The sequence below is a fragment of the Halolamina litorea genome (assembly GCF_026616205.1).
Taxonomy (GTDB): Archaea; Halobacteriota; Halobacteria; order Halobacteriales; family Haloferacaceae; genus Halolamina; species Halolamina litorea.
The window spans coordinates 1,103,885-1,159,631 of the sequence record NZ_JANHGR010000001.1; the positions used below are offsets into that span (position 1 = coordinate 1,103,885).

The 55,747-nt window shown below is 69.0% G+C and carries 58 protein-coding genes (1 of these 58 only partly in view); 20 read left to right on the forward strand and 38 right to left on the reverse strand.

The window, feature by feature from the left end:
- Together NO998_RS05820 and NO998_RS05825 are read left to right on the forward strand one after the other, a co-directional pair.
- A protein-coding gene (locus NO998_RS05820) for a CBS pair associated ParBc domain-containing protein (protein WP_267646132.1) crosses the window boundary here: on the forward strand, window positions 1-426 show its 3' portion. Its footprint begins 372 nt before the window's first position; the window shows 426 of its 798 coding nt (coding positions 373-798); its start codon lies beyond the left edge, outside the window; the stop codon is at window positions 424-426.
- Window positions 427-491: 65 nt separating this feature from the next.
- The gene (locus NO998_RS05825) at window positions 492-1,613 is read left to right on the forward strand and encodes a M24 family metallopeptidase (protein ID WP_267646134.1); all 1,122 of its coding nucleotides are present in this window, start codon (window positions 492-494) and stop codon (window positions 1,611-1,613) included.
- Between the two features lie 18 nt (window positions 1,614-1,631).
- On the opposite strand, the gene NO998_RS05830 is transcribed toward NO998_RS05825, so the two are convergent.
- From NO998_RS05830 to NO998_RS05850, 5 genes are all read right to left on the reverse strand, one after another.
- Window positions 1,632-3,764: an acetate--CoA ligase family protein gene (locus NO998_RS05830; RefSeq protein WP_267646135.1), complete on the reverse strand. Its 2,133-nt coding sequence runs from the start codon at window positions 3,762-3,764 to the stop codon at window positions 1,632-1,634.
- The gene (locus tag NO998_RS05835; protein WP_267646136.1) at window positions 3,765-4,046 is read right to left on the reverse strand and encodes a DUF7967 family protein; all 282 of its coding nucleotides are present in this window, start codon (window positions 4,044-4,046) and stop codon (window positions 3,765-3,767) included.
- Window positions 4,047-4,114: 68 nt separating this feature from the next.
- Window positions 4,115-4,987, reverse strand: a complete 873-nt coding sequence (locus NO998_RS05840; RefSeq protein WP_267646137.1) for an ABC transporter ATP-binding protein — start codon at window positions 4,985-4,987, stop codon at window positions 4,115-4,117.
- The gene (locus tag NO998_RS05845) at window positions 4,984-6,141 is read right to left on the reverse strand and encodes a FecCD family ABC transporter permease (protein WP_267647190.1); all 1,158 of its coding nucleotides are present in this window, start codon (window positions 6,139-6,141) and stop codon (window positions 4,984-4,986) included. Before NO998_RS05845 ends, NO998_RS05840 begins: the two co-directional genes overlap by 4 nt.
- A 70-nt stretch (window positions 6,142-6,211) precedes the next feature.
- Window positions 6,212-6,691: a YbaK/EbsC family protein gene (locus NO998_RS05850; RefSeq protein ID WP_267646145.1), complete on the reverse strand. Its 480-nt coding sequence runs from the start codon at window positions 6,689-6,691 to the stop codon at window positions 6,212-6,214.
- 84 nt (window positions 6,692-6,775) lie between these two features.
- On the opposite strand from NO998_RS05850, the gene NO998_RS05855 reads away from it, so the two are divergent.
- Window positions 6,776-7,174, forward strand: a complete 399-nt coding sequence (locus tag NO998_RS05855) for a DUF7522 family protein (protein WP_267646147.1) — start codon at window positions 6,776-6,778, stop codon at window positions 7,172-7,174.
- 28 nt (window positions 7,175-7,202) lie between these two features.
- Here the strand turns inward: NO998_RS05855 and NO998_RS05860 are convergent, their stop codons facing one another.
- The 18 genes from NO998_RS05860 to NO998_RS05945 form a co-directional block, all read right to left on the reverse strand.
- Window positions 7,203-8,687, reverse strand: a complete 1,485-nt coding sequence (locus NO998_RS05860) for an NADH-quinone oxidoreductase subunit N (RefSeq protein ID WP_267646148.1) — start codon at window positions 8,685-8,687, stop codon at window positions 7,203-7,205.
- A complete protein-coding gene (locus NO998_RS05865; protein ID WP_267646150.1) occupies window positions 8,687-10,216 on the reverse strand; it encodes a complex I subunit 4 family protein in 1,530 nt (509 codons plus the stop codon). The genes NO998_RS05860 and NO998_RS05865 overlap by 1 nt, the downstream gene beginning before the upstream one ends.
- The gene (gene nuoL / locus NO998_RS05870; protein ID WP_267646151.1) at window positions 10,217-12,301 is read right to left on the reverse strand and encodes an NADH-quinone oxidoreductase subunit L; all 2,085 of its coding nucleotides are present in this window, start codon (window positions 12,299-12,301) and stop codon (window positions 10,217-10,219) included. It abuts the gene before it with no gap.
- 1 nt (window position 12,302) lies between these two features.
- Window positions 12,303-12,605 carry an NADH-quinone oxidoreductase subunit NuoK gene (gene nuoK / locus NO998_RS05875; RefSeq protein WP_267646153.1) on the reverse strand — a complete coding sequence of 101 codons (303 nt, stop codon included), beginning with the start codon at window positions 12,603-12,605 and terminating at the stop codon, window positions 12,303-12,305.
- Window positions 12,605-12,991, reverse strand: a complete 387-nt coding sequence (locus NO998_RS05880; RefSeq protein WP_267646155.1) for a proton-conducting membrane transporter — start codon at window positions 12,989-12,991, stop codon at window positions 12,605-12,607. Before NO998_RS05880 ends, nuoK begins: the two co-directional genes overlap by 1 nt.
- Entirely contained in the window at window positions 12,992-13,258 is a 267-nt protein-coding gene (locus NO998_RS05885) for an NADH-quinone oxidoreductase subunit J (RefSeq protein ID WP_267646156.1), read from the reverse strand.
- 4 nt (window positions 13,259-13,262) lie between these two features.
- Window positions 13,263-13,724, reverse strand: coding sequence for a NuoI/complex I 23 kDa subunit family protein (locus NO998_RS05890; RefSeq protein WP_267646157.1), 462 nt, complete (start codon window positions 13,722-13,724; stop codon window positions 13,263-13,265).
- Window positions 13,721-14,788: a complex I subunit 1/NuoH family protein gene (locus NO998_RS05895; protein WP_345781116.1), complete on the reverse strand. Its 1,068-nt coding sequence runs from the start codon at window positions 14,786-14,788 to the stop codon at window positions 13,721-13,723. Before NO998_RS05895 ends, NO998_RS05890 begins: the two co-directional genes overlap by 4 nt.
- Complete coding sequence (locus NO998_RS05900; protein WP_267646158.1) at window positions 14,785-16,449, reverse strand: NADH-quinone oxidoreductase subunit D; 1,665 nt, start codon at window positions 16,447-16,449, stop codon at window positions 14,785-14,787. The genes NO998_RS05895 and NO998_RS05900 overlap by 4 nt, the downstream gene beginning before the upstream one ends.
- On the reverse strand, window positions 16,446-17,147 hold the full coding sequence (locus tag NO998_RS05905) for an NADH-quinone oxidoreductase subunit B (RefSeq protein WP_267646159.1): 702 nt from the start codon (window positions 17,145-17,147) through the stop codon (window positions 16,446-16,448). The genes NO998_RS05900 and NO998_RS05905 overlap by 4 nt, the downstream gene beginning before the upstream one ends.
- Entirely contained in the window at window positions 17,144-17,557 is a 414-nt protein-coding gene (locus tag NO998_RS05910; RefSeq protein ID WP_267646163.1) for an NADH-quinone oxidoreductase subunit A, read from the reverse strand. The genes NO998_RS05905 and NO998_RS05910 overlap by 4 nt, the downstream gene beginning before the upstream one ends.
- A 147-nt stretch (window positions 17,558-17,704) precedes the next feature.
- Window positions 17,705-18,313, reverse strand: a complete 609-nt coding sequence (gene purE, locus NO998_RS05915; RefSeq protein WP_267646164.1) for a 5-(carboxyamino)imidazole ribonucleotide mutase — start codon at window positions 18,311-18,313, stop codon at window positions 17,705-17,707.
- Window positions 18,310-19,473, reverse strand: coding sequence for a 5-(carboxyamino)imidazole ribonucleotide synthase (locus NO998_RS05920; RefSeq protein ID WP_267646165.1), 1,164 nt, complete (start codon window positions 19,471-19,473; stop codon window positions 18,310-18,312). Before NO998_RS05920 ends, purE begins: the two co-directional genes overlap by 4 nt.
- Window positions 19,474-19,540: 67 nt before the next feature.
- Window positions 19,541-21,385 carry a flippase activity-associated protein Agl23 gene (locus tag NO998_RS05925; RefSeq protein WP_267646166.1) on the reverse strand — a complete coding sequence of 615 codons (1,845 nt, stop codon included), beginning with the start codon at window positions 21,383-21,385 and terminating at the stop codon, window positions 19,541-19,543.
- A gap of 49 nt (window positions 21,386-21,434) precedes the next feature.
- Entirely contained in the window at window positions 21,435-21,737 is a 303-nt protein-coding gene (locus NO998_RS05930; protein WP_267646167.1) for a hypothetical protein, read from the reverse strand.
- 60 nt (window positions 21,738-21,797) lie between these two features.
- Complete coding sequence (locus NO998_RS05935; RefSeq protein WP_267646168.1) at window positions 21,798-22,634, reverse strand: universal stress protein; 837 nt, start codon at window positions 22,632-22,634, stop codon at window positions 21,798-21,800.
- 39 nt (window positions 22,635-22,673) lie between these two features.
- A complete protein-coding gene (locus NO998_RS05940) occupies window positions 22,674-23,522 on the reverse strand; it encodes a glycoside hydrolase family 18 protein (RefSeq protein ID WP_267646169.1) in 849 nt (282 codons plus the stop codon).
- Window positions 23,523-23,833: 311 nt separating this feature from the next.
- Window positions 23,834-24,610, reverse strand: coding sequence for a DICT sensory domain-containing protein (locus NO998_RS05945; protein ID WP_267646170.1), 777 nt, complete (start codon window positions 24,608-24,610; stop codon window positions 23,834-23,836).
- Window positions 24,611-24,793: 183 nt separating this feature from the next.
- Here NO998_RS05945 and NO998_RS05950 point away from each other — a divergent pair, with 183 nt between their 5' ends.
- The gene (locus NO998_RS05950) at window positions 24,794-26,179 is read left to right on the forward strand and encodes a M20/M25/M40 family metallo-hydrolase (RefSeq protein ID WP_267646171.1); all 1,386 of its coding nucleotides are present in this window, start codon (window positions 24,794-24,796) and stop codon (window positions 26,177-26,179) included.
- Here NO998_RS05950 and NO998_RS05955 read toward each other — a convergent pair.
- On the reverse strand, window positions 26,176-27,513 hold the full coding sequence (locus NO998_RS05955) for an isochorismate synthase (protein WP_267646172.1): 1,338 nt from the start codon (window positions 27,511-27,513) through the stop codon (window positions 26,176-26,178). The genes NO998_RS05950 and NO998_RS05955 overlap by 4 nt on opposite strands.
- Before the next feature lie 26 nt (window positions 27,514-27,539).
- The gene (locus NO998_RS05960) at window positions 27,540-28,130 is read right to left on the reverse strand and encodes a sulfite oxidase-like oxidoreductase (protein WP_267646173.1); all 591 of its coding nucleotides are present in this window, start codon (window positions 28,128-28,130) and stop codon (window positions 27,540-27,542) included.
- A gap of 152 nt (window positions 28,131-28,282) precedes the next feature.
- Between NO998_RS05960 and NO998_RS05965 the strand changes: the two genes are divergently transcribed.
- The 9 genes from NO998_RS05965 to NO998_RS06005 all read left to right on the forward strand — a co-directional run bounded on the left by NO998_RS05965 (window position 28,283) and on the right by NO998_RS06005 (window position 36,526).
- Window positions 28,283-28,495: a DUF7120 family protein gene (locus tag NO998_RS05965; RefSeq protein WP_267646174.1), complete on the forward strand. Its 213-nt coding sequence runs from the start codon at window positions 28,283-28,285 to the stop codon at window positions 28,493-28,495.
- Between the two features lie 113 nt (window positions 28,496-28,608).
- Window positions 28,609-28,887, forward strand: a complete 279-nt coding sequence (locus NO998_RS05970) for a UPF0058 family protein (RefSeq protein WP_267646175.1) — start codon at window positions 28,609-28,611, stop codon at window positions 28,885-28,887.
- Window positions 28,888-29,223, forward strand: a complete 336-nt coding sequence (locus tag NO998_RS05975) for a DUF4112 domain-containing protein (protein WP_267646176.1) — start codon at window positions 28,888-28,890, stop codon at window positions 29,221-29,223.
- Between the two features lie 54 nt (window positions 29,224-29,277).
- On the forward strand, window positions 29,278-29,688 hold the full coding sequence (locus tag NO998_RS05980; RefSeq protein ID WP_267646177.1) for a hypothetical protein: 411 nt from the start codon (window positions 29,278-29,280) through the stop codon (window positions 29,686-29,688).
- Window positions 29,689-29,693: 5 nt separating this feature from the next.
- Window positions 29,694-30,158: a hypothetical protein gene (locus NO998_RS05985; protein ID WP_267646178.1), complete on the forward strand. Its 465-nt coding sequence runs from the start codon at window positions 29,694-29,696 to the stop codon at window positions 30,156-30,158.
- A 55-nt stretch (window positions 30,159-30,213) separates the two neighbouring features.
- Window positions 30,214-31,371, forward strand: coding sequence for a M24 family metallopeptidase (locus NO998_RS05990; RefSeq protein WP_267646179.1), 1,158 nt, complete (start codon window positions 30,214-30,216; stop codon window positions 31,369-31,371).
- 126 nt (window positions 31,372-31,497) lie between these two features.
- Complete coding sequence (locus NO998_RS05995) at window positions 31,498-33,333, forward strand: hypothetical protein (protein ID WP_267646180.1); 1,836 nt, start codon at window positions 31,498-31,500, stop codon at window positions 33,331-33,333.
- Between the two features lie 92 nt (window positions 33,334-33,425).
- Window positions 33,426-34,646: an MFS transporter gene (locus tag NO998_RS06000; protein WP_267646181.1), complete on the forward strand. Its 1,221-nt coding sequence runs from the start codon at window positions 33,426-33,428 to the stop codon at window positions 34,644-34,646.
- A gap of 26 nt (window positions 34,647-34,672) precedes the next feature.
- A complete protein-coding gene (locus NO998_RS06005) occupies window positions 34,673-36,526 on the forward strand; it encodes a rhomboid family intramembrane serine protease (RefSeq protein ID WP_267646182.1) in 1,854 nt (617 codons plus the stop codon).
- On the opposite strand, the gene surE is transcribed toward NO998_RS06005, so the two are convergent.
- Genes surE through NO998_RS06020 form a run of 3 tightly spaced genes read right to left on the reverse strand, consistent with a single transcriptional unit; the run spans window position 36,517 to window position 38,700 of the window.
- A complete protein-coding gene (surE, locus tag NO998_RS06010) occupies window positions 36,517-37,329 on the reverse strand; it encodes a 5'/3'-nucleotidase SurE (protein ID WP_267646183.1) in 813 nt (270 codons plus the stop codon). The two genes, NO998_RS06005 and surE, sit on opposite strands and share 10 nt — an antisense overlap.
- A 39-nt stretch (window positions 37,330-37,368) precedes the next feature.
- Window positions 37,369-38,211 carry an HAD-IIA family hydrolase gene (locus NO998_RS06015; protein ID WP_267646184.1) on the reverse strand — a complete coding sequence of 281 codons (843 nt, stop codon included), beginning with the start codon at window positions 38,209-38,211 and terminating at the stop codon, window positions 37,369-37,371.
- A 42-nt stretch (window positions 38,212-38,253) separates the two neighbouring features.
- Window positions 38,254-38,700 carry a DUF4112 domain-containing protein gene (locus NO998_RS06020; protein WP_267646185.1) on the reverse strand — a complete coding sequence of 149 codons (447 nt, stop codon included), beginning with the start codon at window positions 38,698-38,700 and terminating at the stop codon, window positions 38,254-38,256.
- A gap of 99 nt (window positions 38,701-38,799) precedes the next feature.
- On the opposite strand from NO998_RS06020, the gene NO998_RS06025 reads away from it, so the two are divergent.
- Window positions 38,800-39,459 (forward strand): hypothetical protein, encoded by a 660-nt coding sequence (locus NO998_RS06025; RefSeq protein ID WP_267646186.1) that lies wholly within the window; start codon window positions 38,800-38,802, stop codon window positions 39,457-39,459.
- Window positions 39,460-39,579: 120 nt separating this feature from the next.
- Complete coding sequence (locus NO998_RS06030) at window positions 39,580-40,338, forward strand: GTP cyclohydrolase III (protein ID WP_267646187.1); 759 nt, start codon at window positions 39,580-39,582, stop codon at window positions 40,336-40,338.
- Window positions 40,339-40,351: 13 nt separating this feature from the next.
- Here NO998_RS06030 and NO998_RS06035 read toward each other — a convergent pair whose 3' ends face one another.
- Both NO998_RS06035 and NO998_RS06040 read right to left on the reverse strand, forming a co-directional pair.
- Entirely contained in the window at window positions 40,352-41,062 is a 711-nt protein-coding gene (locus NO998_RS06035) for a hypothetical protein (protein WP_267646188.1), read from the reverse strand.
- A gap of 40 nt (window positions 41,063-41,102) precedes the next feature.
- On the reverse strand, window positions 41,103-41,276 hold the full coding sequence (locus NO998_RS06040; RefSeq protein WP_267646189.1) for a hypothetical protein: 174 nt from the start codon (window positions 41,274-41,276) through the stop codon (window positions 41,103-41,105).
- A gap of 84 nt (window positions 41,277-41,360) precedes the next feature.
- Between NO998_RS06040 and NO998_RS06045 the strand changes: the two genes are divergently transcribed.
- Both NO998_RS06045 and NO998_RS06050 read left to right on the forward strand, forming a co-directional pair.
- A complete protein-coding gene (locus tag NO998_RS06045; protein WP_267646190.1) occupies window positions 41,361-42,275 on the forward strand; it encodes a phosphoribosyltransferase HisG-related protein in 915 nt (304 codons plus the stop codon).
- 63 nt (window positions 42,276-42,338) lie between these two features.
- Window positions 42,339-43,160: a BtpA/SgcQ family protein gene (locus tag NO998_RS06050; protein ID WP_267646191.1), complete on the forward strand. Its 822-nt coding sequence runs from the start codon at window positions 42,339-42,341 to the stop codon at window positions 43,158-43,160.
- A 164-nt stretch (window positions 43,161-43,324) separates the two neighbouring features.
- Here the strand turns inward: NO998_RS06050 and NO998_RS06055 are convergent, their stop codons facing one another.
- The 5 genes from NO998_RS06055 to NO998_RS06075 form a co-directional block, all read right to left on the reverse strand.
- A complete protein-coding gene (locus NO998_RS06055; protein ID WP_267646192.1) occupies window positions 43,325-43,993 on the reverse strand; it encodes an alpha/beta hydrolase in 669 nt (222 codons plus the stop codon).
- Window positions 43,990-45,195, reverse strand: a complete 1,206-nt coding sequence (locus tag NO998_RS06060) for a VOC family protein (RefSeq protein ID WP_267646194.1) — start codon at window positions 45,193-45,195, stop codon at window positions 43,990-43,992. Before NO998_RS06060 ends, NO998_RS06055 begins: the two co-directional genes overlap by 4 nt.
- On the reverse strand, window positions 45,192-45,833 hold the full coding sequence (locus NO998_RS06065; protein WP_267646195.1) for a VOC family protein: 642 nt from the start codon (window positions 45,831-45,833) through the stop codon (window positions 45,192-45,194). Before NO998_RS06065 ends, NO998_RS06060 begins: the two co-directional genes overlap by 4 nt.
- A gap of 92 nt (window positions 45,834-45,925) precedes the next feature.
- The gene (locus tag NO998_RS06070) at window positions 45,926-46,525 is read right to left on the reverse strand and encodes a DUF5789 family protein (RefSeq protein ID WP_267646196.1); all 600 of its coding nucleotides are present in this window, start codon (window positions 46,523-46,525) and stop codon (window positions 45,926-45,928) included.
- Window positions 46,526-46,583: 58 nt separating this feature from the next.
- Window positions 46,584-47,567 carry a carbohydrate kinase family protein gene (locus NO998_RS06075; protein ID WP_267646197.1) on the reverse strand — a complete coding sequence of 328 codons (984 nt, stop codon included), beginning with the start codon at window positions 47,565-47,567 and terminating at the stop codon, window positions 46,584-46,586.
- Window positions 47,568-47,731: 164 nt separating this feature from the next.
- Here NO998_RS06075 and ilvA point away from each other — a divergent pair, with 164 nt between their 5' ends.
- Complete coding sequence (ilvA, locus tag NO998_RS06080) at window positions 47,732-48,952, forward strand: threonine ammonia-lyase (RefSeq protein ID WP_267646198.1); 1,221 nt, start codon at window positions 47,732-47,734, stop codon at window positions 48,950-48,952.
- 34 nt (window positions 48,953-48,986) lie between these two features.
- Here ilvA and NO998_RS06085 read toward each other — a convergent pair whose 3' ends face one another.
- The 3 genes from NO998_RS06085 to NO998_RS06095 form a co-directional block, all read right to left on the reverse strand.
- Window positions 48,987-49,727 (reverse strand): class I SAM-dependent methyltransferase, encoded by a 741-nt coding sequence (locus tag NO998_RS06085; protein ID WP_267646199.1) that lies wholly within the window; start codon window positions 49,725-49,727, stop codon window positions 48,987-48,989.
- Between the two features lie 77 nt (window positions 49,728-49,804).
- On the reverse strand, window positions 49,805-51,688 hold the full coding sequence (locus tag NO998_RS06090; protein WP_267646200.1) for an outer membrane protein assembly factor BamB family protein: 1,884 nt from the start codon (window positions 51,686-51,688) through the stop codon (window positions 49,805-49,807).
- Window positions 51,689-51,690: 2 nt separating this feature from the next.
- On the reverse strand, window positions 51,691-52,602 hold the full coding sequence (locus tag NO998_RS06095) for a twin-arginine translocation signal domain-containing protein (RefSeq protein ID WP_267646201.1): 912 nt from the start codon (window positions 52,600-52,602) through the stop codon (window positions 51,691-51,693).
- 382 nt (window positions 52,603-52,984) lie between these two features.
- Between NO998_RS06095 and rdfA the strand changes: the two genes are divergently transcribed.
- Together rdfA and NO998_RS06105 are read left to right on the forward strand one after the other, a co-directional pair.
- Window positions 52,985-53,599 (forward strand): rod-determining factor RdfA, encoded by a 615-nt coding sequence (rdfA, locus tag NO998_RS06100; RefSeq protein ID WP_267646202.1) that lies wholly within the window; start codon window positions 52,985-52,987, stop codon window positions 53,597-53,599.
- Between the two features lie 66 nt (window positions 53,600-53,665).
- The gene (locus tag NO998_RS06105; RefSeq protein ID WP_267646203.1) at window positions 53,666-55,573 is read left to right on the forward strand and encodes an archaea-specific SMC-related protein; all 1,908 of its coding nucleotides are present in this window, start codon (window positions 53,666-53,668) and stop codon (window positions 55,571-55,573) included.
- The last annotated feature ends 174 nt before the right edge of the window (window positions 55,574-55,747 follow it).

The window sequence follows — 55,747 nt, forward strand, 5'->3', positions numbered from 1 at the left end:
CCCGAGAAGGTCGGCGAACTGATGGAGACGCTCCAGCACATCCACGACGTGCGTGTCAGACAGGAGCGCCGGACCGTCCGCCTGGACGACCTGATCCCCACGCAGGGCCGGGTGTACGCCGACGAACTCGAAGGTCGGAGCTACGAACTCGACCACGGGCTGGCCGAGCCCTTGGTGGTCATCGCCAACGCGACCGGGCGGAAGGAACTCCTGCTGTTGACCGACGGCCACCACCGAGCGCTCGCCGCCGACCGACTCGGGATCGAGGAGATGGACGCCTACGTCATCGTCGTCGAGGCCGACGACCCGGTCACGCTGGGGATGGAGCGGACCGCGAAAAAGGAGGGCCTGACCTCCATCGACGACGTGGCGGTCGTCGACTACGCGCGCCACCCGCTGATCGAGACGACCAAGCGCCTCCAGTAGCGCCCACCGCCGGTAGCGCCCGGGGAGCCGGCAGCTATTCCTCGCCGGCCGCGTACGGTCGGGGCATGAGCGACGCCGAGCCAGCGACCTTCGAACGTCGGACCCGTGCCGCACAGGAGCGCCTCCGCGAGCGCGGCGACGCCGGACTCGTGTTGTTCCCCAGCCGGAACCTCCGCTACCTCGCGGGCTACTCCGAGGACCCCGCAGAGCGCCACCTGCTGCTGTTCGTCCCCGCCGAGGGCGAGCCAGTGTTCTTCGTGCCCGCACTTTCGAGCGAACAGATCGGCGAGGCGTCGTGGGTCGACGACGTGCGCACGTGGGACGACGCCGAGGACCCAGTCCCCCGGATCGCCGACATCGCCGAGGAGATCGGCCTCGTCGGCGGCAACGTGCTTGTCGACGACACGATGTGGGCGCTGTTCACGCAGGACCTCCGTGCCGCGCTCCCCGGCGCGACGTTCGGGCTCGCGAGCGAGGTGGTCGGTGCCCTCCGGGTCCGGAAGGACGACGCGGAGATCGACGCCATGCGCCGTGCCGGCGCCGTCACCGACGAGACGGTCCGTGACCTCCGAGAACTGGGCGAGGACGCCGTCGGCATGACCGAGGCCGAACTCGCCGACGAGATCGAGGCGCGACTGGAGGCCAACGGCGGCACCGGCGTCTCCTTCGACACCATCGTCGGCTCGGGCCCGAACGGCGCGAAACCCCACCACCACCACAGCGACCGGGAGATCGAGGCCGGCGAGCCGGTCGTTCTGGACTTCGGCACCCGGGTGGACGGCTACCCGTCCGACCAGACCCGGACGCTCGTCTTCGGCGGCGAGCCGAGCGAGGCGGTTCGGGAGGTCCACACGGTCGTACAGGAGGCACAGCGGGCCGGCGTCGAGGCCGTCGAACCCGGTGTGACCGCCGAGGCCGTCGACGCGGCCGCCCGCGACGTGATCGAGGACGCGGGCTACGGCGAGGAGTTCATCCACCGCACGGGTCACGGCGTCGGCCTCGACGTTCACGAGGAGCCGTACATCGTCGAGGGCAACGACCGCGAACTGGAGCCGGGGATGGTGTTCAGCGTCGAGCCGGGCATCTACCTGCCCGGGGAGTTCGGGGTCCGGGTCGAGGACCTCCTCGTCGTCACCGAGGACGGCTGTGAGCGGCTGAACGAGACCGACCACGGCTGGGAGTGCTGACCGGGGCCCGGCCGCCGATCAGTCGAGTTTCGCCGGATCGACCCTGAGTCGCAGGTCGGCGGCGACGGCGCCGTCGGGCAGCGCGATCAGGGGGTTCACGTCCAGTTCCTCGATCGCGGGGAACTCGGCGGCCAACTGCCCGAGCCGACAGATCGTCTCGACGACGGCGTCGAGGTCCGAGGGCTCGCGCCCGCGTGCCCCCCGGAGCAGCGGTGCGGCGGTGATCTCCTCGGTCATCGTCCGGGCCTCGCGTTCGGAAACGGGGGCGATCCGGAGGCTGGTGTCCTCCATCACCTCAACGAAGACGCCGCCGAGCCCGAACAGCACCAGCGGGCCGAACCCCGGGTCGCGGCTCACACCCGCGATGGTCTCGACGCCGCGGTCGGTGTCGAGTCGTTCTTCGACCCGGACGCCGGTCAGGGACGCGTCGGGCCGGTGTTCCGCGAGCCGATCGGCGAGCGTCTCGAAGGTCGCCGCCGCGTCCGCGGGGTCGACGCCGATTTCGACGCCGCCGAAGTCCGACTTGTGGGTCGCCTCGGGGCTGACGACCTTCATCACGACCGGCTCGCCGATACTGGCGGCCAACTCGGCGGCCGCCTCGGGTGACTCGGCCAGTCCACCGGCCGGCGTGGGGATCCCGTACGCGTCGAGGAGGGCTATCGACTCGACGCCGAGGCTACCGTTCCCGCGCTCGGCGCCGCGGGCGATGATCTCCCGGGCCCGCTCGCGGTCCACGTCCCCGAACGTCGCCGGCGGCTCGTAGGGACGGTCCCGAAAGCGCCCGTGGCGTGCGAGCGTGTCGACGGCCCGGACCGCTCGCGAGGGTTCGACGTAGCAGGGGATCCCCGCGCCCGTCAGGGTTCGTTCGGGCGCCTCGGTGCGCTCGCCGCCCATCAGGCAGGCCGCGATCGGGGTGTCGCTCCCCTCGGTCGCGTCGACGACGGCGTCGGCCAGTTCGTCGTAGTCGAGCATCGCCGTCGGGGCGGCGACGGCGACGACGGCGCCCACCTCGTCGGCACCGAGGACCGTCTCCAGGGCGTTCCGGAACCGCTCGACGCCGGCGTCGCCGATCACGTCGACGGGGTTGGCGATGTCGACGCCCGGGGGGAGGTGGTCGGCGAGTGCGGACTCGGTTTCGGGGGCGAGGTCGGCCATGGAGAGCGTCGAGTCCCCGACGGCGTCGGTCGCGAGCACGCCCGGGCCGCCGGCGTTGGTGACGACCGCGATGGTCCCGCTGTCGGGAACCGGCTGGCCGGCGAGCACGCCGGCGGCGTCGAACAGCTCACCCATCGTGCCCGCTCGGAGTATCCCCGCCTGCTTGGCCGCGGCGACGTAGGCGTCGTCGCTGCCGGTCATGGCGCCGGTGTGGCTGGCCGCGGCCGCGGCACCGGCCTCCGAGCGCCCGGCTTTCACGATCACGATCGGGGTGTCTGCCTCGGTCGTCACCTCGCGTGCCGCGTCGATGAACCCCCGGCCGTCGGCTACGTCCTCGAGGTAGCCGACGACCACGTCGGTGCCCTCGTCGGCGCCCCAGAACCGCAGGAAGTCGGTCTCGTCGAGGACGGCCTTGTTGCCCAGCGAGACCACGTGTCGGAACCCGATCCCCTCGGCGGCCGCCCAGTCGAGCACCGCCGTAACGAACGCGCCCGACTGGGAGAGAAAGGAGATCGAACCCGTGTGGATTTTGTTCGGGCCGAAACTGGCGTTCATCCCCGCCGGCGTCGAGACCACGCCCAGACAGTTCGGCCCGACGACGTTCAGCCCGTACTCCGCGGCGAGGTCGCGGAGTCGGTCCTCGCGGCGCTTTCCCGCCTCGCCACGCTCGCCGAAGCCGGCGGTGACGATGATCGCGTTCCGGATCCCTGCCTCCCCGCACGTTTCCAACACCGAGAACACCACCTCCACGGGGACCGCGATCACGGCCACGTCGGCGCCGGTGTCGGCCACGCTGGCTCGGCACTCGCGGCCGAACAGCCGCTCGTGGTTCGGGTTCACGAGCGAGACTTCGCCGTCGAAGCCGTCGAGCAGGTTCTCGGTGATCGCTCGGCCGACCGCGCCCTCCCGCTCAGTGGCGCCGACGACGGCCACGTGGTCGGGGTCGAACAGCCCGGCGAGCGACGGCGGGGCGCAGTGAGCAGTCGTCTCGGCCATTCAGATCGTGTCCTCCGGGTCGTGTTCGGCGGCCATCCGCTGGGCTTCCTCGGCGTAGCGGTCGCGGTCCTCGTCGTCGGTCTCACCGAGGTTCCCCGGGTCAGCGTCGATGCCGGCGGTGGTGTCCCGCCGGTCGCCGAAGGAGGTGAGCGCACGCTCCTTCCGGAGGTAGCGCTCGCCGTCGGGGGTGGCGTAGACGAGGATGACGATGTTCTGCTCGTCGTCGGAGTAGGTGCGTTCGACGAGCCAGACGCGGACGGTGTCGTCGTCGGATGCGGGCATTACCGAGGGGTAGGGCGGCGACAGGAAAACCCTTCAGGCCGAGCGTCCCCATCAGCACCGGTCGCCGATCACTCCTCGACGGGCTTCCGCGGGACGATGGTCGGCCCCTCGGGGCCGAATCCGACCTCCGCCTCGACCCCGAACACTTCCTCGAGCAGGTCCGGCGTGACAACCTCGTCGGGTGGGCCCCACTCGTAGGGGGTGCCGTCCTTGAGCGCGATGAGGTTGTCCGCGAAGCGGGCGGCCTGCCCGATGTCGTGGAGGACGACACAGACCGTGACCCCGCGCTCCTCGTTCAGTTGGCGGGCCGCACGGAGCACCCGAAGTTGATGGTGGAGGTCGAGGTACGTCGTCGGCTCGTCGAGCAGCAGCGCGTCGGTCTCCTGTGCGAACGTCATCGCGAGCCAGGCCAGTTGCTGTTGCCCGCCCGAGAGGCCGCCGACGGGGCGGTCGCCGAGGTCCTCGATGCCGACGCGTTCGAGAGCACGGTCGATCGCTTCGTGATCCGCCTCGCTCAGCCCCTCGAAGAACCCGCGGTGGGGGTAGCGGCCGTGTGCTGCCAGGTCCCGGACCGTCGTCGACGCCGGGGCGTCGTTCTGCTGGGCGAGCAGCCCGAGCTTCGTGGCGAGCTCGCTCGTCCCGTAGGACTGCACGTCGTCGCCGTCGAAGTACACCGTGCCGGACTCCGGGGTGAGTTCGGCGTTCATCGACTTCAGCAGCGTCGACTTCCCGCTGCCGTTGGGGCCGACGAGCGCCGTCACTTCGCCGGCGGGGACGGTCAGCCGGTCGAGTTCGACGACCGGTTCGCCGGCGTCGTAGGAGAGGGCGAGCTCCTTCGCTTCCAGTTCGGGCGGTGAGGGCCCGTCGGCGTCCGCATCGAGGCCGCCCTCGGTGTTCGTGTCGATACCCCCGGTCGTGTCGGTAGGTTCTCCTTTGCTCACAGTTGACCGACCTCCGTTCTGCGCATCAGGTAGAGGAAGTACGGGCCGCCGACGAGCCCCGTGACGATGCCGACGGGGAGTTGGGTCCCCGGCACGGCCAGCCGCGCGCCCACGTCGGCGACGGTCACCAACGCGGGGCCGGCGAAGACGCTCCCGAGGACCACGCGCTTGTAGTCGGAGCCGACCAACTGCCGGACCATGTGTGGGACGATGAGGCCGACGAAGCTCACGATGCCGGCGACGGCGATGGCGGTGCCGGCCGCGAGCACGGCGACCGCCGAGAGCGCGAACCGAACGCGCTCGACGGACATCCCCAGCGAGCGGGCGGTGCGCTCCCCGAGGAGCAGGACGTTCAGCTGACGGGCGCCGAGCAGCGTCAGCGGCACGGTGAACAGCACCGTCCACGGGAGCGCGATGCGGACCTGCTCCCAGTCGACGCCGGTGAGCGACCCCGTGGTCCACGAGATGGCCGACTGGACGACGCCGAGGTCTTCGGTGAAGAAAAAGAGACCCGTCTGGAGCGACCCGAACACCGTCGAGACGATCACGCCGGCGAGCACCAGCCGTACGGGGTTGGTACCGCCCTTCCACGCGATGGCGTAGACGAGGCCGAACGCGACGGCGCCCCCACCGGCGGCGATCAGCGGGAGGAACGCCGCCAGCCCGGTGAACACGACGAGCGTGAGCAGGATCGCCAGCCCCGCACCCGCCGAGACGCCGAGGATGAACGGCGAGGCGAGTTCGTTGCGGGTCACCGCCTGAAACACTGCCCCGGAGATGGCGAGGTTCGCCCCCACCAGCACGGCGACGATAACGCGCGGCAGCCGAATCCCCCACACGATCAGGGTCTTACGCGAGAGGTCGGGCGGCGCCGTCGAGAGCCCGAACAGTTGGGCGACCCCCCCACCGAGCCAGTCGCCGAGGAACAACTGCAGCATGTATCCCGGGTTCGTCCACACCTGTGGGTCGACGACGGCGTACCACGCATCGGCGATGGACATGGTGTAGGTCCCGAAGCTCACCTGTACCAGCCCGGCGACGGTGACGATGGCACAACTCCCGAGGATCAGCGCGGCGAGCCCCGAATCGATCCACGACACCGCCGAACGGAGTTCGGCGCCCGCCTCCCGTGTCTCACTTGCCACGGCGAACACCCGCACCTTGCATGTACTTTAGGCAGCCCTAAATAGCTATAAGGCTAGCGGTCCGGTGATCCAGTCACCCTCACTCGGTGAACGACACGACCGTCGCCCCGGCGATCTCGCGGAGTCGTTCGGGATCGATCGCCCACATCGACGTGGGTGTCCCCGCAGCGGCCCAGACCGTGTCGTAATCGAGTAGTGCGGGGTCCAGAAGCGTCGTGAGGTCGGTCTCGTGGCAGATCGGTGGGACGCCGCCGATGGCCCAGCCCGTCGCCTCGCGGACCAGTTCGGGGGACGCCATCGATACGTCGTCGACTTCACAGTCGGCCCACGCCGCGAGCGCGGCCTCGTCGACGCGCTCGGCGCCGGAAGTCAGACAGAGTACGGGCTGGCTGTCAACGTCGAACACGAGGCTGTTGACGATCTGTCCGATCTCACACTCAACCGCCTCGGCCGCGTCGGCGGCTGTCGGGGTCCCCTTCTCGGGGAACTCGACCGGCTCGATGGCCAGCCCATAGCGGTCCTCGGCGGTCTCGACGAACTCCGTGACGCGAGCGTGCATACTCCCCGCTGGCCCACGAGGGGTTTGGATCTGACGGGGACCTCGCCGATAGATTGATTACGAATAACCATGTTACTTGTGAACATGCCACAGCGTACGATCGACCCGGCCGACCGAACCGATCCCCGGTTGCGCGCGCTCGAACACGCCTGTCGGGGCGTCGTCGGCGACCGCCTCCGGAGCGTGAGCATCAACGGACCCGACCACCGCGGGACGGTCTACCGGCGAAGCGACCTTCAACCGGGCACCGACGAGGACGTCCACGAGGCGATGGCCGCCGACTCCTCCGAGCGATCAACGGTGTGCGCCGATGGCGGCCGACGGGCGGCGCCAGAAGCCGGCTGTACGGTCCACGAGTTCGAGGGCGGCTACGTGACTCGGATCGAGGTGGGCGAGACCAGCGTCGTCGCGACGACGGGCGGGATCAAGATGGATCGCCAGACGGAACTCTCGGCGGCGGTCACGGGCATCATCGGCGAGTGAGCGGCTTTTCGAAAAGGGGAGAGACCGATCAGGCGAACAGCGCCGTCGCGGCCTCCTGTGCGATCTCGATCACCGGGCCGAAGCCGGGCAGCAGCGCGACGGTCCCGACCAGCGCGATCGCCAGCGCGGCGTACAGCGCGGTCGGCGCGCTATCGAGGTCGTGGTCGCCCTCCTCGAACCACAGCGCCCGCACGACGCGGGAGTAGTAGAACAGCGAGAGCGAACTGTTGATCACCGCGATCACCACCAGCCACCAGAGGCCGGCGTCGATGGCGCCCGTGAACAGGAACAGCTTCGAGAAGAAGCCGCCCAGCGGCGGAACGCCGGCGAGCGAGAACAGGAACGCCGTCATCGCCACCGCGGCGAAGGGCTTCTCGGCGCCCAGTCCGTTGTAGTCCTCGAACCGGCGGCCGACCCCCCAGTTCTCCGCGAGCGCCACGAACAGGAACGCGCCCGTGTTCATGAAGCCGTAGACGAACAGGTGGGCCATCGCGGCGCCCATCACGTCGCCGTTGGTGCTCGCCTGTGCGGAGATGGCGGCCAGCCCGATCAGGACGTAGCCCGCGTGTCCGATCGAGGAGTACGCGAGCATCCGCTTGACCTTCTCCTGGGTAGCCGCGGCGAAGTTACCGAGCACCATCGTCGCCACCGCGAGCACCTGGAACAGCAGCGCCCAGTCGATCCCGGCGCTCGCCGCGGCCCCCAGCGGGAACCCTTCGACGAACACGCGGAACGCGAGCGCGAACCCTGCGGCCTTCGAGGCCGAGGAGAGGAACGCCGAGACCGGCGCGGGTGCGCCCTCGTAGGCCTCGGGCGCCCAGAAGTGGAACGGCACCGAGGCGGTCTTGTACGCCACGCCGCCGGCGATCAGCAGGACGCCGACGCTGGCGACGCCGGCACGGCCGCCGAGGCCGCCCTGGAACGCCGCCGCCACGTCGGGCAGCACCAGCGACCCGGTCGCGGCGTAGACCAGCGAGATCCCGAAGACGAAGATGGCCGACGAGAGCGCGCCGATCAGGAAGTACTTCAGGCCGGCCTCGCTGCTCCCGCGGTCCCCCTTCAGGAACGCGACGAGCGCGTAGGACGGCAGGCTGGCGAGTTCGAGCGCGATGAACGCCGTCGCCAGCGAGTTCGCGCTGGCCATCAGCGACATCCCGGTCGCCGCCAGCAGCACGAGCCCGTAGAGTTCGCCGCGGTTGCCCTTCCCGGCGAAGTAGTCGTAGGACGCGAGGGTGACAAGCACCGTCACCGCCGCGAACAGCGCCGTGAAGAACAGCGACATGCCGTCGACGACGACCGCATCGGCGTAGAGTGACATGCCGCCGCTCACGAGCCCGGTGTCGGCCGTGAGGAACCAGCCGGCGGTCGCCAGCGAGGCCAGCGAGCCGACGACGGAGATCCCGGTGAGGACGCTCCCGTCGGTCTCCTCGGGCCACACGCTGTCGTAGAGCAACACTGCAAGCGCCGTGAACCCCAGCAGGAACGTCGGGGTCATCGGCGGTACCGTCACCATCAGGCACCACCTCCGACCAGCGGGGCAATCGCGTCCAGGATCATGTCGAAGAACAGGTCAGGGTAGACCCCGAGGGCGATGACCGCGAACAGCAGCACCGCCAGCGGTGCCACGTCGTGGAACGCCGCCCGGCCGACCTCGTAGTCGGCGTCGAGGCTGAACGGCCCGAACAGGGTGCGCTGCATCGCCAGCAGCAGGTAGCCCGCCACGATGACGATGCCGAACATCGCCGCCGCGGTGAACAGCGGCGCGCTCGGGATGACCGTCGAGTGGAACGCACCGACGAAGATGAAGTACTCGCCAGCGAAGCCGGCCATCAGGGGCAGCCCCATGTAGCCGAAGGCGCCGGCGATCAGGATGCCCACCGTGACGGGCATCCGGTCTGCGAGCCCGGACATGTCGCCGACCATCCGGGTGTGGGTGGTGTTGTAGATGACGCCGACGGCCATGAACATCAGCCCGGAGATCAGGCCGTGGGCGATCATCTGGAACGTCGCGCCCGCGATGCCGAACTCGGTGAACGCCACCAGTCCGAGCAGCACGTAGCCCATCGACGACACCGACGAGTAGGCGACGATCCGCTTGAGGTCCTCCTGTGCCAGCGCGAGGATCGCGCCATAGATCACGGAGAACGCCCCGAGCGCGGCGATCACGATCGCGAGATCGGACGCCACGTCGGGCAGCAGCGTGAAGTTGAACCGCAGCATCGCGTAGGTCCCCATCTTCAGGAGCACCCCAGCCAGCATCACCGAGGCCGGCGTGGGGGCCTGCACGTGAGCGTCCGGCAGCCACGTGTGTAACGGGGCGACGGGCACCTTCACCGCGAACCCGACGAACATCGCGACGAACGCGACCAGTTTCAGCGTCCCGGGGGCGAGCCCCATGAACGACCCGAGGTTGCCGCCGGCGTCGAGCGCCATCGCCACGGCGGGCAGCGACAGCGTGTCGATGCTGTCGCCGAGGCCGCCGAAGACGAGCGCGATGAAGCCGACGAACATCAGGAGGCTCGCCACGTTCGTGTAGACGAAGAACTTGATCGCCGCGTACTTCCGGCGCGGGCCGCCCCACACGCCGATCAGGAAGTACATCGGCAGCAGCGTCGCCTCCCAGAAGACGAACCAGACGAAGAAGTCCAGTGCGGTGAACATCCCCAGCAGGTTCGCCTCCATGAACAGCATCAGCCCGTAGAACTGCGACTGGCGGCTGTCGATCGGCGTCCACGCGCTCACGATTGCGAGCGTCGTCAGGAACGCCGTCAGCACGACCAGCGGCAGGCTGATCCCGTCCACGCCGGAGAACCACTGCACCTGATAGCCCGAGAGGGTCAGCAGGTCGAAGCGTGTCTCGAACGCGAGTTGGCCGCCCGTGAGGGCGTTCCCGCTCCCGTCGAACTGTGCCCACATCCAGAGCGTCCCGGCAAGCGGGACGAGGCTCAGCGCGGCGCCGACGCGGCCGGCGACCTCGTCAGGGACGAGGAACGTGACCAGCGCGGCGACGAACGCGAAGCCGATGAGCGTCTCGATTAGCATTCAGAACCACCCTCCGTAGATCGCGAACCCGACGAGCAACACCGTCAGCCCGAGGGTGAGCATCGCGGCGTAGTGAGTCACCAGCCCGTCCTGGATCCGCTTGAGTCGGGAGCCGCCGAACAGGCTGACGCTCGAGACGCCGTTGACGACGCCGTCGACGACCGCCTGATCGAACACGTCCGCGGCCTTCGAGAGCGGGATGACGACCCGCTCGGCCAGCCAGACCTGGTACTCGTCCTGGTAGTAGTTGTTGTACAGCACGTCACGCAGGCTTCCGAGCTTCTCGGTGTGGGGCTCGGGGTCGGCGCCGCCGTAGAGGACGTACGCCGAGCCGGCGCCGAACAGCGCGAGCGCCAGCGAGAGCAGTCCCACCAGGTACGACGGCAGCTCCGCCGCCGCCATGCCGGCGCCGTAGTCGGCGAACAGCAGGTGGTGGTAGTGGTAGCCGCTGGTACCGAGCGTCTCGGCCCAGCCGGCGCCCTCCGTCCCGTAGAGCCACTTGTGGAGGAAGTCGATCTCCGCACCGGTCAGGTCCTTGACCGGGACCATGTTGACGAACCCGATGGTCGTCGCTAGGAGCCCCAGCACGACCAGCGGGATCTTGACGTTCCAGCCACCCTCCGAAGCCTCGCGGGCCGTGTCGGAGCGGGGCTCACCGTGGAAGGTGAGCATCACCATCCGGAACGTGTAGAAACCGGTGAACAGCACCGCGATCAGGCCCATCCCGTAGGCGACCAGCAGCGCGGTGCCGAGGCCGCTCGTGGTGCCGAGGCCGTGGACGAGCGCCTCGTAGAGCACCTCGTCTTTCGACCAGAAGCCGGCGAAGGGGACGATGCCCGCGAGCGCGAGCGAACCCGCGAGGAACGTGTAGTAGGTGACAGGCATCCGGTCTTTCAGGCCGCCCATCTCCCACATGTCCTCGTTGTGGTGCATCGCGATGATGACCGACCCCGCGCCGAGGAACAGCAGCGCCTTGAAGAAGGCGTGGGTGAGCAGGTGGAACGTGCCGGCGACGTAGCCGCCGGCGCCCAGCCCCAGCATGATGTAGCCGTACTGGGAGATGGTCGAGTACGCGAGCACCTGCTTGATCTCGTTTTTCACGAGCCCCATCGTCGCCGCGAACAGCGCCGTGAAGGCGCCGACGAGCGCGATGATCGCCAGTGCGGTCGGCGACAGCGCGTAGAAGCCGTACATCCGGGCGACGAGGTAGACACCGGCCGCGACCATCGTCGCCGCGTGGATCAGTGCCGAGACCGGCGTCGGACCCTCCATCGCGTCGGGGAGCCACGTGTGCAGCGGGAACTGGGCGGACTTCCCGATCACGCCACCCAGCACCAGCAGGCCGATCGCGGTGAACCACATCTCGGGGCCGAGTCCGAGGAAGGTGTTGACCGTCGCTTCGCCGTTGATCGCCTGTTCGGCGAGATGCGGGAACGAGTGCTCGCCCGCGAACTTCGCGGTGCCGAACGTGGCGAACACCGCCACCACGCCGATCAGGAAGAAGTAGTCCCCGAAACGGGTGACGAGGAACGCCTTCTTCGCGGCGCTGGGCGGCCCCTCACGGCGGAACCAGAAGCCGATCAGGAGGTAGGAACAGAGCCCCACCAGTTCGAAGAACATGAACGCCATGAGGAGGTTGTCCGCGAGGACGAACCCGAGCATGGAGGCGGTGAACAGGCCGAGGCCGGCGTAGTACCGGGGGAGGCCCGTCTCGCCCTCGTCGTTCATGTAGCCGAGCGAGAACACGTGGACCAGCAGCGCGACCAGCGAGACAATGAGCAGCATCATCGACGACAGCGGGTCGATCAGGACCCCGAAGGTGAGCGTCAGCGGCTCACTCAGGCTGCCGGTGGCCGCCTCGCCGGCGGCCCACGTGTAGAACGTCTCGTTGTGTGTCTCGCCGTTACTGACCGAGAAGAACATCCACGCCGAGAGCACGAGCGACCCGGCGGTCGCCGCGATCCCGGGGAGGGCACCCCCCTTCGGCAGCAGGTCCCGCCCCGAGAGGGCGACACCGACCGCGAGACAGAACGAGAGGAACGGTAACAACGCGATCGCCACGGCGTAGTCGAAAGCTCCTGCCATCTTACCACCTCATCGACTGCGGGACTGTCACGTCCACGTCCTTGAAGTTACGATACAGTACCAGGATGATGCCGATGCCGACAGCCACTTCAGCGGCTGCCAGCGCCATCACGAACAGGCTGAACGTCTGTCCGGTGAGGTTGCCCCACTGGGCGCTGAAGGCCACGAAGTTGATGTTCGCGGCGTTGAGCATCAGTTCGACCGACATCAGGAACAGCAGCGCGTTCTCCCGGGTCAGCAGTCCGTAGAGCCCGATGGAGAACACGGCCGCCGAGAGCACGAGGTAGTACTCGACGGGTACCATCAGTCCTCCACCTCCTCACCGCCGGACTCCGTCCGGCTTTCCGAGGAGCGTGGCTCCTCGCGCCCCCCGTCGGTCAGCGCCGTCACCAGCCCCGTGCCGTCGCCCTCACGCCGTGCGAGCGTGACGGCGGCGACGGTGGCGGCGACGAGCACGACGCCGACCATCTCGAACGTCGCGAGGAACCCCTCGACCGAGACAGCGGCCTGCCCCTGGAGGTCCATCAGCGCGTAGCCGATGCCCGCGACGAGTGACGCGTCCTCGGCGAAGCCGGCGGCCTCGCCGAAGTTCGCGCTCAGGAAGACCGCGACGAACACCGCGAACAGCACCGCGGCCGCGAGCCCGTTGACGTAGTTGGCGTCGGACTTCAGTTCGGGTCGACTGACCATCTAGCTGTACACCTCGGATTTCGGTTTGTCGGTTCGCGTGAGCATGACGGCGAACGTGATGAGCACGAGGACGCCCCCGATGTAGACCAGCACCTGCATCGCGGCGGGGAACCCTGCGTCCAACATCACGTAGTGTACCGCCAGGCTCGACAGTGCGCCACCGAGGGCCAGCGCGGAGTGCCACGGGTCCTTCACGAGGACGACCCCGAGGGCACACCCCACCGTCACGGCGGCGAACAGCGCGAACGTGATTGTCTCTAAGACCATTTTGTTACTGGTAGTCGACCTCGCCGGCACCCTCGCCCACCCACGCCGAGCGGTCGGGGTTGCGGGCTTCGAGGGGGTCGCTCCCCTTGTACCACGGGACGTTCTTCAGCTGTTCTTTGTTGTAGACGAACTCGTCTTTCGTGTCCGCCGTGAACTCGAAGTTCTGGGTCAGGAGGATGGCGTCGACGGGGCAGACTTCCTCACAGAGTCGGCAGTAGATACACTGGCCGATGTGGAGGTTGTACTCCTCGCCGTTGCGCTGGTCGTCCATCACGATCTGGATCGTGTCGTTCGGGCAGACGTTCTCACACTGCCGGCACCAGATACAGCGTTCCTGGCTGAACTTGTGGACCCCGCGGAACCGCGGGCTGACTTCGGGGGCGACCTCCGGGTACTTCACCGTGAAGGTTTGGCCGTCCAGTGCGTGCTTCATCGTCGTCGCCATTCCTTTCAGGATTCCGATCATGCTACCACTCCCACGATTAGGGCCGTGAGCACCAGGTTCAGGAAGGAGAGTTCGAGCATCCCCTTCCAGCCGACTTCGATCAGCTGGTCGATACGCAGACGCGGCGCCGCAGAGCGGAGCCACTGGGTGAGCAGGAAGAACGCCCAGATCTTGACCACGAACCAGAGGAAGCCGATGCTCTCCGGGCCGGGGCCGGCCGCGCCGCCGAGGAACAGCACCGCGGTGATGGCGCCGCCGAGGAAGATGTGCAGGAACTCACCCAGGTACAGCAGGACGAAGTAGACCGAGGAGTACTCGGTCTGGAACCCGGCGACGATCTCCGTCGGCGCCTCCGGGATATCGAAGGGGTTGCGTCCCACTTCCGCCACGTTGGCGGCGAGGAACAACACGAACGCGAAGGGGTTGACGAACGCGAACCACGACGGGATCGCGACGCCGCCGAGGGAGATCAGCGTCTCCTGCTGGGTCGCGACGATCTCGCTCAGGCGGAGCGAACCGGTGAACAGCACCACCGAGACCCCGGTGATCACCAGCGGGATCTCGTAGGCGAGGTTCTGTGCGACGGCACGCAGCGCGCCGAGCATGGAGTACTTGTTGTTCGAGGCGTAGCCCGCCATCACCATACCGAGGCTGGCGATGGAGGCGACCGCGAACACGTAGGCGAGGCCGACTTCGGGGTCGGCCACCTGAATGCCGCTGCCCATCGGGATCACCGCGAACCCGAGCATCGCCGACCCGGCGACGACGATGGGCGCGATGTCCCACGCCGGGCGGTCGGCGCCTTCCGGAACGATCAGTTCCTTCGAGAGCAGTCGGAGCGCGTCGGCCGGGATCGTCCCGAGGCCGGCGGGCCCGATGCGGTCGGCGGCGATACGGTCGGTGAACTTCGCCGTGATCTTCCGCTTCGCCCACGGACCGGCGACGCCGGTCATCGCGAGCATCACGTTCCCAACGATAAACGCCGCGATGAACGCCGCGACGAACTCGCCGGCGGCGCCGAAGCCACCGAGGCCGAGGAGGTTCGCCAGCGTGTCGGGCAGCGGCGTCTCGCTCTGCAGTATCACCGGTCCACCTCCCCGAGTACGATGTCGAGGCTACCGAGCGCGGCGATCATGTCGGGGATGTACTCCCCGTTGCTCATCTCCGGCAGCGTCTGGAGGTTCGAGAAGCACGGACTCCGGATCTTGAACCGGGCGGGCTTCTCGGTGCCGTCGGCGCGGATGTAGACGCCGAGTTCGCCCTTGGCGCCCTCGACGGTACGGTAGATCTCGGTGTCGTCGTCCGGGCGGAGCGTCCGCGGGACGTTGGCCTGGATGTTCCGCTCCTCCTCGGGCCAGTCCTCGAGCAGGTCGACACACTGTTCGATGATCTTCGCGGACTCCTCGACCTCGCGCATGCGGACGAGCAGGCGGCTGAAGTTGTCACAGCCGTCCTCGACGGGGACCTCCCAGTCGAGTTCGTCGTAGTACCCGTACGGGTCGTCCCGGCGGATGTCGTAGTCGATGCCGGAGCCACGGGCGACCGGCCCGGTCGCACCGTAGTTCTTTGCGACCTCCTTCGGGAGGATCCCGGTGCCGACGGTCCGCATCTGGAGGATCTCGTTGCCCGTGATCAGGTCGTGGTACTCCTCCAGGGCCTCGGGGAGTTCGTCGACGAACGTGCGGATCTTCTCGAAGAACTCCTCTCGGGGCTCGGGCAGGTCCCAGACGACCCCGCCGAGTCGGAAGTAGTTGAACATCAGCCGCTGACCGGTGAGGTCCTCGAGGATGTTCTGGGCCTTCTCCCGGTCGCGGATCGCGTACATGAAGATGGCCGTGAAGTCGCCGTAGATGTCGAGGGCGAACGTCCCGACCGCGAGCATGTGGGCCGCGATCCGGCAGAGTTCGGCGCCCATCGTCCGGATGATCTGGGCGTACTCGGGGACCTCGATGTCCGCGAGGTCCTCCGCTGCGCGGGCGTAGGCCCACTCGTTGAGCAGCCCCGCCGAGATGTAGTCCCAGCGGTCCGGGTAGGGCATGATCTGGTGGCGGTAGGTGCCGTTCTGGGCCATCTGCTCCTCGTTGCGGTGCAGGTAGCCGATGTCCGGCTCCACGTCGACGACCTGCTCGCCGTCGAGGGTCGTCTTGAGGTGGAGCACGCCGTGAGTCGCCGGGTGGTGGGGACCGATGTTGACGAACATCGTGTCCGAGTCGCTCTCGGAGCGCTGGTCCTCCTGCAGCGGGTTCGCGTGTTCCCGCAGCGGCACCATCTGGGGGCGGTTCTGGTCGTAGTCCAGCCCCATCGGGTGACCCTGCCACGTCTCGGGCAGGAGGATCCGACGCAGGTCGGGGTGGTCGTCGTACTCGATCCCCACGAGGTCGTAGGCCTCCCGTTCGTGCCAGTCGGCCGTCCGGAACACCGGCTCGGCGGACTCGCTGACGGGGTTCTCGGCGTCGGTCGGGACGACGATGCTGACCTCGTCGGTCGGGTCCTCGAACTTCTTCAGGTGGTAGATCGACTCGTAGCGGTCAGGGTACTCCTCGGCGGTCACCAGCGAGAGGTGGTCGTAGCCGGCCTCCTCCTTGAGGCGACCGAGGGTCTCCTGGACCGTGTCGGGCCGGATCACGAACGCCGGCGCGTTCATGTGGTCGTCGCGGTCGACGATCAGGTCGTCGAGCAGCGCCTCGAGTTCGGTCTCGCCGGCCTCGATCTCGGGGGTGTCGTCCCCTTCCTGGAGGCTGCTCATGGCGAATCAGCCCAGTTGTACCGCATCACGAGGTCCTCCTCGTCGATCTGGTCGGAGAGCTGATCGACGATCTCGTCGCGGTCGAGGTCGCCGAACTGTTCGAGCTCGTAGGGCTTGACCGTCACCGGGGCGGCCTCGCCGTTGGCGATCCGCTCTTGCAGCTTCGCGACGCCGTAGACCAGCGCCTCCGGCCGCGGCGGGCAGCCCGGGACGTGGATGTCGACCGGGATGACCTCCTCGGCGCCCTTGATGACGTTGTACCCCTCCTGGAACGGCCCGCCGGAGATGGTACAGGAGCCCATGCCGACCACGAACTTCGGCTCGGGCATCTGGTCGTAGACGCGCTTCATCCGCGGCGCGAACTTCGAAACGATCGTCCCCGGAACGATCATCACGTCGGCCTGCCGCGGGGACGCCCGCGGGACACCGGCGTGGAAGCGGTCGAGGTCGTGTTTGACCGCGTAGGTATGCATCATTTCGATGCTGCAGCAGGCGATCCCGAACTGCAGCATGAACATCGACGAGCCCCGCACCCAGTTCATGAACTTATCGAACTTGGTGAGGATGAACGGCGACGAGCCGAACGCCTCGCGAAGCGTGGAGTTGAACCGGTCGCCCTGCCCGGTCATCCGTGCATCGCGGGTGTCGGTCAGTACTTGCGAATCGTCGGTCCGGAAGAGTTCTCGTTCGCTACTCATTGGTTACTCTCAGTCTTGTGTTCGAGCGCACGTGGGCTCGAGACCCACTCGACGGCGCCCTGCCGCCACGCCCAGACGAGCCCGATGCCCAACACACCGATGAACAGCAGCATCGGCGCGAGCACCTCCACCAGCGTCGCCCCACCTTCGAGGGCCGGCCGGTAGATGACCGTCCACGGGAAGATGAGGACGGTCTCGATGTCGAAGACGACGAACAGCAGCGCAACCATGTAGTACTGGATGTTGAACCGGATGCGCGTCGTCCCCGTCGGGATCTCGCCGCTCTCGTAGACGGCACTTTTCCCCTGTTCAGGCACGCTGGGACGAATGAGTGACGACACCACCATCATCGCGAGGGGGATGCCGACAGCCACGAGCGCCAACGCGCCGATAGCTATCCATGGATTCATGTCGGATTCTCCGTAACGTCTCCGGGGTTCGTCCCCACGGCTCTTAAGCGTTCATTTCCCCGCGCGGGCGAACGTGCGAATCAGTACCGATGAACCGCCGAAAACCGGAGCGACTTACTGCTGAGGGACCCTACGAAACGGGGTCACTCAGCGGTCGCGGAAGCCGGCCACGCCGAGGTCGTGCAGCGCCGCGGAGACGTCGCCGACGCCCTCGCGGCGCTCGTCGTGCAGTTCGACGAGTCGCTCCCGGACCTCGTCGTACTCGCGGGCGAGGATCTGGGCCGCCGACAGCGCGGCGTTGTAGGACTTCCCGGCGTCGACGGCGGTGATCGGCGCCCCCGTGGGCATCCCGATCACGGAGTCGACGGACTTCTCCTGAACGGGCACGCCGATGGTCGGCAGCGGGAACGCGATGGATGCGGTCATGTTCGGCAGGTCGGCGGATTTCCCGCCGGCACCGGCGATGACGACGTCCAGCCCCCGGGCCTCGGCGGTCTCGGCGTAGGCGTACATGAGGTCCGGGGTCCGGTGAGCCGAGACGACGTAGGACTCGTAGCTGAACCGCCCCGCCGGCGGGTCGGCGTGGTCGGTCTGCTCGGCGAACCCCAGCGCGTCGAGCGCGTCGAACGCGCCCTGCATGGTGTCGAGGTCCGAGTCCGAACCCATGATGATCCCCACGTCGGGGGTCGATTCGGTGGGCCGCTCGGCCGCAGCGTCCGCTTCCAGTCGGTCGATGAGGTCGGTAACTGAGGTCATTCGGTGAAGGTCAGTGAATCGCGCAGGCGTTCGGCCGTTTCGAGTGCGTCGGCGGCGCTCGCGTCCGGGCCGGCGGCGTCGGAATCGACAACCGTGAGGTGGCCCATCTTCCGTAGCGGTCGGGCCTCGCGTTTGCCGTACCAGTGGAGGCTCGCGTCCGACGCCGAGAGCACGGTCTCGACGCCCGAGAGCGTCGCCGGCTGGGGCTCGTCCACGTCCCCGAGGACGTTCGCCGAGGCAGTGGGTGCGACGCGGTCGACGGGGCCGAGGGGCCAGCCGAGGACCGCTCGGACGTGCTGTTCGAACTGGGAGGTGGCGGTTCCTTCGATCGTCCAGTGTCCGGAGTTGTGCGGCCGCGGGGCGATCTCGTTGACGACGATCTCGCCACCCAGGTCGAACAGTTCGACGCCGAAGACGCCGCGACCGTCGAGTTCCGCGAGCACGTCCGCCACGACCTCGCGAGCCCGTTCCAGCGTTTCCTCGTCAGCCCGCGGCGGGGAGACGCTCCCGCGGAGGATCTCCTCGCGGTGGATCGTCTCCGTCACGGGGAACACGCGGGTCTCCCCGTCGGCGCCGCGGACGCCGATGGCAGCCAGTTCGCGCTCGAAGTCGAGCAGTTCCTCGGCGACGGCGTCGCCGCCGACGGCGTTCAGCGTCCGTTCGGCCGCGTCGGCGTCGGCCACGGGTTCGTTCCCCCGACCGTCGTAGCCACCCTCGCGGGCTTTCAGCATAACCCCGCCGAAGCGGTCGATCGCGGTCTCGACGGCCGCCGGGGTGTCCGCGGGGACGAACCGCGGCACGGGGATGTCGGCGCCCGCGAGAGCCTCCTTCTCCCGGAGTTTGTCGCCCGTGATTCTCAGGGTCTCGGGGTCCGGGTGGACCGGCGTGTCGGTCTCGTCCCGGACCTCGGCGAGCAGGTCGGGGTCGGCGGTCTCGATCTCGTAGGTCAGCACGTCGGCGCGTTCGGCCAACGCCCGAACCGCGTCGGGGTCGTCGAGCTCCCCCTCGATCTGCTCGGCGACGGTCGCGGCCGGGCAGTCGGGTGTCGGGTCGAGGACGACCACGTCGACGCCCAACGGCGAGGCGGCCTCCCCGAGCATTCGGCCGAGTTGGCCGCCGCCGACGACGCCCAGCGTGGGGCCGGGTAGCGTGACGCTCATGCGCGGTCGTTCCGAACGGACGTGCATAAGGATTGCTGCATCGGGCGCTGGATAGGCACGTTCGTGGTTAGGCGGCCGCCAGCGCCTCCCGGTCGATGAAGACGACGACCTCCTCGCCCCAGAGCTTGAAGGGGTGCTGTCGGACCTCGTAGCCGTCGAGCTCCGCGGCGAGTTCATCCCGGCTCTCGTCGTGAGCGATCACGACCGGCGGCGCGTCGGCGAGTGCCTCCGCGGGCGGGGTGTCGGGGGTGCTCGAGGTCACGTCGGCGCCGGCGCGTTCGAGGTACCACGGCAGCGGCAGTCGGGAGTGCCAGGCCGGCCCGCCGGGTGGCGCCCGTTGGAGACTCGACTCGTCGGCGACGTAGAACTCCCCGCTCCCGCTCGGGTAGAACAGCACGTCGGTCCCGGCGTTGTCGGCGGCGACGGCCTCGACGTCGCTCATCGTTGGCTTGAGTTCGTTGTGAGGCTGGGCCCACTGGAGCACCTCCCGGTCCTCGTACTCGGTGCTGTTCCAGTAGTCGACGTTCAGGCCGACGACGCCGACGGCGCCGCCGGTGAGCAACAACACCGCGAGCACGACCGGGACAGTGCGGTCAGTGTCGGAGAGCGCCCGGACAGGGTGGGGGAGCCCACCGACGCCACCGTCGGCGATCCGACCGAGCGCGTCGGCGAGGGACTCGTCCCCCGCCGTCAGTTCGCGTTCGACGACGCCGACGAGTGCGCCGACGCCGACCGCCGCTGGGACCGTCAGCGGGAGCACGATGTGGTAGACCGCCCACGGCGCCTGAATGTCGGTGGCGATGGGGTAGCCGATCACGCTCGCGGCCGCCCAGTAGAGACAGAACGAGACCAGCGTGCGCCGGCGCGGCGCCGCCTCCCCGAGCCCGAAGCCGTCGGCGAAGTAGCCGACGAAGCCGAAGGCGAACAGGAACGGGGCGCCGAAGACCAGCGTCTCCACGATGTCGTGGAAGAAAGCGAGGTACGAACGGTCGCCCCCGTCGCGGTCGAGCCACACGTCGGTTAGCTCGGAGATGGTGTCGCCGAGAGTGCTGACGCTCACGTCGACCAGTGCGGAGACCGAGCCGAGTGCGTTCCACGCCTCTGGCCGCGGCGCGTACATGACGACGGTGATGGCGATGAACGTCGCCACCACCCCGCCGAGGGCACCCCCGGCCCAAACCGGATACGGGGGGTCACCTGCACGGTCGGCGGCCCACTCGCGGATCGCGGCACCGTCGGCACGGAGGCGCCCACGGGCGCCCGAACCCGTCCCGTCGGCGCCGTCGACGCCCGCACGGAGCAGTCGGTGGTCGTAGCAGACCGCCGCGGCGCCCCCGAAGCAGGCGACGTAGAGGATGGCGTTCTCCTTGCTGGCGAACCCCAGCGCGAGCGCCGCGCTCGCGGCGAACACCGGTGCCAGGCGCCGGGTGTCGTAGGCCCGGACCAGCAGCGCGAACGCGGCGAAACAGAACGCCCCCACCAGCGGGTCCGAGCGCATGAACCGCGAGTAGTAGAGCAACAGCGGCTGGAACGTCAACAGGAGCCCGAGCGCGACCGTCTCGCGGTCGTCGAGGTGTCGGCGCAGCAGCCACGCCGTCAGCGGTAGCGCCGCGGTGACGACGGCGACGGGGAACCGCGCCCAGAAGTCGGTCGCGGGGACGACGTGGAAGAGGAGGGCATCGGCGTGTTGGATGAACGGGCCGTGGATGATCGGTCGGTAGGCGAACTCGCCGGTTTCGTGGTAGCGCAGGATCCAGTAGCCCACGCGCCCCTCGTCCCAGTGGAAGATCCGACCGCCCAGCCCGAAGAGGCGCACCAGCAGCGACAGCGCCGAGAGCCCGAGCAGCGCGCGCAGCGCACGCCCCGTCGCTCGGTCCTCGTCGCTCGATCCCTGCGGTGACACCCGTGGCATGCGCCGGTCTTCCGACCCGAGGCATGAAGCTTTGTGGGTTCCGTTCCGGTCACTCCTCACGCGACTCGATCCGCTCCTTGGGCGTCTTCCCCGCTCGCTCGGGCTGCGGCGGCGCGGCGTCGGGGGCGTCGTCGGACTCCGGGGGCAACGGCGAGAGCCCCAGTTCCGCGATCGTTCCGCTGTAGACGAGGCGGTGGGCCGCGACGAGGCCGACGACGACGGTCCCCACGACGAACAGCGGGTGGGCGTGGAGCCACGACGGGAGCACGAAGCTGCTGAACAGCCCCAGTACCGCGAGGCTGATCACCCCGACGAGCAGGAAGTTCAGGCTCTCCCGGACGGACTCGTCCATGGTTCGATCCACTCCGGCGACGCGCAAAAAGCCCGCACCCCGAGCCGTGAACGGACCTGACTACTGATCGCCGACCGTGATGACGGGCACGTCCGCGGAGCGGACGACCTTCTCGGCGGTCCCGCCGAGCAGCACGCGCTCGATGCCGTGGCGCCCCGTCGCCCCCATGACCACCGCATCGACGCCGGTCTCCTCGATGGTGTCGAGGATCTCGGTGTCGGGGTCGCCGCTTTCGACGTGGGTCGTCACGGTACCGACCCCCCGGGATTCCGCAGCCTCGACGACGGCGTCGACGGCGTCTCCTGCCGCCGCCCCGTCCTCGTCGTCGAACAGCGATCCCTCCGTCACCGAGAGCACGTGGACCGTGGCGTCGAGTTCGGCGGCGAAGTCGAGGCCGTGGCGGGCCGCTCGGAGCGCGGCGTCGCTGCCGTCGGTCGGGAGCAGCATCCCGCCGTAGGGGAACTCGAACCCGTCCTCCTCAAGCGGCGCCGTCAGTACCGGCGCTGGCGCGAGTCGGACGACCTTCTCGGTGACGCTACCGAGCAGGTACCGCGAGAGCCCTTCGCGGCCGTGGGTCGGGATCGCGATCAGGTCGTGGCCGCCACGCTCGGCGTAGTCGACGATGGTCTTCGCGGGCGTGCCCTGCTCGACGCTAGTGGTGTACTCGACGCCCAGCGAGTCGAGCAGTCGGCCGGCCTCGGCGACGACCTTCTCACCCTCCTCGACGAGCGCGTCGACGACCTCGCCGTCGGCGACGGTGACGCTGTCCCGGCCGGTGTCGGCGACGTAGAGCAGTTCCACCGCGGCGTCGTCCCAGTTGGCGAGCTCGGCGGCGTGGTAGAGGAGGCTGCTCTCGACGGCGGCCTCGTCAACGGGCAGGAGGATCCGATCGTACATGGGCCGGTGTTGGACCGGGGAGGGCTAAGAGGTTCGGGCCTATCCGTGACTCACGCCCTCGCGCTCGTCGGCCTTCTTCCGGCGGACCGCGGCTTGGGCGTTACTGGCGTCGTAGCCGAAGAAGACGTCCTTCGCGTACGCGTCGGCGACTTCCGTCGCGTGGACCAGTTCGTCGACGCCCACGTCGACGGCGTACAGTTCGATGGAGAACGGCGTGCCCGCTTCGGGCGTCTCGGGCGACCAGCCCAGTAGGTCTTGGAACCCCTTTGCGATGCTCTCCAGCCAGTAGGTCGTCCCGTAGTGGGTGTCGTACAGCGGGACGACGAACTCGTCGACGTACGCCGAGAGCACCGAAAGGTCCAGTCCGGCCCGGTCGAACAGGTGGCCCGGATAGGGGTCCGGGTAGAGCGTGAGGTACGTCGTCCCCGGAATCCGTTCGCTGGCTTCCTTCACGAACTCGGTGATGACGCTACCGCGCCAGTTCATCCGGTCGTCGTAGTCGCTCTCTTCGAACAGTCGCTCACAGCGGTCACAGCGGCAGTACTCCGCCCGGGGGAACCCCACGTCGTCGAGGCGCACGTCCTCGTTGGCGGCGGCGCAGTCGGCGATCGTCTCCAGCAGCCCCTCGCGGTACTTCTCGTGGGTCGGACAGACGTACGCCCAGTCGAAGTAGGGCTGGTCGCGGGTCGCCCGGTTGCCCTCGTCGTCGACGGGCACCAACTCGGGGCTGGACTCGCCGGCGGCGTTGTCGCCGAAACAGGAGACCATGTTCACCGCGTTCGGCAACGGTTCGGCGGCCCGGCCGGTCACGTCCTTCACCTCGTAGAACCCCCGATCGAACGCCGGCCACTCGACCTCCTCGGCGTTGCGTGTGACGACCCCGTACATGCCTCTGGGGAGGTGGGGCTGGCGGGTAAGTGGTTCGCTCCCGACAGGGGAGCGGGAGAAGCGATCACGCGATCACGCCGTGGCCGGCGTCATACACGCCGACGGCGGCGTGACCGGGGCCGAGACACCGAGGTCTCGGCGATCCGCTGCCGCCGCGGTTATTCGCTCTCGACTTCGACTTCCACGGGATCGGCGTCGCCGCCGACGAGGAAGTAGACGATCGTTACGAACGCGAACACGAGCAGGACCTTTGCTTTCGTAGACATACCCGACCGTTCGGCCGACTCCGTCATAAAGCCGCCGACGCCGACTCAGAGCGCCGTCCGAACGTAGTCGTCCACGCGGATCGCCGGCTCCTGCTCGGTGGTGAAAAAGCCGTGCCAGACGCCCTCCTCGTCCTGTACCGCCAGCAGCGCGATGGGGTCGGGGCCCGACGGCTCGCCGGCTTCCGGCGGTCGGTGGATCACGAACCACGAGTCCCGGTAGTCCGTCGACGTTCCCGCGTGGACCGTGACACCCAACGCGCTCGCGCGCTCCGCGCTGCCGTCGTCAACGCCGTAGACGTGCGTGTCGACCGCGCTCTCGCCCAGCCGACGGTAGACGCGTTCGGTCCCCTGCTCGTCGACGATCCGGGAGAGCTGCTGGAACGAGGCCCGGTGTGTGCCGGCGTCGCGAAGCCACGCGCTGCGCTCGATCTGTCGGGAGACGGCGATCAACAGTAGCTTCTCCTTGTGTGACCGGGGGTAGCCTCGCAGTCGGAACTTCACCCCCTCCAACCCGGTGATCACGTCGGGCAGGTCGACCGCGTCGAGATCGGTCGAACCGGTGATGAAGGCGTCTGAGTTGGTGAACAGCAGCGAACTCGCAACCGCCGACAGCGGCGACCGAGCCAACACCTCCTCGTCGGGGCCGAGGAGCAACACCATGTCCTCCTCCTCACCGTCGACGATCGCGTCGTCGACGGCCACGGACTGCTCTGCGAACGCGGTTTCGAGCATCGAACGGAGCTGCTCGGGCTGGCGCCGGTTCGCCAGAACGAGCGACCGTTCGACACCCTCGTAGGCGTCGACGAATCGTTCGAGCGACATCTGGGCCGAAGCTTGACTGGTAACCTACATAGCTTCTTCGACCGGACACGTCTCCGCCCGAATAGTCCCTCTGTGTGGTGGTTCGGTGGCGCTCGTCGCTCGTCCCGAGCGGGCGAAACCGGACTCTCGGCAAGGGTCGTGCCCCATGCGACCATTTACCTCGCTTTGGTCCACGTCCACTGTATGGACCCATCCGTCGACGACACCATCGACGACCACTTCGAGACGTACCTGACCGACCTGCAGGCGTTGATCGCCCAGCCGTCGATCAGTGCCACCGGCGAGGGGATCCGTGAGTGTGCTGAACACGAACGCGAACTCTGTCTGGAGTACGGCTTCGACGAGGCCGACATTGTCGAGACATCGGGCCACCCGTCCGTCCTCGCCCACGCCTACGTCGACAACGACCCCGACAACGACGCGCCGACGGCGCTGGTGTACGGCCACTACGACGTACAGCCGGTCGACCCGGCGGAGTGGACGACCCCGCCGTTCGAGCCGGAAATCCGCGTGGAGGACGGCGAGGAACTGCTCTACGGCCGCGGCACCGTCGACAACAAGGGCCAGCACTTCACCTACCCCTGTGCGGTCCGGACGCTGCGGGAGACCACCGGCCTGCCGTGTAACGTCACGCTGATACTCGACGGCGAGGAGGAGAGCGGCAGTCCGAACCTCCTCGACGCCGTCGAGGCCCGCGAACCGGACCTCGACGCCGACGTGTCGATCAACTCCGACGGCCCCATCGACGACTCCGGCCGGCCGTCCGTCAGCTTCGGCAACCGCGGCATCCTCGTCGTCGGCCTCGACGTGAGCGGGCCGAAGGGGGACCTCCACTCCGGCCACTACGGCGGCGCGGTCCCCAACCCCGCGTGGGAGTTGATCCGCCTCCTCGGCACGATGCGTGACCCCCACGGCCGCATCGCTATCGACGGCTTCTACGACGAGGTCGAGGGGGTGCCAGCCCCCGACCGCGAACTACTGGATACCTTCGAACCCGACGAGGCTGAGCTCCTGGCGGACCTCGAGGTGGGCGGCCTCCAGGACGGCCCCGGAGAGACGTTCCTCGAGAAGACCCTCTACTACCCGACGCTCAACGTCAACGGCATCGCCGGCGGACACGGGGAGACGGGTTTCAAGACCATCGTTCCGAGCGACGCCTCGGCCACCATCGACATGCGCCTCGTCGTCGATCAGGACCCGGACCGGATCTTCGACCTGTTCGAGCGCCACGTCGAGCAACACGCCGACGACCGACTGGAGACGACGGTCACCTACCACGCAAGCATGGACCCGATGCGGACGCCGACGGACACGCCGTACTTCGATCCGATCGTCGACGCCGTCACCGAGGGCTGGGGCGCGGAACCGGTCGTGAAGCCGTCGACGGGTGGCTCGGCGCCGTACGCGCTGTTCACCGACTACCTCGGCCTCCCGCACGCGAGCATCCCGTACGGGCAGGGCAACAACAATCAGCACTCGGCCGACGAGCGCTTCGCCGTCGACCACTTCGAGAAGGGGATCCGGACCAGCGCCCGGCTACTGCACGCCGTCGGCTCCGTCGAGCCTTAGTCCTCGTCGTCGGTGTCGAGCGCCGCGAGGATCGGCTCCAGTTTGAGGCCGACCTCCTCCCACTCGACTTCGGGGTCGCTGTCGGCGACGATGCCGTTGCCCGCGAAGAGCGTGGCCCGGCGGCCGCCCGCGACCGCCGAGCGGATGCCGACCGCGAACTCCCCGTCGCCGTCGGTGTCGAACCAGCCCACGGGGGCGGCGTACCAGCCGCGCTCGAACGTCTCGGTCTCGCGGATCACGCGCTCCGCAGTCTCCGGCGGCAGGCCGCCCACGGCGGGCGTCGGGTGGATCGCATCCACGAGTTCCAGAACGTGCGTGTCGCCGTCGAGGTCGGCCTCGATCGGGGTGTGGAGGTGCTGGACGTTCGCCAGCTTCCGGACCCCCTGTTCGGCGACGCGTACGTCGCCCAGCGGCGCGAGGTGTTCCTCGATGGCCTCGGCGACGAGTGCCTGTTCGTGCTGGAGTTTCTCGCTCCCGAGCAGCGAATCAGCGAGCGCGGCGTCCTCCTCGGGTGTCTCCCCGCGGGCGACCGTGCCTGCCAGCGCCTCCGTGACCGCGTGATCCCCCTCGAGGCGGACCAGCCGCTCGGGCGGGACGCCGAAGAAGCCGGCCTCGTCGGTCGGCTGGACCAGAAAGCGGAAACAGTCGGGGTAGGAGCGTCGCAGCCGTTCGAGCGTGTCCGAAACGACGACTTCCTCCTCGAGTGTGACCGCGAGCGCGACGGCGAGGACCACCTTCCGGAGTTCGCCGGCTTCGATCCGTTCGACGGCCGCCTCGATCCCCTCGGCCCACTCCTGTTCGGTCGTCGTCCGGCGGCTGGCGACGACGCCCGGCGGGTCCTCGACGGGACGCATCGCGGGGAGGTCGTCGATCTCCGCCGCCGCCGCCTCGAGGTCGGCCTCGGCGGCGACGGCGTCGCCGTCGGCGCGCACGACAGTCAGGTGCGTCGCGTCGTCGGTCCGAACCAGTTGGATCCGGGGGAGGACGAACGTCGCCGGCGGGAACCCCTCCCACGGCGGCGAGGGCTCGTGGTCGTCGTGGAAGGCGGCGCCGCCGAAAAATCGCGGGCGAGCGGGGCCCTCGGGGGCGTCTGCGCCGTCGAAGGCCGTCTCGCCGGCCTCCCGGACCGCGCTGAACCGCTCGCCCCCGGCGCCGGTCAGGCGGGCGGCTTCGCCCGCGCCGACGACTTCCAGCCCGTCCGGGGCCGCCCAGTGGACACGTGGCGCTCCTCGCCCGGCGAGGAACGCACGGAACGACACGTCCGGAACCTCCCGGCTCCGACCGACGAACGTCGTCTCTGCCGGGTCGAGACCGGTCTGCCGCGGTGACTCCATCTACCCCTCTTTCACTACGGGCGGCCCTAACTGTACCGTTCCTCGTTCCACGGGTTCGCGCTGTCGGAGTAGCCCCGCTTCTCCCAGTAGCCCAGTTCCGCCTCGGTGAGGAACTCGACGCCCTTCACCCACTTCGCCCCCTTGTAGGCGTACTTGTGCGGGGTGACGACGCGGAGCGGTCCGCCGTGGTCGGCGGGCAGGGGTTCACCGTCGAACTCCCACGTGAACAGCACCTCCCGTCGGTCGCACTCCGCCAGCGTGAGGTCGGTCGTGTAGCCGTCGTGGGCGTGGAACATCACGTGCTCGGCGTCGTCGTCGACCCCGACGGCGTCGACGAGTTCGGGGAACGGCAGCCCCGTGAACTCGCAGTCGAACTTCGACCAACCGGTCACGCAGTGGAAGTCCTGCGTCTGGGTCTCCGGGGCCAGGTCCATGAACTCGGCCGCGGAGAACTCCCGTTCCTCCTCGACGGCGCCCGAGACGGTGACTGTCCAGTCGTCGTCGACTTTCGGCGTGTTCCCCTTCGAGAGCACCGGGAAGCTCTCGGTCTTTCGCTGGCCCGGCGGCAGTCGTTCGTCGCCGAACTCCTCGTAGAGCCCGGTCACGTCCGTAGTCATACTCGAACGGAGCGGGCCCGCTCACCTATGGTTATCGGATGCGGCCCATCGACACCCGGATCAGCGCGCGTTGGCCGGCGTAGACGGGGCTCTGCCGCCGCCACGCCGCGCCAACGAGCTTATATACTCGGTGGGCCAAACTCCCCTGACAGATGCCGAAGGTCGATCTCAACGTCCCCGAACACCTGGAGATGCAAATCGCACAGCTCGTCGAACAGGGCGAGTTCGTCGACCGCAACGAAGCCGTCGAGGAACTCCTTTCGACGGGACTGAAAGCCTACAAAACAAGCGGCCCGATGGACGACGAGGAGCCCGAGTTCGAGGACGAGGGCATGATGGGCCACGAGGACGAGTACGTCTTCTGACCCCCGAGTTTTCGAGGCCGCTCACCCCCGATGAGCCTCGGCGCCGCCGTTCGTGGCCGTTCGTGTGACTCCCACCCAATAACGTTTAACCCCCGGAACCGCGTGGAACAGGTATGCACAAGGACGAACTGCTCGAACTCCACGAACAGATGGTCATCATCATGGAGAACTTCCGGGACCGTGAGGACATCGAGGCCGGCACCTTCGACGAGTACGACGAACTCGACGTTGACCCCTCCCACGTCCACAAATCGAAGAGCGAACACAAACACGCCGTCTTCGTGCTCGGAAACGCGCTCGCGTCCGCCATGAGCGACGACGAGTTCTCCTCGGCCGGCCGGATCGGCAAGCGCATGCAGGAGCTGGCAGACGACGCCGAGAGCCGCCTGTAGATGACCGACCCGGCCCGGCTCGACCGCGCCCGCCGGGTCGCCGACCTGCTCGACGGCGCGTTCTCGCTCCCCGTTGTCGGCGAGATCGGCTTAGACGGCCTCCTGGGCCTGCTCCCGATCGTCGGCGACTGGGTCACCGCGGTGCCGGCGCTGTACATCGTCTATCAGGGCTACCGGCTCGGCCTCCCACGGCTCACGCTCGCGGTGATGCTGCTCCGGGTCGGCGTCGACGCCGTCGCCGGCAGCGTCCCGGTGTTCGGCGACCTGCTCGACATCACGTGGAAGGCGAACCGTCGGAACGTCGCCCGGATCGAGCGCCACCTCGACGGCGCGTAGGGACTGCCGTCGTTCTCCGTTGGGTTTATCGAACCGCTCGCTGAACGCCCGTTCATGTCCTCCACGAACGCCCAACCGAGCGACCGGGCCCTCACCCTGCTCGGCGCCGGCTCGGCCGTCATGCAGACCGTCGCGTTCACCGCCGTCGGCGTACTCTCCCTCGAAAGCATCCCCTACGGCGTCGTCGCCGGCGGTTTCGGCGGCGTCGGCGCGTTCCTCTTCCTCCCGTGGTTCCTCGGCCTCACGGCCGCACAGGAAGCTGGTGACGCCGGACTCGGGGCGGCCGCCGAGCGCGTCTCGCGAAGCACCGGACCGGGCATGCTCGGCCTCGGCTTCGAACTCGGGGCCATCACCGTGCTCGCGCTGGGGTTCGTGACCGGCCCCGACCTCCTGTTGGGGGCTGCGAGTGGGCTCGTCGTCGCCGTCGCCGTCTACCTCGTCGGCTCGTTCGTGATCGGTCGGTAGGAACGATGAACGACGAGCCTGACCCCGGCGGGACGACGCCCGATGGGACCGACCTGGGGAGCTTCGGCCGTCGGCTCGCGAAAACCGCGGCCGGGCTGTTCGGGCTCGCGGTGCTCTCCCTGATGGGGGTGGTGCTCGAACTGCTCGTGGCCGCCGACGAACCGTTCGTCGACGAGCCGACGCTGCAGGACCCACTCAGCGGCTGGCTCTTCCTGTCGTTCCTGACCAGTTCGGGGCTCTCGATGCTCGCCTACGCCGGCTGGTCGTTCCGCGAGCAGCGACGACTCCGCGCGGCGACGGGCCGGGAGGTCGGCGGGCCCCTGCGGAGGTTCCGGCGGACGCTCGCGGTCCTGCGCGCCGAGAGCGACGACCTCGACGACTACGAACGCCGGGTCGAACTGACGGGCTTCTCGCTGATCGTCGCGGGGGTGCTACTCGCCCTCCCGCTGTCGGTCGTGTGGCCAGCGTGAAGGCACGCGGGGGCACTCCCCGGAAGCTAAACCCTCCCCGCTACAGGTGGCGGGTATGGATACGACCCTCGTCCGCGAGAAAGTCGAACAAGCCCGCGACGCCGTCGCCGACAGCGACGTCGACGCGTGGCTGACCTTCTGCCGAGAGACGACCGAGATCGACGAGCCGGCACTCCCCTACGTGCTGGGGTTCGACGTCGTCTGGCCCACCGCGGTCGTGATCGGCGCCGAGAGTTCGACCGTGATCCTCGGGCGCCACGACGCCCCCACCGCCGAGGACCTCGGCGTCCACGAGGTCCGCCCGTACGACGAGTCGATCCGGGAGGACCTCCGCGGGACGCTCTCCCGGATGAACGCCGAGCGCGTCGCCATCAACGTCGACCGCGACGACGTGGTCGCCGACGGCCTCACCCACGGGATGTACGAGCGACTCGAAGAGATGCTCCCGGGCCGGGAGTTCGTCGGCGCCGGCGACGTGATCGCCGACGTCCGCGGCATCAAGTCCGGGACCGAACACGAGCGCATCGCCGCCGCCGCCGAGACGACTCTCGACCTGCTCCACACGATGGCCGACGAGTGGACCCCCGAGACTACCGAGGCCGACATCGCCGACTCGCTCCACGAGCGCATGCGCGAGGCGGGCTACGGGAGCGCGTGGTCGTGGGACTACTGCCCGACAGTCCACGCCGGCGGCGCCGCCGACGTGGGCCACACGCTCCCCGGCGACCGAACGGTCCCCGAGGGTGAACTGCTCCACGTCGACTTCGGCGTCGTCAAAGAGGAGTACGCTGCCGACCTCCAACGCGTCTGGGTACGGGGCGAACCGAGCGAGGGGCTGCAGGAGGCGTTCGAGGACGTCCGCGCGGCCATCGACGCCGGCCGGGACCAACTCGAACCCGGCGCCGTCGGCCACCGCGTCGACGCCCGGGCCCGGGCGGAGTTGATCGCCCGCGACCGGGAGCTGTTCGATCACGCCTTCGGCCACCAAGTGGGCCGGAGCGCCCACGACGGTGGCACCCTCCTCGGCCCGGAGTGGGACCGCTACGGCGACTCCGTCGAGAGCGAGGTCCGCGAGGGCGAGGTGTACACGCTCGAACTCGGCATCGAGACCGAGTGGGGCTACGTCGGACAGGAGGAGATGGTCCGTGTGACCGAGGGCGGCACCGAGTTCGTCGTCGAGCCCCAGACGGCGTTGTGGTCGTTGTCGGTGTAGGGCGTCATCCCTGTTCTCACAGCAACACTTATCTCGTCGGAGTAGTGAGCCGGTCATATACGATGAGTCATATGTCGATGCCCGTGACGGAACCGTCGACTCTCGCCGACTTCGAGGGGCGTTAGTGTGGTTGGGAGACGGATGGTCGTCGTGGCCATGGTGCTGGTCGCGCTGTCGTCGGCCGGCGTCGTCGGCACCACGGGTGTCGTGAACCTCGACGGCGACGACGTCCCGGCGTTTGCCGAACTCGACGGGGGGACAGATCCCCTATCGGCCGACACGGACGGCGACGGCCTGACTGACGGTGTCGAACGCGAGTACAACACCAACCCGTCTATCGCCGACACCGACGGGGATGGTCTCGATGACGGGGCGGAAGTCGACCAACACAGTACCGACCCGCTGGTCATGGACACTGACGACGACGGTCTCGACGACGGGCCGGAGGTCACCGAGCACGGGACTGATCCGACCGTCACCGACACGGACGACGACGGCCTCTCAGACTCGGAGGAGGTCAACCGGGAGACCGATCCGAAAGTCGCCGATACGGACGGCGACGGCCTTGAGGACGGGCCGGAAACCCTCGACTACGGCACCGACCCGACAGTGCCCGACACGGACGGCGACGGCCTCACCGACGCCGAAGAAGTCGACGGCGACACTGACGCGACAGTCGCCGACACGGACGACGACGGACTCGAAGACGGGCCGGAACTGAACGACCACGGGACTACCCCTACGAACGCCGATACGGACGGCGACGGCCTCGATGACGGACCGGAGGTGTACAGGTACGAATCGGACCCGACGATAGCCGATACGGACGGCGATGGGCTGGATGATGGCGACGAAGCAGGGAAATACGGGACCGACCCGACGCTGGCCGACACGGACGGCGATGGGCTCTCCGACGCCGAAGAAGTCAACGGGGCCACCGATCCGAGAGCAGCTGACACGGACGCTGACGGTCTCGACGACGGTGCGGAGGTTGACGCCGGAACGAACGCGACGGTGGCCGATACGGACGGCGACGGCCTCGAAGACGGGCCGGAGATGAACCAATACGGCTCCGATCCGACAGTGGCCGACACGGACGGCGACGGCCTCGATGACGGACTGGAAGTCACCCAGCACGGGACTGATCCGACAGTGGCCGACACGGACGACGACGGGCTTTCCGACGCCGAAGAGGTCGACGGTGAGACTGACCCGACAGCGGCCGACACGGACGACGATGGCCTCGAAGACGGGGCGGAACTGACTGACTACGGGACTGATCCAACGGCCGCCGATACGGACGGCGATGGCCTCTCGGACGGGATGGAAGTGAACCGAAAGGACCTGTTCCCCGACGCTGACCCGATGCGGACCGACATCTACGTCGAAGTCGACGCCATCGAGGGGGTGGACACCCCGGGGCGCGCGTTCGACAGCATCGAAGACGCGTTCGACGACGCGCCGGTTTCGAACCCCGACGGGTCGTCCGGCATCGAGGTTCACTTCGTCGTCAACGCCACGGAAATCCCCGAGGAGGTGGATGTCGACAGGGAGTCCTGGCTATTCCACTACGCACCGACCTATTTCACCAACAACGGAAAGGGGTACCACCACCTGCTGCTCATCGAGGACGGTGACCTCGGCAGCACGAGCGACGGCGACAGATTCGTCGGTAGGGCAAGGAGGGGGGTTATGATCGTCGAAACACAGCCCAAACAGCGACAGACCGGCAAGGTGATCATGCACGAACTCGGCCACTCGCTCGGGCTGTATCCGGACGTTCACCCCGGAATCGACAGCACGCGATACAGCGACTCGGAGTACCCGAGCGTGATGAATTACAACGTGTTCAACTACGAGTACTCCGACGGCGACGCCGGCCCGAACGACTTCGATGACTGGGGGTACATCGAGGAGGAGATGTTCACGCCGCGTGTCTCTGCCATCGAACAGGCCGAGTAGTCTCTCGCGCGATTCCCCCTCGTTACCGGACCTGCTTGTCGGGAGGCACAGCTATATACCACCGTGAGCGAACCGCTGCGGTACGAACCCGCATGGTCAGTCTCGCACAGAGTGTTGCGGCCGCCCGCGACGAGTTCCAAGGCAACGGCCGCGGCTGGTCGGTGGTCGCCATCGCCCTCGGCTGGGCGGCCATCGTCGGGACGATGCTCTCGGTGCCGGCCGCGCTCCCGTTCGTCCGCGCGGAGTTCACGTTGACCAACGCCGAGGCGGGACTCGCGGTCACCGCGATGTGGCTGGTCTACGGCGCCTGTCAGTTCCCGGCGGGCCTGCTCACCGACCGGGTCGGTGAGCGCCGGATGCTGCTCGGGTCGATGGCGCTGGGTGCCGTGGTCGTCGCCGCCGTTTCGCTCTCGGGGACGTTCCCGATGTTCGCCGCGAGCGCCGCGCTGTTCGGCGTGGTCGGCGGGCTGTTCGCCACGCCGCGGGTGACGCTGCTCTCCCGGCAGTTCCCCGACAACAGCGGCACCGCCATCGGCGCCGTGATGGCGGTCGGAAACGCCGGGTCGTCGATCCTCCCGGCCGGGGTCGGCCTGCTCGCGGCGGCGGCGACGTGGCGCGCCGGCTTCGGGGCGGCGGTTCCGCTGTTCATCGTGGCCCTCGTCGGCGTCTGGTTCGTCATCCCCGCCCGCGAACCGACCGAGCCCGACGAGGACACGACGCCCCTCGGCGAACTGCTCCCGCGCGTGCTCGCGGCCGTTCGGGACCGGGAGATCCTGCTGGTGACCGCCGCGGTCACGCTCACGTTCTTCACCTTCCAGGGGATGACGGCGTTTCTCACCACCTACCTCGTCGACGAGAAGGCGATCGGCGAGGGGACCGCGGCGCTCCTCTACGGCGGCCTGTTCGCCGTCGCCGCGGTCACCCAACCGGTCGCGGGCCGGATCGCCGACCGAACCAACGAACGGATCGTCTTGGTGGCGATCACGGCCGCCTACGCCGTCCTGCTCGCGGCGCTCGTGATGAGCGGCCAGCGACTCCTGCTCGGGGCCGTCGTCGTCCTGCTGGGGACCCAACGGGGGGCGACGCCGGTGGCGACGGCGTACCTCGCTGCGGCGCTCCCCGAGGATATCCGGGGCGGCGGCTACGGCCTGCTCCGGACCGTCTTCACCACCGTCTCCTCGTCGGCCGCGGTGGCCATCGGCGTCTTCGCGGACGCGGACCTGTTCGACGCCGCGTTCCTCCTGCTTGCGGTGATGGCCGTGGTTGCGACGGGCTGTTACCTGCTGCTGCCGTCGCCGTCGGCAGAGCTTTGAAGTTCGGTGGCGGCGCTACTGCGGGCATGGCTCTCCCGCCGGTGGTCCCGCTGCAGTTCGGGGCGCTTCCGACCCAACTTCAGCGCGTGTTCGTGGTCGTCGCGCTCCTCGCCGGCGCCGCCGTCGCGCTGGGACTCGACGACGGCCGACTCTACACCCGCCTCCGCGAGCGGTTCGTCCTCGGCGTCCCGTGGGGGACGCTCGTCACCGTCCTCGGCGTCCTCGCGGTGTATCTCTTCCTTCAGGGCGGCTACTGGCACTGGCGCCGCCCCTTAGTGATCCCGTTCCGCGCGTGGTCGTACCTCGAACCGCTCGGGATGCTCGTCGCCGGGTTCGCCCACGCCGGGCCGGGCCACCTGCTCGGGAACCTCTTCGGCGCGCTCACGCTCGCTCCCATCGTCGAGTACACCATCGGCCACTACCCGAGCGACGAACGCGCCGTCGACGCCGCGCCGCCGTCGGCGCTCCCCGGCCGTCTCGCCGCCGCCTGGCGAACGCCGTGGGTCCGTGCGTTCGTCGTACTTCCCCTCGCCGTCGCCGCCCTCGGGGTCCTGCTGACGCTGTTCACGATCGGTGCCGTCATCGGCTTCTCAGGCGTCGTGTTCGCGTTCGCCGGCTTCGCGCTGGTGCGCTACCCGCTGGCGACGGTACTGGCGCTGGTGGCATCCGACGTGCTGAACCTCCTCTACAACGCGCTCCAGAACCCGACGATCACGGCGTCGGGGCGGTCACGGTTCGTCACGCCGTGGTGGGCCGACATCGCCATCCAGGGCCACGCCATCGGCCTGCTCGCCGGCGTGGTCTGCTGTGTGCTGTTGCTCCGCGCCCGGGACGAGTCGCTCCCCTCGGCGACACGGCTCTGGGCGGGCGCCCTGCTACTCGCGACCAGCCAGTCGCTCTGGGCGGTCTACTGGTACCGCGGCAGCACCGAGTACGTGCTGTTCCGTGCGGTCGGTCTGGGCATCGTCGCGCTGGCGTCGATCCTCATCGTCGTCGCCGTCGCCGGCCCGGAGCGCCCGCTGTGGTCGTTCACCGACCGACAATCCAGCCCCGAGGACCCGACTGGAACCACCGACGGCGGTGATCCAGCCTCGCCCGACGACCCAAGTAGTGACGCCGGGCCCATCGACGACGGCGGGGAGGGTGGACCCGCCAAGGATTACGGCGACCCCGAGGAAGACCCTCCGGGCGAGCAACGACTCCGGGACCTCTCGGCCCGACAGGTCGGACTCGCCTCGCTCATCGTCATGGCGGCGCTGCTCTCCGGGCCCGCCGTCGCGGTGAACCTCGTCGCAACCGACGGGGGGCTCCCGGGCGAGCCGACGACCGTCCGGGGCTACGAGGTCACCTACGCCGAGGGCATCCCCGACGGCCTCGTGTCGGCGATACCCTTCACCGCGTTCGGGGAGACCACGCAGGTCACCACGTCCGGGGTGATCGTGGCCAACGACGACCGGCAGATCTGGCAGACCGTCGTCCCGAAGGGCCGCCTCGCCGCGAACGGCCGGGCGACCGTCGTCGTCGGCGGCGTGGGCTGGCGCGACAGCGTGACCGCGATCCGCCAGGGGTGGACCGCCGTCGGCGGCGGCACCGCCTACCGCGTCGCGCTCGACGACGGCGACGAACGCCGGACGGTGTACCTCTCCGGGGCCGCACAGGCCGACCCGCGCATCGCCGGACAGAACGTCTCGGTCGCGGCCGGCGCCGACTCGTTCTACCTGCTCGTCACGCACGAGAACACCACGCTCCGGGAGCCGCTACCGGGGAGAAACGAGTCGGTAACGGTTCGGAACGTGACGTTCCGCGGCGACGGGAGCCGGGTCGTCGCGTTCCACGAGGGGACGCGAGTGACGGTGCTGCGGGCCGAACGCTACAACTGAGTCGCTCGGTCGCCCGTGTAGGCGGCCGCGAGGTCGTCGAGGCGCTCGTGGCGCTCGACGGTGTGGGGCGCCGTCAGCGGCGAGACGCTGATCTCGCCGTCGACGACCGCCCGGCGGTCGGTCCCCTCCTCGTCGGGGATGTCGCCGTTCTGCATGCGCTGCCAGACGTTGTCCTCCAGTCGGATCTCCTCGCCGTCGAACTTGGCGCTCATGGCGTACAGCGGCGAGGGCTCGGTGATCCGCATCGGGGGTCGCGCAAGGCTGTCGTCCGGGGCGGGGGCGTTGACGTTCAGGTAGTCTGCCTCCGCGAACACGTCCCCGTCCCCGGTTGCGGCGTCGACCAGGTAGGCGGCGGCGTCACAAGCGTCCTTGTAGGCCTCCTTCGGCGGGGTGACGTGTTCGAACTCCTCGTCGTCGTTCGTCGGCACGTACTGGGACACTGCGATAGCGGGCACGTCGAAGAACGTCGCCTCGACGGCCGCCGAGACGGTTCCCGACCGGCCCATCACGTAGGAGCCGAGGTTCGCGCCCTTGTTACAGCCGGCGACGACCATGTCCGCGTCGGGACAGAGCGCTTCGAGGCCGGCGATGACGCAGTCAACGGGCGTCCCCTCGACGGCGTAGCCGAGGTCGTAGTCGTGGACCGTCGCCTCGAAGGAGCGCGCGCGGCCGACGGCGCTCTGGTTCGAGTAGGGGGCGACCGCGACCGGGTCCCCGACCTCCTCCAGCGCCTCGTAGAGCGCCCGGAACCCCGGGCTCTCGATACCGTCGTCGTTGGTCACCAGAATGCGTGGCTCGCTCATGGCTGGCGATGCGTCGGAACCGGGGTTAAGCGGTTCGGCTCACGGATCACGAGGCGGGTCCCGCTCCTCGCCGTCGAGCAGCCCCTCGATCCCCGAGAGGTCGTCGACGACGTAGTCGGGGGTCACGTCCGACCGCGCGAGTCGGGCGTCGTCGGTCACACCGGAGCGGACGAGGACGGTCGTCATCCCTGCGTCGGCGCCCAGCGCGATGTCCGTATCGAGGCGGTCGCCGACGACGAGACAGTCCTCGGGGGCACAGCCCAGTCGGTCGAGGGCGAGGGCACGAGTGATCGGGTGGGGCTTCCCGAGCACGGCGTCGGGGTCGCGCTCGGCGGTCCCGGAAACGGCAGCGATCATCGCGCCCGAGCCGGGAACGTCGCCCCCCGGTGCCGGAATCACGGCGTCGGGGTCGGTGCCAACGATCGGGAGGTCGCCCGCCCGGATCGTCCGTGACGCCCGCGTGAGCGTCTCGTAGTCGAAGGCTCGGTCGATGGAGACCACCGCCACGTCGGCGTCGCTCGCGGCTGCGTCGCCGTCTCCCTCCTCGTGGCCACCGATCCGGACCTCGAAGCCCGCCTCGGTCAACTGCTCGCGGACCCCCGACTCGCCGACGAGAAACACCGTCTGCCCCGGGTGCTCGCGTTCGAGGTACGCGACCGTGCTCGTACCGGCGGTGATGATCTGCTCGGGGTCGGCCTCCACGCCCGCCGCCCCGAGCTTCTCGGCGTAGGCCGGCGGTGCCTTCGTGGGGTTGTTGGAGACGAACAGTTTCGGGATCGAGCGGCTGTCGAGCGCCGCCAGTCCGTCGGCGGCGCCGGGCAGGAGCGTCTCGCCGCGTACGACCGTCCCGTCCACGTCGAGGATGGCGCCGGAGTAGCTCACGGCCGGGGTACGCGGGGCAGGGCTGAAAAGGCGCCGCTCGGGTCACTCCGGCGTGGTCACCGGAATCGTCACCGCCTCGTCGTCGCCGTCGTCGCTCTCGGGGACGAGGTCGTCCAGCGCGGCTTCGAGGTTCCACTTGTTCGATTTGTACACCGCGTCGAACACCGGGCCGACGACCGGGATGGAGCCGCCGGCGACGTCGACGCCGACACGGGCGAGCATCTCCAGCAGCGTCGTGAACGAGACGCCCAGCCGAGCGGACTCGGCGACGATGTACAGCGAGATCCCGGCGCTGAGCGCGTCGCCGATCCCGGGGATCGCCGACAGCAGCGGGTCGAGGCCGATCCGGTACTCCACGACCGGCAGCCGGATCGACTCGTCCAGCGCCATCGCGACCGTCCGCATTCGTTCGAGCGCCGCGCGGTCGACCGATTCGGGCACGCCGGCCGGGTCGATACCGTCGAACGCCGCCGCTATCTCGTCGGTCATGGCTGGATGTTGGGTCTTGAGCGTCGTAAGCGCTGTGCCGGTCGGCGGCGTGGGCCGCTGCCGGGGATAGTTAAGCCCCCCGCGGTCGAACGCCCCTCCATGACCACCTTGGAAGTCGTCGACCGCTGGGAGAACGGCATCAGTTGGACGCTTGCGGAGGAACTGGACGGGATGCACCGCACGAGCCACGCCATCGACACCGAGGAGGGCGTCTGGCTCGTCGACCCCGTGGACGCCCCCGGACTCGACGACGAACTGGACGAACTGGGCGAGGTCGTCGGCGTGACGCTCCTGCTCGACCGGCACAAGCGCGACGCGGCCGCCATCGCGACCCGCCACGAGGTCCGGATCGCGCTCCCGACGCGGCTCTCGGGCATCACCGACGACCTCGACGCTCCCGTCGAGACCTACAGCGAATCGCTGTCAGACACCGGCTTCCGGACGGTCACGGTCGTCGACAACCAACTCTGGCACGAGGTGGCGCTCCGGGACCCCGGGACGGGTACCCTGATCGTCCCCGAAGCCGTCGGGACGGCGGACTTCTTCCTCACCGGCGACGAACGCCTCGGCGTCCACCCGGCGCTGCGCCTGTTCCCGCCGCGGAAGGCCCTCGGGAAGCTCTCGCCCGACCGGATCCTCGTCGGCCACGGGCCCGGCGTGTTCGACGACGCCACCGGCGCGCTGGAGACCGCCCTCTCGAACTCCCGGCGGAGCGCGCCGAGATACTACCTCGGCCTCGCGCTGACGCCGTTCAAGTAGTCGGCGGGGCCGTTCCGCCTCCGGCAAGGGTCCGCCGCTGGGTCCGCTGACGAGTCCTGCGAGGAGTCCGTCGTCCGGAATACCAAACTACTACTGCCTGACCCCCACATCTCGGACACGATGACTCGGCCGCAGCTTACGCATATCCAGATCGACAACTACGGCCCGTGGACCGTCGAACCCGAGCCACGCCGGGAGATGGACCTGCAGACGCTCCAGTCCCGGCTGTTCGCCGACTTGGCGCAGTTCGTCGGCTCGCGGGACGGCTACGTCTTCTTCACCCGGTTCGACAACATGGTCGCGGTCACCAACGGCCTCGACGAGAGCGGGCACGCGCTCCTGCAGGAGTCAATCGGCAACCGCTATCCGATCTCTATCAGCCTCGGGACTGCCGTCGACCCCGTGCCGATCGAGGCCCTCGAAGGCGCGACCGAACGCGTCCAGGAGGGGGGCAGCGCACAGGACCAGACACGCCGTGAGGTCCTCGCCGGCGAGTACCGGCCGCCCGAGGAGGGCGACGTGAGCATCGCCCACTTCGACGTGAACGACGCGACCGGGAAGTACACCGACCGGCTCAACGAGTTCGACTCCTTCATCCGGATCGAACAGTCCTACGCCAGCCTGATGCGCCACATGCGCGAGGCCCACGGCGCGCTGTCCTTCTTCGTCGGCGGCGACAACATCATCTCGGTCGTCCCGGAGATGACCGAGGCGGAGTACGAGGCGGCCATCGACCACGTCAGCGAGGACGCCGGCGTGGAACTCAAGGTCGGCGTCGGCCACGGCCCGACGCCCCACGACGCCGGGATCGACGCCAAGCACGCGCTGGAGGATTGCCGCTACGACGGCACCCGCGTCGAGTTCGCCGACCACGAGTAGCGCCCGGGTCCGGTTACTGTTCGCCCTCCCGCTCGGCGTCGAGGTGGATCCCCCCGTCGTCGTCGACGCGCAGGTCGGCCGCGAGCGCCGGCGGGTTCGGCTCCTCCAGGTCGGCCGCGAGCCCCTTCCGGAGCGCCGTCACCAGCCCCTCCACGTCCTCGGGGTTCAGGTCGACGGTGAGTTCGAGGCCGACGTTCAGCGTCTCCGTGCCGTCATCGCTTCGCCCGGCGTCGTTCTCCGGCAGCGCGTACCGGCCGTTCTCCCGCTCGATCAGTCCGGTCCAGACGTAACACTCGAGCAGCGTCGTCAGTCCCGTCCGGACCCGCCCCTCCGGGTCCTCGTCGATGGTGTCAGCCAGTTCGGCGACGACTGCAGCCGCAGAGAGCGACCGTCCCGCGAGCGCGTCGTGGAGCGTGTCGGAGAGCGGCCAGTCGGCGAGCAGCGTTCCCAGCCGTTCGACGGCCGCGGCCGTGTCCCCCTCGGCGAGCGCACGGCCCAGTTCGATACCGGGGTCCGTGAGTCGGTGTTGCTGGTCCTCGGTCTGCAGCACGCCGAGTGACTCCAAGAAGCGTGTCTGTCGGCTCACGGAGTCGGCGAGGTCGAGGCGGTCCGCAACCGTCGACGTGCCGACGGCGTCGGTGTCGGCGCCGGCCTCGTACCACCCACGGACGACATCCAGCAGCGTCTCCCGACTCACCCCTTTCGGGACGTGGAGCGCAGTCATGCTCCAAGCGGCGTCCGGCAGCGTGTTAAGCGCGCTGGCCTCACGCGTGGCGCAACAGGAGGTAGCCGACGACGGCGAGGCCGACCAGCAGGAAGGCGAGGTAGGCGACGAAGCTCCGGTCGGCGTCCGCGAAGACGGCGTCGGCGACGACGCTCACGACGCCGAACAGCGCCAGCGCAACCCCGACCAGCAGGACCGTCTCGGCCAACGTCACGCCCGGAACCGGGGCGGGACAGCGCTTAGCCGTTGTGGCTCGGGTTCCGCAACCGCTTTTTCCGTCCGGCCCCTCGGTCCCATAATGACTGAGCCCGTTCCCGTCGCGGTTCCCCGGAAAGGGCGGCCGTTGGAGGCGGTGCTGGAGCGGGTCGCCACTGTCGCCGACAGCGAGGACGCCGAGGCGACGGTCGACCAGGTGACCTCCGTTCTCCGCTACGAGAAAGCGATCACGAAGGGCAACCAGACCGCCGAGAAGGGTAGCTACGAACGACTCGCGGAGTACTCCTCGCCCGTGGAGCCGTCGGGCCCCGAGTTCACCCTCATGCGCGACGACCGTGAGGGGAAGCCCCGCCGCATCGTCTTCGACAGCCTCACAATCGACCTCGGCGGCGTCCCCGTCCACCTCGTCGGCCGGGAGGAGCCGTTCCGTGCGCTCCGCACCCACGAGTTCGCGCTGGGTTTCGACGCCGCCGACCTGGTGCTTGAGGAGGTCGTCTCGCTCGGGCCCGAGGGGGTCGGCGACCTCGCGGCCGTGAACGAACGCATCGACCCGGCCGAGTCCGACGTTCGCGTCGTGACCGGTCTCGGGGACACGGTGTACCACACGCTGCTGGCAGAACCGGACACGCTCCCCGCCGGCACCGATCTGAACCGCGAATACCTCGCGGAGTACGAGGGCCCGCTCTGTATCTCGCCGCGGTACGAGCGACTGGTCGAGGCGGTGCTCGGCATGGACGCCGTCGAGAACGTCGAGTTCGCCTACCCCGAGAACGGGCAGGAGGAGGAGGCCGCCATCGCCGAGGCCGGCCTCGGCGTCTACCTCACCGTCACCGGGGGCACCGCTCGGGAGTACGGACTGGTGCTGGGCGAACAGCTATTCCCCAGCGAGACGGTGCTGCTCGAGAACACCGTCGAGGTCGCCGACGAGGAGCGCATCGAGTCGGTCCGCTCGATCATCTCCGGCGGGCTGCAGGAAGAGACCGAACTCTGGGCGTAGTCGACGCCTGATTCTTCGTGGCCGAGTCGTCAGAGCTTACCCGGCCGACACCGAGGCTCGGGCATGGAACTCGAAGCCAGGTTCGGCCGTAGTCAGCCGATCGTCGGGATGGTCCACCTCGACCCGCTACCGGGCGCACCGAAGTTCGACGGCGACCGCGACGCCGTGATCGAGCACGCCCGCGCCGACGCTCGCGCGCTGGAAGCCGGCGGCGTCGACGCGATCATGGTCGAGAACTTCGGTGACGTGCCGTTCTACCCCGACGACGTACCCAAACACGTCGTCGCCTCGATGACGGCGGCGGCGGGCGCCGTCGTCGACGAGGTCGACCTGCCGGTCGGCGTGAACGTCCTCCGAAACGACGCTGCCGCCGATCTGGCGGTGGCACAGGCCGTCGGCGCGGAGTTCATCCGGGTCAACATCCACACCGGCGCCCGGGTGGCCGACCAGGGCATCATCCAAGGCAAGGCCTACGAGACGATGCGCGAGCGCGAGCGCCTCGGGGCCGACGTGGCGGTGTTCGCCGACCACGACGTGAAGCACTCGGCGCCGATCGCCGCCGAGGACTTCACCGCCGAATCGTTCGCCGATAACGTCGAGCGCGGGCTCGCCGACGCGACCGTCGTCTCGGGGATGGGCACCGGTCACGCCGTCGACCGCGAGGAGCTCCAGCAGGCCTCGGACCGGCGCGAGGAGTTCGGGCTGGACGTGCCGCTGTTCGTCGGGAGTGGCGTTACCCCCGACACGGTCGGGGACATCCTCTCGGTCGCCGACGGCGTCATCGTCGGCACCGCGCTGAAGTCCGGACCGGAGTCCGGCGACCCCGTAAGCGAGGAGCGAACCCGGGAGCTCGTCGCCGCCGCCGACGAAGTCCGGGAGAACTGAGCGGCCGAACGGCTGACCGGCGCGCTGCGCCGCGACAGCTCGGGAACGCAGTCGCTCACGAGGCTGGCGAACAGGCGGCATCATCGTCGCCCGAGGCGCGTGCCACACACCCGCTGACGCCCCGGGGCCGTTCTCAGTGCATCGACGACGATGGTCGCGCTCTCCTACTTAAGCAGTCCGTCGAGGGTGTCCCGCAGCCAGTCCATCTCGTCCTCGTTGATGCGGTGGCCCATCCCTTCGTAGAGCCGCTTGCTCACGTCGGCGCCGCGGCGCTCGTAGGCGTCGGCGGACTCGTGGACTCGGCTTTCCGGAATGTGCGGGTCCTCGTCGGAGCAGCCGAACAGGGCCGGCATCCCGTCGAAGTCCTCTTCGGCGGCGTCGGGCCACTCGGTCCCATCGGCGCCGATGAGGCCGCCGCTGAGTGCGGCGAGCCCCCCGTACCGCTGCGGGTTTCGGTAGACGTACTCGCTGGCGAGGCAGGCCCCCTGCGAGAAGCCGGTGACGACGATCCGTTCGTCGGGAATGCCGGCTTCACGGGCCAGTTCGACCGCGTCGTCGACGGCCCGGAGCGCCGAGTCGAGGTGGGGCTGGTTGGCCCCGCGGTCGGCCATGAAGGAGTTCGGGTACCAAGTGTTGTGGTACGCTTCCGGCGCGATGTGTGCCACGCCGGAGCGGCCGAGTTCGTCGGCCATGTCGAGCACGCTCCCCGGTCGGGCGCCGCGGCCGTGGAGCAACACGAGCGCCGCGTCGGCGGCCTCCTTCGGCGCGCCGGCGGTCTTGATCGGCTGACCGGCGTGGGGGCCGTCGCCGCCCACCGTCGGGCCGTCAGTCATCGCTTCCCTCCCTGTGCTGTGTCGTCGATGTCGTCGGTGTCGTGTTCCTCATCGTCGTATCGGACCGGTTCGTCCAGCGGCGGCAGTTGGTCGCGGATCATCGACTCGTCGGCTTCGAGCCACGGCGGCAGTCGGAGCTCGCTCCCCAGTTCCTCGATCGGTTCGTCGCGGTCGATCCCGGGGCCGTCGGTGGCGAGTTCGAACAGCACGCCGCCGGGGTCGCGGACGTACACCGAGTCGAAGTAGTAGCGTTCTCTGGGCTGTGATGGCGAGAGGCCGGCGTCGAGGAGGCGGTCGTGCCACGCGTCGAGTGCCGCGCGGTCGGGCATCCGAACCGCCACGTGATGGCCGGTACCGGCCCCTTCTTTCCCCCATGGCTCCTCGCGGCCGTAGAGGTCGACGACGGTGCCCGGTGTGGGGGCTTCGGCGAGGTCGGTCGTGTCGGCGTCCAGCCCCTCGGTTTCGACGCCGTCGGCGCCGGCGACGTAGCGTACCCGGTCACCTTCCTGCCCGACGAGGCCGAAGCCGAACAGTTCCAGCACGCGGCCGGTGACGTAGGGACTGTTCGAGCGGAGCGTTGTCGAGTGGATCCCGCGGATCGCGTGTTCGTCGGGGACGCTTTCGTTCCAAGGGTCGACCGGGGTTTCGTCGACGCCCAGCACGCCGGCGCCGGCGCTCTCGATCAGCGCGAGGTCGAGGCCGTCGCGGTCGGTGACGGTGAGGGTTCGCTCGCCGAAGCGCTCGCCAGCCTCCGCCTCGACCCCGTGGCTGGCGAGGCGTTCCTGCCAGTACTCTCGGCTCCCCTCGGGGATGGCGAACGCAGTCTCGCTCGGTTGGCCGGCGCCGCGGCGTCCGCCGGGGTCGAGGGGGTACGGGAACGCCGTGAACGTCGTCCCGCGGGTCGCTTCGGCGTCGCCGAAGTAGAGGTGATGGACCGCCGGCTCGTCGTGGTTGACGGTGCGCTTCACGAGTCGGAGTCCCAGCACGTCCCGGTAGAACGTCAGCGTCCCGTAGGGGTCGCCGCTGACGACCGAGAGGTGGTGGAGCCCGGGGGTGTCGGGCGCGTCGCTGGCTGCGGCGTCGCTATCGGCGTCGACGTCACCGGAACTCTCCGAGTTCCGGTTGGCAGACGAGGGTCTTCGACTCTCGTCGACGCCCGAGTCGGGAGCGAGCGTGTCGAGGTCGGGTTCCCGCTCGCTCACAGTCCCCCCGAACCGGAGGCGGCCGTCGTCGGGATCTCGATCTCCTCGATCGGGAGCCCCAGTTCCTCCAGCGCCGCGCGCATGTGCTCGTCCTTGACGTACTCGGCGCCCTCCTCGACGCGGTGGGCCTGCGCCCGGGCCAGCACTTCGCCCCGTCGGTCGTCGGGGATCTCGAACTTGTCCGCTGCGAGTTCGATCGTCAGCCCGTTGTGGTCACGGGTGTAGAGGGAGTGGAACGCGCCGCGATCGAACTCGTTGTAGCCGTAGCCGTGGTCCTCCAGCGCCTCCGCGATCTCGGCCATGCGCTCGCCGTCGATGCTGAACGCGAGGTGGTGGACCTGTCCGAGGCCGGTCCGCTGGGGCCGGCTGTCGGAGTCCCGGTCGTCGTTCACGAAGAACGTGATGATGCGGCCGTCGCCGGCGTCGAAGAAGAGGTGGGTCACCTCCGGCGCGTCGAGGTTCGGCTGGCGCAACACCAGCGGCATCCCGAGGATGTCCCGGTAGTACTCCACGGTGTCCTCCTCGTTGGACCCGATCAGGGTGATGTGGTCGACGCCGGTGACGCCGACGGGGCTGTCGGGCTTCTCGGCGGTGACGGGGATCTCGCTCTCGTCGGCTTGGGTGGGTGCGTCGGTCATGGTTGTCTCGTGTTACCGGCTTCGGCTCCGACGGGTAAAGCCGTTCGCGGACACGGGGGCCACCCGGTGACACGAGGGTAAGTGGCCGGTCGTCAGACGCCCAGCCACTCGTCGTTACCCACGTCGTAGCCGTACTCCCGGGCCAGTTCGGCTCCCTCCCGGCGGACATCGCGTGAACTCGGGAGCGATCCCGTCTCCTCGATGTGGTCGACGATCCAGTCGGTGAGTGCCCTCACGCCGCTGTCCTCGTCGGTGGGATCGAGCGCCCGCATCGCTCGCAGGCTCTTCTCGTAGGCGTCGCGGCGCTTCTCGGGGAGGTCGGCGTCGGACGCGCTGTCGGCGGCCTCGACGATCCGCTTCATCGCCGCCGCCACCCGTGGCCGCCGGACCCGAACGCGGACGACGGCCGGACTCTCGAAGCGCTCGAGGCGGGAGCGTGCGAGCAGCGACTCGATGGCGTAGCGGTCCTCGCCGATACGGACCGACTGCTCGCCGAGCGCCGCGAGTATCTCCTCGCCCGTGGCGGGGAACGAGACGGCGCCGAGTTCGGACGTGAGGGCGTCATCGGACACCTCCTCGATCGCCGGCTCCGACTCCTCCCGGCGCTCCAGCTCCGTTCTGAGCTCGCGCTCGCGCTGGCGTCGCTCGGCGTCGTGGCCCTGCTTGTCCCGGCCTCGCTTGTCGTCTGCCATACACGTCCATAGTGGGTGGACCGGGATAACGCTATGGCTGGATTCCGTTGCTCCGGCCTCAGTTTCCGCGTTCCTCGAGGAACGACTCGACCGCAGCGGGCGTCGGGAGGCCACCACGTGCTCCCGCCGCACCGCAGTTCAGCGCGGCCGCCGCGGCCGCGAATCGCCCGGCCGCCGCGGCGTCGGCGTCGCCGAGGAGCCAGCGTTCGGTCAGCGCCGCGGTGAACGCGTCGCCGGCGCCGGTGGTGTCGATCGGTTCCACGTCGAACGCCGGGATCTCGGCTCGGCGCTCGCCCGCGAACAGCGTCGACCCTTCGGTGCCGAACGTCACGGCCCCTCGCGAACAGCCCCGCTCCCGCAGCGCGTCGGCGGCCTCGGTCGCCGGTCGGTCGAGGTAGGACTCGGCCGCCACTTCCGCGGTGATGAACAGGTCCGCGACCTCGACGGCGCGGTCGATCGTCGCCCGCTCGGTGCCCCGGCCCCGAAGCTCCTCGATGGGGCCGGAGAGGTCGAACACGAGCGCCGGGCCGTCGGGTTCGGCCGCGATCTCGACGACCTCGCTCGAGACGCGGTCGGGGACGTACGCGGTCACGAAGACGGCGTCGGCCGCCCGGATCGCCGCACGGTCGTCGTCGGCGAGGCGGAGCTTCACCGTCGAGTCGCCGACGGTGATGATCATGCGCTGGCCCTCGGGGCCGCGGGGGATGACGCAGTGGGTCGTCGTCCCCGGGCCGCGTTGGATCAGCCCGGTCCCGACCGGGCCGGCGTCGAGGTCGGCGAGTACGCGGTCGCCGATGTCGTCGTCGCCGATACGGCCGAGGAGGGCGGTCTCGGGGCCCAGTTTGGCGATCCCTGTGGCGACGTTGGCGCCGACGCCGCCGAAGCGTTCGGTCGTGTCACGGGCGTACGCGCCGCCGTCGGGCTGGGGGAGGTTCGTCACCTCGTAGAAGCGGTCGACGGTGGCCGCGCCGACGGCGACCACGGTCGGGCAAGCCCCGTCGGTGACCGCCCCGGCGGCCCCGTCCTCGATGTCGTCGGTCATACCCGCGTTGGGTCGTCCCCTGCCATAAGTCCACGGCGCTCGGTCCGACCGCCCGCCGGCGACCGGATGAGCGAAGGTCTAAGTTCGCGTCGGCCCATCACGGTGAGCGTGAACCACGACGCGAACCGACGGGGGATCGACGGCGGACGCCGGCCGGGGGAGCGATGACGGTCTCGCTCGACGACGTGCGCGCGGCCCGCGAGCGCCTCGCGGACGTCGAGCGCATCCGCGAGACGCCGGTCAGACACAGCGCCACCCTCGGCGACCAGGTCGGCGCCGACGTGTGGCTCAAACTCGAACACTTCCAGAAGACGGGGTCGTTCAAACCCCGCGGCGCCTACAACCGAATTTGTCAGATCGCCGAACGCGACGAGGCCGACCGGGTCGTCGCCGCCAGCGCCGGCAACCACGCACAGGGTGTCGCCTTCGCGGCCACGGAGTGTGGCTTGGAGTCGCTGGTGTTCATGCCCGAGACCGCCCCGCAAGCGAAGATCGACGCCACCCGCGGCTACGGCGCGACCGTCGAACTCCGGGGCGAGACGTTCGCCGAGGCGATGGCGGCCGCGAAGACCCGCGCCGACGAGCCGGGGACTGCGTTCGTCCACGCCTACGACGACCCCGACGTCATCGCCGGCCAGGGAACGCTCGGCCTCGAACTGCTCGAACAGGTCCCGGACCTCGACACGGTGATCGTCCCCATCGGCGGCGGCGGACTCATCTCCGGTGTCGCGACCGCGATGCAGGCTGCCGACCACGACGTTCGTGTCGTCGGCGTACAGGCCGAGGCGGCGGCGACTGCCCCCCAGAGTTTGCAGAAGGGCGAACCGGTCGAGAACGAGACGCCCGACACCATCGCCGACGGCATCGCCACGGGCAGCCTCTCGGATCGGACCTTCGAGATCATTCAGGAGCGCGTCGACGAGGTCGTCACCGTCGACGACACCGAGATCGCGAACGCGACGCTCTGGCTGCTCGAACGGACCAAGCAGATGGTGGAGGGCGCGGCCGCGGCCTCGGTCGCGCCGATGCTCTCAGAGGAACTCGACGTGGAGGGGACAGTCGTGCCGCTGCTCTGTGGTGGCAACATCGACATCGCGACGCTACAGGACGTGTTGACTCGCGCGCTGGTCGACCGCCGGCAGTTCGTCACGCTCCGCATCCGGATCGACGACCGACCGGGCGTGCTCGGCGAGTTGGCGACGATGATCGGCAGCCACGACACCAACATCCGGAGCGTCCGCCACGACCGCTCCGAGCAGGGGCTCCCGATCGGCGAGGCCGACATCGTCGCCCGGCTGACGACCCCCAGCGAGACCGCCATCGAGCGCGTCATCGAGGACATCGAGGGCGCTGGCTACACGGTTCGGGAAGTTGTCCCGCGGTAGCGCCGGCGCAGTAGCCGTTCGCGTTTTCTCTGACTCAGTCTCCGTCCTCGGGCGACGCGACGACGACCGTGTAGTCACCCTCGCCACCGGGCCACGGGAACGAGCGAACCGACTCCACGGTCATCCCGGTGTCGGCGACGGCGTCGCGCCAGAACGTCGAGGGCACGGACCGCTCGTCGTCGACCAGCGGGAGTTCGATCAGTCCGACCCGGCCGTCCGGCTCACACACCCGACCCATCTCCGACAGCGCCGCTCGGATCGTCGCCTCGGGGAGGTCGTGCAGCATCATACAGGACGTGACGACCCCGTGGCTGTCGTCGTCGAGGGGCATGTCCGTCGCGTCGCCGGCGACGAGTTCGGGGTCGACGCCGGCCTGTCGGGCGTTGTACCGGGCCAGTTCCGGGCCGTTCCCGAGGATGATCCGGTCGTCGAACCGGTCGAGGCCGGTGACCTCGCAGTCGTCGGGCACCGCCGGCGCGAGGCCGACCAGCGAGCGGCCGGTCCCACAGCCGACGTCGAGCAACGAGTCGGCGTCCGAAAGCGGGAGTTCGCTCGCCAGCACCTCGTAGCGCCGGCGGTCAAGCGACCACGGGCGGGGCTCGAGTAGGTCGGCGAGGCCGGCGGCACCGGCGGCACCGATCCCGGCGGCGCCGACACCCGCCAGCAGCCGCCCGCGGGAGAGCCGCGGGGTGACGGCCGCCATCGCGCCGGCGACGCCGAGCGCCGCCGCTGCCCGCAGCCCTTTCCGCCAGTGGTAGACGCCGAAGTAGTACACGTGTGGGCTCGTTCGATGTGGTGGGTAAAAAACCGCGCGTCAGCGGTTCGAAAGGCTGTTACGCGGTGACGGTACCGTTACTCCTCGTCGGACTCGTCGTCGCTGTCCGAGCGCTTCTTGGCCGCGGCGGCCGCGCCCGCGACGCCGGCCGCGCCGGCGGCGGCGCCGAAGCCGGGCCCCTCCGTTGAGGTCGTCTCCTCGGCGTCGGTGGCCGTCGCCGTGTCGGTCGCGGCGTCGGTCTCCGTGGCGGCCTCGGTCGGCTCCTCGGTCGCCGTCTCGGTTTCGGCGGGCGTCTCGGTCTCCTCGGTCATCTCGGCTTCGACCGAGAACACTTCGAGGACGGTCCCCTCCGAGCTACCGCCGGTCGCGGCGACGTACTGCTTGTTCTCGCTGGGAACGTCCCACGTGATCGGGGCGGTCCGCATCGAGTTCCACTCCCGCTCGTGGAGGATCTCGCCGGTCTCGGCGTTCATCACGCGGAAGGTCCCGGTGCTGGCGCCGCTGAAGACGACGTTCCCGCCCGTCGGCGTGTTGCCGCCGGCGAACTGGAACGGCGCCGCCTCGTAGGACTGCGTCCAGACGACTTCACCCGAATCGGGGTCGATAGCGCTCACGCGGGTGGCGCGCTCGGCGTACTCCGACGGGATGGGGAACGCCTTCGTCCCGCCGACGCTGTGGTCGAGCGAGTCGGGGCGGAACTCCCAGTCGGGGTTGTAGTACGGCGCCCAGAAGTCGTCGTTCGAGTCCACGTAGTACAGTCCGGTCTCCGGGCTGTAGCCGCTCGGGTGCCAGTCGGTGGCGCCCATCGCGGTCGGGGCCTGCTCCTTCGCTTCCTCCTCGCTCGCGGGCGGGAGGGCGAACATGGGAAGCTGTGCACCCTGTTGGCCGTGGGGCTCGGAGCGTCGCAGCAGTCGGCCCGTCTCGGCGTCGACCACGTACGTCCAGCCGGTCTTGTCCTTGGCACCGACGACGCGGCGCGTTTCGCCGTCGATCTCCATGTCGAAGACGTGGCTGAGGTAGGCGTCGTAGTCCCACCAGTCGTGTGCGGTGAACTGGTGTGTCCACTTCTCCTCGCCGGTCTCGATGTCGACGGCGACCAGCGAGTCCGAGTGCTTGTTCGGCCCCGGACGGACCACACCGTTGATCTGCGGGGAGGGGTTCCCCGTCGTGAAGAAGACGGTGCCGGACTGCGGGTCGACCGACGGCGTCGTCCACGGTGCGCCGTCACCGAACCGCCACGTCTCGTCGATCCAGTACTCCGGCGGGATGACGTTGTAGTCCCAGAGCTTCTCGCCGGTCTCGGCGTCGAAGGCCATGAAGGCGCTCCAGTTGCCACCCTCGCCACTCTGGCCCTTCAGGATCACGCCGTCGTAGACCAGCGGCGCGCCACTGTTGGTCAGGCGCTCGGTAGAGGGCTCCATCAGCTCCTTCTGTCGCTCGGAGACGGCGTGGGTCCGCCACAGTTCTTCGCCCGTGTAGCGGTTGAGCGCGATCAGGCGCAGGTCCGAGGCGGTGTAGATGATCTTGTCCTGCCAGACCGTGAGCCCGCGCTGGTTCCGGACGATGTTCGGCTCGTAGACGAGCTCGTGCTTGTGGGTCCAGTACACGTCACCCGTTCGGGCGTTGAGTGCGGTGACGTTCTGGCCCTCGGGTACGTACATGACCGGGTCCTCGCCCTCGCCGCTCGGCACGACGATCGGCGTCTGCTGGGCGCCGCCGAGGGTCAGCGTGAACTCGGAGGTCAGCTCGTCGGCGTTCTCCGGCGTGATACGGGCGGCCGGGGAGTAGCCACGCTGCTTGTAGCCCTTGTTGTACTGCAGCCACGACGTGGGGTCGTCGTCGTCGGCGGCGAGCTGTTCGGCGGTCACGTCCGAGCCGGGTGCCTCGGCCTGGAAGGTGGCGTCGAGGCGCTCGGCGATCGGCTCGGTCTCCTCGATGTCGGGTTTGTCTTGCTTAGCCATGATCAGTTACGGGGGGCGCGCATCTCCTCGGTCACCCAGTACACGTCCTGCGGCAGGAGGTTCTGGGCGATCGCCTGTACCGCGAAGCCGGTCGTCAGCAGCGCGCTCAGCTCCTCGTCGGAGAAGCGGCCGGACTCCTCGGCGAGGGCCGTCGCGCCCTCGCTCATCAGCTGGAGGCCGGCGGCCATCGAGCGGGCGTGCCAGACGGCGTCGCCGTAGATCGAGTCGTCGAGCAGGATCTGCTTCTGCCAGAGGTGCTCGTCGAGGTCGTTCAGCCACGCCAGCGCGCCGTAGGAGGCGGCCTTCGTCATCGGCGGGATCTTCTCGCCGTACTGGAGCTGCTCGCGGGGCACGTCCTCGCTGGCGACCCAGTGGTACGTGTTGAGGCGCTCGGCGTTGGCGATGACCTCCGTCAGGAGGTCGACGCCGTCGCCGCCGGTCAGACCCATCGAGGAGAGCGGCTCGGCCATCCCCTCGGCGCCGACGAACGTCGAGACGGCCGACTCGAGGTAGCTCGGCGTGAACTGCGGCAGGTGTGTGTCGGTGCTCTCGAAGAAGCCGGTCGCTTCGAGGTGGTCGTAGACTGGCTGGGCCGCGGCGGCGACGGCCTCGAACTCCGCGCGCTGTTCGGCGGCCGGGAGTCCCGCCTCGGCGGCGACGGTCAGCGAGCTCACGGCGCTCGCGAGTTCGGCCTGCCCGTCGGCCAGGGTGGCGGCGTCGAGCGAGCCCGAGAGGTCGGCCCGCACGTCGTTGCCGATCTGCGCGAGCTGTGCGCTTTCGCCGGCAGTGACGGCGTTACGAACGTCCTCGATGGACGCGGAGCCGACGGCGACGGCCCCGCCGACGCCCAGCGCCTTGAGGAACGTCCGCCGGTCCTCGTCGGAGATCTGCCGTCCGGTGTTCTCAGTCACCATTTTGGATCACAACGACGACCCGTCCGAGATGAACATACAAATGGGTTATGGGTTCAGAACTTGCGTAATGTGGATGGTAACCACCCTCAAGTGTTGCATGTGGTGGTTTTAAGCTGAATAGTAAAAATAAACAAACCATGAATAGACAACTGTTTTAATGATTGTTCAGCCAGTTCGTGCCGTCGAGAACGCTCGAACGAACAGGGGTCGCCGAGAGGACTGGCGGATCTTGTGGTTCGAAACCGCCGGAAGGGGCGGCATCAGATGCGACCGATCGTGTGGAATCGGCGGCGGTTAGTTCGGGGTTCGAGTCACGACCGGTGAGTTCTCCGAGGGTTCCACGACCGAACCGCCTAAGCCCGGCCGGGCCAAGGGGTCGACGATGAGCAACGGTGGGAGCGCCGACGCCGGCCGGCGGACGAAGGTCGGCCGGTTGATCGAACGCTACGACCTCGTGGGGATGCCCGAGCGCTTGGAACGCTACTGGCGCGGCGACGGGGTCGAACGCCACAGCCTCCGTGAGTTGGCGACGCTGTTCAACGAACGCCTCGTTCGCGCGGCGATGATCGAGGCGGGCGCGAACCCTCTGGAAGGGGAGGCCGCGAACCGCTACGCGCTGTTGACCGGGGAGGAAGCCACCAGCGGCGCCCGAACCCGCGCCGAGCGTCGCCTCGACCGAGAGGGTGTCGACGTGGCGTCGCTGCGGGAGTCGTTCGTCTCCCACCAGGCGATCCACACCTACCTCACCACCGTCCGCGAACAGGAGTACGAAGCCGAGGCCGCCGGCGTCGAGGACCGGATCGAGACGGTGAACCGGCTCGTGGGCCGGACGCGCTCGGTCGCCGACGACGCCGTGGACGCGCTCGACCGCGCCGACGAGATCGGCGTCGGCGACGCCGACGTGAGCGTCGACGTTCGGGTGACCTGCCGGGACTGTAACGAGCGGTACGACCTCACGACCATGCTCCGCTGCGGCGGCTGTGCGTGTGGGGAGTGATCGGTCGGGAGGAGCCGGACTACCGCTCGCGGAACACCTATATGGCTCTTGACCGACCTTGTACCGATGACCGTTCAGGAGCCCGTCGCCGAGCACGCTCGCCTCTCGGTTCGGAACGTCGGCGGGATCGACGAGACCGAAGTCGAGTTTTCACCGGGCGTGACCGTGTTGGAGGGGCGAAACGCCACCAATCGGACCTCCCTCCTCCAGTCGATCATGGCCGCCTGTGGGAGCGAGCGCGTCTCGATCAAGGGTGACGCCGACTCGGCCTCGGTCACTCTCGACCTCGGGAACGAACAGTACGAGCGCACGCTCGAACGCCGGGACGGCGAGGTCCACAACCGTGGCGACGAGGCCATCGACGATCCCGAACTAGCGACCCAGTTCGCGTTCCTGTTGGAGTCCAACGAGGCCCGGCGGGCGGTCGCCCGCGGCGACGACCTGCGGGAGATCATTATGCGCCCGGTGGACACCGACGACATCCGCCGGGAGATAAGCGAGGCCGAGCAGCGGCGCCGCGAGATCGACGACCGGATCGAGGAGTTGACCGATCGGGCGGAGGATCTGCCGGACCTGCGCGAGCGCCGTGACGCCGTCGACGAGCAGATCGGCGAGACCGAGGAGCGACTGGCCGACCTCGAATCGGAGATCGACGAGGCGGCACTCGAAGCCGAGCGCGAGGAACAGCGTGCGATCGAACAGCGGCTCTCGACGCTCCGGGGACTGCGCGACGACCTCGAGGACGTCCGGTACGACGCCGAAACCGAACGCGAGAGCCTCGAACGACTCCGCGAGGAGCGGGCCGAACTCCGCGAGGAGCGCGAGTCGCTCCCCACCGACGAGGACGACGCCGACTCCATCGACCGGGAGTTGGCTGCCCGCCGCGAACGCCGGTCGTCGCTCGAGGCCAAACTGGGCGAGTTGGATACGGTGATCCAGTTCAACAGCGAACGGCTCGAAGGGTCCCGGGAGGGCGTCCGCGAGGCGCTCGACGGCGAGGGGGGCGACCCGACGAACCGCCTGCTCGAGAACGGTACCGTGGCCTGTTGGACCTGCGGGTCAGCCGTCGAACCCACGGAGATCGAGCGTACGCTCTCCCTGCTCGAAGAACTCCGCGCGCGGACCGCCGACGAGCGTGACGAGGTCGTCGCCGAGATCGATCGACTCGAGGCCGAACGAAGCAGCATCGAACAGCGACGCCGGCGCCGCGAGGAGATCGACCGCCGACTCGACCGGATCGCCGAGGAGATCGACGCCGCCGAGTCGACCCTCGAGGCGCTGACGACGCGCCGCGAGGAACTCGAAGCCGAGATCGAGCGCACCGAGGAGGACGTCGACCGACTCCGCGAGGAGAGCGAGACGGAACTGCTCGACCTCCACGAGGAGGCCGACGAACTCGAACGCGAACTCGGGCGACTCACGGCCGATCGTGACTCCCTCGCCGAGGAGATCGACGCCGCCGAAGCGGCCGCCGAGGAGCACGAGGCAGTCGCCGACGAGCGCGAGCGCCTGACCGAACGACTGGTCGACCTGCGAACCCGGATCGACCGTGTCCAGACCGAGGCGGTCGAGGGGTTCAACGAGCGGATGGAGACGGTCCTCGACCTGCTCGACTACGACAACATCGACCGCGTCTGGATCGAACGGACCGGGACCGGCGACGATTCGACGTTCGACCTCCACGTCGTCCGAAGCTCCGCCGCGGGCGCGGCCTACGAGGACACGGTCGCCCACCTCAGCGAGAGCGAACGGGAGGTCGTGGGGCTGGTGTTCGCGCTGGCGGGCTACCTGACCCACGACGTTCACGAGCGCTGTCCGTTCGTCCTGCTCGACTCGCTGGAGGCCATCGACGCCGACCGGATCGCCGCGTTGGTCGACTATTTCGCTGACTACGGCCAGTTCCTCGTCGTCGCGCTGCTCCCGGGGGACGCCGCCGCCCTCGACGACAGCTACGACCGGATTACCGATATCTGACCGATAAACCTCATAGCGAGATATCGAACGGTCGGGGCTGCGATACATCCGTCTCCCGACGACACCGAAACCGGCGAAGAACCGATTCTCGACGCTCCGTCGTTCTCCCAACGCGAACCGAGACGAGCGGACTACGCGTCCCGAACCTCCGTTACACCCGTACAGTTGTAACGG

Coding starts and splice junctions, on each gene's coding strand:
- NO998_RS05985 (WP_267646178.1), top strand. CDS start 29,694: ATGAACGACGAGCCTGACCCCGGCGGGACGACGCCCGATGGGACCGAC.
- ilvA (WP_267646198.1), top strand. CDS start 47,732: ATGACGGTCTCGCTCGACGACGTGCGCGCGGCCCGCGAGCGCCTCGCG.
- NO998_RS05925 (WP_267646166.1), bottom strand. CDS start 21,385: ATGCCACGGGTGTCACCGCAGGGATCGAGCGACGAGGACCGAGCGACG.
- nuoK (WP_267646153.1), bottom strand. CDS start 12,605: ATGGTACCCGTCGAGTACTACCTCGTGCTCTCGGCGGCCGTGTTCTCC.
- NO998_RS06025 (WP_267646186.1), top strand. CDS start 38,800: ATGACCACCTTGGAAGTCGTCGACCGCTGGGAGAACGGCATCAGTTGG.
- NO998_RS06105 (WP_267646203.1), top strand. CDS start 53,666: ATGACCGTTCAGGAGCCCGTCGCCGAGCACGCTCGCCTCTCGGTTCGG.
- nuoL (WP_267646151.1), bottom strand. CDS start 12,301: ATGGCAGGAGCTTTCGACTACGCCGTGGCGATCGCGTTGTTACCGTTC.
- NO998_RS05825 (WP_267646134.1), top strand. CDS start 492: ATGAGCGACGCCGAGCCAGCGACCTTCGAACGTCGGACCCGTGCCGCA.
- NO998_RS05850 (WP_267646145.1), bottom strand. CDS start 6,691: ATGCACGCTCGCGTCACGGAGTTCGTCGAGACCGCCGAGGACCGCTAT.
- surE (WP_267646183.1), bottom strand. CDS start 37,329: ATGAGCGAGCCACGCATTCTGGTGACCAACGACGACGGTATCGAGAGC.
- NO998_RS05865 (WP_267646150.1), bottom strand. CDS start 10,216: ATGCTAATCGAGACGCTCATCGGCTTCGCGTTCGTCGCCGCGCTGGTC.
- NO998_RS05960 (WP_267646173.1), bottom strand. CDS start 28,130: ATGACTACGGACGTGACCGGGCTCTACGAGGAGTTCGGCGACGAACGA.
- NO998_RS06035 (WP_267646188.1), bottom strand. CDS start 41,062: ATGACTGCGCTCCACGTCCCGAAAGGGGTGAGTCGGGAGACGCTGCTG.
- purE (WP_267646164.1), bottom strand. CDS start 18,313: ATGACCTCAGTTACCGACCTCATCGACCGACTGGAAGCGGACGCTGCG.
- NO998_RS05830 (WP_267646135.1), bottom strand. CDS start 3,764: ATGGCCGAGACGACTGCTCACTGCGCCCCGCCGTCGCTCGCCGGGCTG.
- NO998_RS05955 (WP_267646172.1), bottom strand. CDS start 27,513: ATGGAGTCACCGCGGCAGACCGGTCTCGACCCGGCAGAGACGACGTTC.
- NO998_RS06095 (WP_267646201.1), bottom strand. CDS start 52,602: ATGGTGACTGAGAACACCGGACGGCAGATCTCCGACGAGGACCGGCGG.
- NO998_RS06070 (WP_267646196.1), bottom strand. CDS start 46,525: ATGGCAGACGACAAGCGAGGCCGGGACAAGCAGGGCCACGACGCCGAG.
- NO998_RS06050 (WP_267646191.1), top strand. CDS start 42,339: ATGGAACTCGAAGCCAGGTTCGGCCGTAGTCAGCCGATCGTCGGGATG.
- NO998_RS05835 (WP_267646136.1), bottom strand. CDS start 4,046: ATGCCCGCATCCGACGACGACACCGTCCGCGTCTGGCTCGTCGAACGC.
- NO998_RS05970 (WP_267646175.1), top strand. CDS start 28,609: ATGCACAAGGACGAACTGCTCGAACTCCACGAACAGATGGTCATCATC.
- NO998_RS05855 (WP_267646147.1), top strand. CDS start 6,776: ATGCCACAGCGTACGATCGACCCGGCCGACCGAACCGATCCCCGGTTG.
- NO998_RS05975 (WP_267646176.1), top strand. CDS start 28,888: ATGACCGACCCGGCCCGGCTCGACCGCGCCCGCCGGGTCGCCGACCTG.
- NO998_RS05990 (WP_267646179.1), top strand. CDS start 30,214: ATGGATACGACCCTCGTCCGCGAGAAAGTCGAACAAGCCCGCGACGCC.
- NO998_RS05935 (WP_267646168.1), bottom strand. CDS start 22,634: ATGTACGATCGGATCCTCCTGCCCGTTGACGAGGCCGCCGTCGAGAGC.
- NO998_RS05950 (WP_267646171.1), top strand. CDS start 24,794: ATGGACCCATCCGTCGACGACACCATCGACGACCACTTCGAGACGTAC.
- NO998_RS06075 (WP_267646197.1), bottom strand. CDS start 47,567: ATGACCGACGACATCGAGGACGGGGCCGCCGGGGCGGTCACCGACGGG.
- NO998_RS05930 (WP_267646167.1), bottom strand. CDS start 21,737: ATGGACGAGTCCGTCCGGGAGAGCCTGAACTTCCTGCTCGTCGGGGTG.
- NO998_RS05965 (WP_267646174.1), top strand. CDS start 28,283: ATGCCGAAGGTCGATCTCAACGTCCCCGAACACCTGGAGATGCAAATC.
- NO998_RS06030 (WP_267646187.1), top strand. CDS start 39,580: ATGACTCGGCCGCAGCTTACGCATATCCAGATCGACAACTACGGCCCG.
- NO998_RS05890 (WP_267646157.1), bottom strand. CDS start 13,724: ATGATCGGAATCCTGAAAGGAATGGCGACGACGATGAAGCACGCACTG.
- NO998_RS06090 (WP_267646200.1), bottom strand. CDS start 51,688: ATGGCTAAGCAAGACAAACCCGACATCGAGGAGACCGAGCCGATCGCC.
- NO998_RS06055 (WP_267646192.1), bottom strand. CDS start 43,993: ATGACTGACGGCCCGACGGTGGGCGGCGACGGCCCCCACGCCGGTCAG.
- NO998_RS05900 (WP_267646158.1), bottom strand. CDS start 16,449: ATGAGCAGCCTCCAGGAAGGGGACGACACCCCCGAGATCGAGGCCGGC.
- NO998_RS05860 (WP_267646148.1), bottom strand. CDS start 8,687: ATGGTGACGGTACCGCCGATGACCCCGACGTTCCTGCTGGGGTTCACG.
- NO998_RS05905 (WP_267646159.1), bottom strand. CDS start 17,147: ATGAGTAGCGAACGAGAACTCTTCCGGACCGACGATTCGCAAGTACTG.
- NO998_RS06020 (WP_267646185.1), bottom strand. CDS start 38,700: ATGACCGACGAGATAGCGGCGGCGTTCGACGGTATCGACCCGGCCGGC.
- NO998_RS06045 (WP_267646190.1), top strand. CDS start 41,361: ATGACTGAGCCCGTTCCCGTCGCGGTTCCCCGGAAAGGGCGGCCGTTG.
- NO998_RS05940 (WP_267646169.1), bottom strand. CDS start 23,522: ATGTACGGGGTCGTCACACGCAACGCCGAGGAGGTCGAGTGGCCGGCG.
- NO998_RS05880 (WP_267646155.1), bottom strand. CDS start 12,991: ATGGTCAGTCGACCCGAACTGAAGTCCGACGCCAACTACGTCAACGGG.
- NO998_RS05980 (WP_267646177.1), top strand. CDS start 29,278: ATGTCCTCCACGAACGCCCAACCGAGCGACCGGGCCCTCACCCTGCTC.
- rdfA (WP_267646202.1), top strand. CDS start 52,985: ATGAGCAACGGTGGGAGCGCCGACGCCGGCCGGCGGACGAAGGTCGGC.
- NO998_RS06005 (WP_267646182.1), top strand. CDS start 34,673: ATGGCTCTCCCGCCGGTGGTCCCGCTGCAGTTCGGGGCGCTTCCGACC.
- NO998_RS06065 (WP_267646195.1), bottom strand. CDS start 45,833: ATGACCGACGCACCCACCCAAGCCGACGAGAGCGAGATCCCCGTCACC.
- NO998_RS06000 (WP_267646181.1), top strand. CDS start 33,426: ATGGTCAGTCTCGCACAGAGTGTTGCGGCCGCCCGCGACGAGTTCCAA.
- NO998_RS05945 (WP_267646170.1), bottom strand. CDS start 24,610: ATGTCGCTCGAACGATTCGTCGACGCCTACGAGGGTGTCGAACGGTCG.
- NO998_RS05920 (WP_267646165.1), bottom strand. CDS start 19,473: ATGAGCGTCACGCTACCCGGCCCCACGCTGGGCGTCGTCGGCGGCGGC.
- NO998_RS05885 (WP_267646156.1), bottom strand. CDS start 13,258: ATGGTCTTAGAGACAATCACGTTCGCGCTGTTCGCCGCCGTGACGGTG.
- NO998_RS05910 (WP_267646163.1), bottom strand. CDS start 17,557: ATGAATCCATGGATAGCTATCGGCGCGTTGGCGCTCGTGGCTGTCGGC.